We start from the raw sequence: 44,916 nt of genomic DNA on the forward strand, positions 1-44,916 counted from the left end.
GGGTGGGGGGTGTGGTGTTGTTGTGGGGGGGGGGGGGGGGGGGGGTGGGGGGGTTTTTTTTTTTTTTTTTTTTTTTGTTTGTTTTTTTTTTTTTTTTTTTTTTTTTGGGGGGGGGGGGGGGGGGGCCCCCCCCCCCAACCCTCAACCGGTGAGAGCGTTATTTGCTCTGGCCGGACTTCACTTCATCTTCGGTGTAGTAACCGGAGTCAACCAGGAGCTCCTGGATGTTGTCCGCGACCACGATGTCCGACTCCAGCAGGAAGGACGGGACGGTCTTCACACCGTTGTCGTAGGAATCGGTGTCGTTTGCGGTTGGTTCGCCGCCACCTGCGTAGGCCTTGACCGCTTCAACTGCCTGGGTGGCCAGCTTGCGGGTGTCCTTGAAGATGGTTGCGTACTGAACTCCGTCGTTGATCAGCTTCACCGAGGCGATTTCAGCATCCTGGCCGCTGAGGATCGGCAGGCCGCCGGCAATGTCCTTGCCGTAGCCGGCGTTGCTCAGCGCGGTGATGATGCCGCGGGAGATGCCGTCAAATGGCGAGAGCACCCCGTCAAGCTGGGTTTTGCCACCCTCGTAGTGAGCGGTCAGCAGGTCCTCCATGCGGCTCTGGGCTTCTTCCTGGCTCCAGCGCAGCGTCGCGGCCTGCTCGATGGTGGTCTGGCCCGACTTGACCACGAGGGTCTTGTCATCCAGGTACGGCTGCAGGGTGTCCATGGCGCCCTTCCAGAAGAAGTGCGCGTTGTTGTCATCCAGCGAACCGGCGAAGAGCTCGATGTTCAGCGGGCCCTTCTTGTCGGTTTTGTTGCCTTCGGCATCCAACAGTCCCAGGCCGGTCAGCAGCGAGGTTGCCTGCTGCACACCGACGTTGTAATTGTCGAAGGTGACGTAGAAGTCGACGTTTTCCGTGCCATTGATCAGACGGTCATAGGCGATGATCGGAATGTTCTGGTCTGCGGCAGCCTGCAGCTGGCTGGAGAGTGCGGTGCCGTCAATCGAGGCAACCACCAGGATGTCTGCACCCTTGGTGATCATCTGGTCGATCTGCTGCTGCTGGGTTGGAATGTCGTCGTTGGCGAACTGCAGGTCAACGGTGTAACCAGCCTCTTCCAGCTGCGACTTCACGGCGTCGCCATCGGCAATCCAGCGCTCCGAGGTCTCGGTGGGCATTGCCACGCCAACCTGGATGTCCTCCGGTGCGGTCGATTCGCCTTCTCCGGCGCCTGCACCACTGCCTGCCCCGCCACCGCCACAGGCAGCAAGCGCCGTGACCAATGCGACGGAACCGAGTGTTGCCGCAGCCTTGCGGGCCCAGTTATTCCATGCCATTCTTCCTCCTTGAAAAAAGTCCGCCTCACCCCAAATAGGACCCGGCTCACACTATGTTAGCGCTAACAAGGCGTTTGAGCCACCCTTCCTTACAAAATATTCGGCGGCACCGCGAAGCACTCAATGTGAGCCATGACATTACGCGTACTCTCGGCGGTTTTTCTACCCTTCAGGGCAGTTGTTACCGAAGCGTAATAATTAACTTGAGGCGTTGGCGCCCGGAAAAACCGGGCGCCACCTGTAATTTATTAGAAACCCTGAGCCAACCGGAGGTAGGTCTGGTTTACTCGAATTTGTTGGGCAAAATTGCGCCGGGTGGTCTCTTCATCGATCACCAGCAGCTCGGTGCCGGCGATCTCAGCGAAGATTTCAAACTCCTCGATCCCCGCCCCGGTGGACATCACGGTGTGATGGGCTCCGCCGGCGGCCAGCCACGACTCGGTGGAGGTGTTGAAGTCCGGGCGTGGGCGCCATACCGCGCGCGCCACCGGCAGGTGCGGCAGGTCTGCCGGAGGGGTCACCACGTCAACCACGTTGGCCGTCAGCCGGAAGCGTTCACGCATGTCAGCCATCGATACCACGACAGCTCCGGTGGTTTCATCCGCGTTGAATACCATCCGGACCGGATCCTCGCGGTCGCCAATACCCAGCGGATGAATCTCCACCCGCGGTTTCGCGGTGGTCAACGACGGGCAAATCTCCAGCATGTGAGCGCCCAGGATGAGCTCCGCGCCCGGGGTCAGGTCATAGGTGTAGTCCTCCATCAGCGAGGCGCCTCCGGGCAGCCCTGCGCCCATGACTTTGGCCGCGCGCACCAGCACCGCGGTTTTCCAGTCGCCCTCGGCGCCGAAACCGTACCCCTTGGCCATCAGCCGCTGCACGGCCAGGCCGGGCAGCTGGCGCAGCCCGCCGAGGTCCTCGAAGTTGGTGGTGAAGGCCCACGCGCCCGCCTGGCGCAGGAAGGATTCCAACGCAATCTCCTGAGCCGCGGCGTAGCGCAGCGATTCGTGGCGTTCGGCGCCGGCACGCAATTCTTCAACCACATCGTAGTCGTGCTCGTATTCGGCCACGAGCGCATCAACCTGCGCCGGATCAACCGCTGCCACCGCGTCCACCAGGTCGTTGACGGCCCAGGTGTTCACCGAAACGCCGAAACGGATCTCCGCCTCGGTTTTGTCCCCTTCGGTGACCGCCACGTTGCGCATGTTATCGCCAAAACGCACCAGGTTCAGGCCCTGCACCGCATCCCAGCCGGCCGCTCCGCGCACCCAGGTGCCCACCCGTTTGGCCACCGCCGGGTTGGACACGTGTCCTACCACGGTGGTGCGGGAGGCCCCCAGCCGGGTGGCCAGGTAGGCGTACTCGCGGTCGCCGTGGGCCGCCTGGTTCAGGTTCATGAAATCGAAGTCGATCGAGTCCCACGGCAGCTCGACATTTGCCTGGGTGTGCAGGTGCAGCAACGGCTTGTCCAGCGCCTTCAGCCCGTTAATCCACATCTTCGCGGGGCTGAAGGTATGCATCCAGGTGATCACACCCAGGACGTTGTCATCCGAGTTCGCCTCAAGCATGGCGCGGCGGATGGAGTCCGAATCCTTGAGCACCGGCTTCCACACAACCCGTGCGGGAACCTGCTCGGAGGAGTCCAGCGTCGCGGCAACTTCGGTGGACTGCTGCGCCACCTGGCGCAAGGTTTCCTCACCATAGAGGTCCTGGCTGCCGGTGAAGAACCAGATTTCCTTGGTGTCATAGGCCTTAGTCATGATGTCCTTACTGTCCGTAGACGTTCTGGTAGCGCTCGTAGAGCGAGTCGATATGGCTGGCGTCGATAGGTTTGGGTTCACCGAGCTGGCGGGAAATGTGGACGGTGCGGGCCACCTCTTCACACATCACCGCGGCCTTGACCGCGGCACGGGCGTCGGCGCCAATGGTGAACGGGCCGTGGTTTTTCATCAACACCGCCGGGCTGCGCGATTCGGACAGGGTGGCCACGATGCCGCGGCCAATCGAGTCATCGCCAATGATGGCGAAAGGGCCGACCGGGATCGGTCCTCCGAACTCGTCGGCCATCATGGTCAGCACACATGGGATTTCTTCCCCGCGGGCCGCCCACGCGGTGGCATAGGTGGAGTGGGTGTGCACCACCCCGCCCACGTGCGGCATGTGCTGGTAGGTGTAGGCATGGGCCGCGGTGTCAGAGGACGGCGCTCCGCTTCCATCGAGCAGCGCTCCGTCCAGGGTGCACACCACCATGGATTGCGCCGTCAGTTCGTCATAGGACACCCCGGAAGGTTTGATCACCAGCAGGTCGGCGCTGCCGTCGGGAACTTCGGGGTGGCGCACGCGCTGGGAGACGTTGCCGGCGGTCCACACCACCAGCTCATAGCGCGGCAATTCGGCGTGCAGGTCCGCGACGATCTGGCGCACACGCTGCACCTCGTCGACCATTGCCTGCGGATAATCCTGCAGGGTTCGGGGGGTACTCATAAAAACTCCTCTTAGATGGCTTGGGTTGCGGCACGCTGAACCGACAGGCCGTCGGCGTAGGAACGCAGGTAGCTGGTGTATCCGGCGACATCCGCAGGCTCCGGCGCCACCGTATGGGTTTCAGTGCCGGCAAAAACCTCGGTGGCCAGGAACTGCGCCAAGGTTTGCTCCGGGGTCTTCAAACAGGCCAGCCGGTAGGCGGCGAGCACGGCAATGCCCCATGCCCCGCCGTGCCCGGCCGAACTGCCCACGGCCACCGGAACATCCAGCGCCGCCGCCAGGAACCGTTGGGCCACCCCGGCGGTGCGGAAGATCCCGCCGTGGGCATACATTTTCTCGACCTTGACGTTTTCCGCGGTCAGCACCTGCATTCCCAGGCTCAGGGTGGCGAAAACACCGTAAATCTGGGTCCGCATCAGGTTGCCCAGGCTCAAGGTCGAATCCGGGGTGCGCAGAATCAGCGGACGTCCCTGATCCAGCCCGGTGACCGGTTCCCCGGACAGGTAGTTGTAGGCGAGCAGTCCCCCGCCGTCGGCCTGCCCGTCAAGGGCGGCGTTGAACAGGGTTGCGAACACGTCGTCATCGGTGGCGGTGGAGCCCAGCGCGGCGGCGAATTGGCTGAAGACCTGGGCCCAGGCGCCGAGTTCGCTGGCGCCGTTGTTGCAGTGCACCATGGCCACCGGGTCTCCGGCCGGGGTGGTGACCAGGTCAACCTCGTAATGCAGGGAGGCCAGCGGGGCATCGAGGACCACCATGGCAAATATGGAGGTGCCGGCCGAGACGTTGCCGGTGCGCGGTGCGGTTGAATTGGTGGCGACCATCCCGGTGCCCGCATCCCCCTCCGGCGGGCAGCATTCCGCGCCGGGCTGCAGGGTGCCGGTGGGGTCCAAGAATTTCGCTCCGGCCGCGCTGAGCCGCCCGGCATCTCCGCCGGCGGCCAGCACCTCGGGAAGCAGATCCAGGATGCCGGTTTCTGCGCCCTGGGCGGCGGCCAACTGGTCAAAACGCTGGGACAGCTGGAGGTCGTACCCGCCGGTGGAACTGTCGATGGGGAACATTCCCGACGCGTCGCCCACCCCCAGCACCCGGCGGCCGGTCAACAGCTCATGGACGTATCCAGCCAGGGTAGTCAGCTGCGCGATACGCGGGGTATGCGGCTCCTGATCCAGCAATGCCTGGTAGTAGTGGGCCACCGACCAGCGCAGCGGAATGTTCATCCCGAAGGCTTCGCTCAGCGCCGCGGAGGCCTGCCCGGTGGAGGTGTTGCGCCAGGTCCGGAACGGCACCAGCAGCTCGCCATCCGCGTCAAAGGCCAAATACCCGTGCATCATGGCGGAGACGCCAATCGCCGCGAATTTCTCCGGGCGCACCTGGTACCGGGTCGAAATATCCTGGAACAGGGCCGCGACGGCCTCTTGCACACCGGTTTTCACCGAATCCAACGAGTAGGTCCAGGTGCGGTCCACGTACTGGTTCTCCCAGTTGTGGCTGCCGCTGGCCAACTGCTCATTGCCCGAACCGATCAGGCTGGCCTTGATGTTGGTTGAGCCCAGCTCGATACCCAATACTGCGTGTCCGGCGGCGATCAGATCGCGCGCAGCGCCCTCGCTCGGCACAACTGCCATGGAAACTCCGTCCTCAGCCCCGATGCGGGGCAGCGTCTTTGCATCGTCAGACCCGGAAGGGGGTGGTGGGAACTGACGGGAACTTGGACTTAATGTTAGCGCTAACAAAATGAGATGCGCAATACATCACGGAGGATTCGATTTAACAGGAGCCGGTCGACTAGTGCGCGGGCGGCGGTGCGGTGCTCGCGCGGATCACCAGGGTCGGGGCCGTGACCCGCGGCAGCAACAGGTCGGCGGCCGGGCTGAGCAGCACGTTCAACGCGGCGTGCCCCACGTCCGCAAAGGGCTGGCGCACCGTGGTCAACGCCGGGATCAGGTAGTTGGACACCTGCAGGTCGTCAAAACCAACCACCGAGACATCCTGCGGCACTTTCAGGCCGGCTTCCCAGAAGGCGCGCAACACCCCGATGGCCAGATAGTCATTGGCCGCGAACACCGCGCTCACCTCCCCGGAACGCACCTGCTCCACCAGCCGCAGCCCGGTCTCGTAGCCGCTGGGCGAGAGCCAGGATTCTGCAGGAACCTCGATGGCCGGCGCCTTGGCGGCGGCCATCTGATCCTGCCAACCGATTTTTCGCTCCAACGCGTCGAACCATCCGGTGGGCCCGGAGACATGGGCGATCTTGCGATGCCCCAGGGCCAACAGGTGGCGGGTGGCTTGGCTGGCTCCCTCACGCTGATCCACGTACACATAACGCGCCGGGTCGCCTTCCGGGACTTGGGTCCGCGCCGCCACCACGACCACCGGCACCTTCAGGTCCGCGGCGTCAATGGCGTCGGTGATCTTCTCAAACGGAGCCACCACGACCACCCCGTCAACCCCCTGGTCGATCAGGTGGTTCAGGGCCGCCATGGAGGTGCGCACGTCGTAGCGGTCCAGGGCGGTCACGGTGACAAAGTAGCCGCGGCTGCGGGCGGCCGATTCAACGGCCAGCACCGTGGACTGCGGCCCGAAAAACTCGCTGCCGACGGTGAGGATGCCCACCGTGCTCGAATGGGAGGTGGCCAGGGTTCGCGCCGCCCTGTTGCGACGGTAGCTGAGCTGCTCAATGGCCTCCAAAACCCGCTCCCGGGTTCCCGGGCGGACGTTGGGGTGGTCGTTGAGCACACGGGACACGGTTTGATGCGAAACCCCAGCGACCGCGGCAACATCGGCCATCGACGGCGGGCGATGCGCCGGCGACCCGTCATTGGGCTGAGCAATATTCATACCCGTCATTATTGCAAACCATTTGGTTGGCAGTGGGCGAAAAAACACCCGCAGGCCTGCAGCCTGCGGGTGTTTTCCCAACTCAGGAAGGATCTTTATCAGAAACTTCACGATCGTGTTGCTCTTCTTCGGGTTGCCCCGGGTTCAACTCAGTGCTCTGAGCTCCCGGCGAGCCTGGGTGCAGGCATCTGGATCGCTCCGGTCTGGATCTTTTCAAAATCTTCCGTGGTCACCACGGGAATTTCGTAGCCATCCTTGTCGATCAGCTTGCCACCTTCAAAGTGGTCTCCGTCGATCAGGCCGCAGACTTCCTCTTCCTTCACCATGCGCGGCGGGGCCGCGGCGAAGACCGAGCTGTCCTTGGAGTTGCCCGACTTGAAGACGTTGAACAACAGGTTCAGCAGCACCGCCATGACGGCCGCCGAGGAGATCCCGGAGTGGAAAATGGTCTGGAACCAGACCGGGAAGCTCTCGTAGAACTCCGGCTTCACGATCGGCACGCAACCAAAGGCGATGGAAGCGGCCACGATCACCAGGTTCATGCCGTCGTACTTGACCTTGGACAGGGTCCGGATGCCGGAGGCCGCCACGGTGCCGAACAGCACGATGCCTGCGCCGCCGAGCACCGGGGTGGGGATCGCTGCGACCACCCGGCCGAGGATCGGCAGCAGGCCCAGGACGACCAGGATGCCGCCGCCAGCGGCAACCACAAAGCGGCTGGTGATACCGGTAATGGCGACCAGGCCGACGTTCTGCGCGAAGGCGGACTGGGTAAAGGTGTTGAAGATCGGGGCAACCGCGGAGGAAGCCATGTCTGCACGCAGGCCGTTGGCGATCCGCTTGGAGTCGACCTTGGTGTTGGCGATTTCTCCGACGGCCAGGATGTCAGCGGTGGTCTCGGTCAGGATTACGAGCACCACGATGGTCATCGAGATGATGCCGCCGATTTCAAAAATCGGCATTCCGAAAGCCAGCGGCTGCGGGAAGGCGAAGATGGCGCCGCTGCCGACCTTGGAGAAGTCGGCCATGCCCAGCAGCGCGGCCGCAACGGTGCCGATGACGATGGCCAGCAGGATCGACATCCGGGAGATCGCGGCGTTGCCGACCTTGGAAAGCAGCAACACCACCAGCAGCGTGCCGGCCGCCAGGCCGATGTTCGCCAAAGATCCGTAATCGTCGGCCTTGGCATCCCCGCCCATGGCCCAGTTGGCGGCCACGGGAGTCAGCGAGATGCCGATCATGGTGATCACGGTGCCGGTGACCACCGGCGGGAAAAAGCGGATGATCCGCGCAAAAAACGGAGCGATGAGGAAGCCAATGACCGCCGCCACAAGAACCGCGCCGAAGACCGCCTGGATGCCCCCGCCGCCGTTGACAATCGCCACCATGGTGGAGACCGACGCGAAGGACGTACCCTGAACCAGCGGAAGCTGCGCCCCGAAAAACGGAATGCCGATGGTCTGCAGGATGGTCGCCAGGCCGCCGATAAACAAGCAGCTGGCCACCAGAAGGCCAATATCCTCGGGTGAAATACCGGCCGCGCTGCCGATAATCAGTGGCGGTGCAATGATGCCGCCGTACATGGTCAAGACGTGCTGAAGACCATAGGCGAATGTTTTGCCCAGTGGTAACTTAGCATCTTCGGGACGGGTCCCTTTGATAGATTCATCTTGTGTAGCGCTCATGGCTGACCTCCTAAGTCAGTCGCTGCCAAGGGTGTGCCGATGTGTCCGCACCGGCACACCCCCGCCGCTTTTCAGTTAGATAAATGCTGGAATGTTTGCCCAGATTGGGTGCTTGGCCGCGCCGCCCTCACGGGTGACGGTGGCTTCAATCAGGCCGTATGGGCGGTCCGCCGCGAAGAACACCTCATTGGGGTTGTCCTGTCCGAAGACCTCGAGGTCAACCAGGAAGTGGTGCTTGTTCGGCAGCGAGAACTTGATCTCCGCGATCTGCGGGTTGGCTTCCAGGGCGGCCTTGCCCATCTCGAACATGGTGTGCTGCAGCGCCAGCGAGTGGGTGTTGGCGAACAGGGTCAGCAGCTGCTCACGCACCGAGGTGTACACCGCGTTGAAGTCGATGCCGGCTTCGATTGCGTCGGCGGTGTAGCGCCAGCGGGCGGTCACGTCGGTTGCCAGGATGCGGTCGCTGGTTTCCTTCAAGGTGGTGTAGCGGTCAACCGGGAAACCGTGGAATTCGGAGCCGGTGGACTTCAGGACCGTAAGGTCCTCCAGACCGGCAACGATGGACTTGGTGCCGTCTTCAGCGATTTCAAGCACCGCGGTGCGAACTTCGCTCTTGTTCTTGGAGAAGGCGTGGTCGTGGTCGTTGATCCGATCCCAGAAGTACTGCTGGGCAGCCCAGCGGCCGCCGGTGATCCATTCGAACTCGCCGGTGAAGTGGGTGCCGAGGCGAAGCAGGAATTCTTCCGGGCTGTTCACGCCGTCGCGGGCCAGGCCGTACACGGTGTTCTTCTGGGTGTCGGTGGGGACAACCAGTCCGTTGTCGCCTTCCAGGTGGGCCTTGGTGAAGTCGCCGTGCAGCTGGCTGGTGACGTTCAGGTCCTCGATCTGGTGGCGTGCGGTGTCGCGGGTGATCTTGACCAGGCGGACCTCGGCCTTGCCGTACTGGTTCTCGCCAAGGACGATATCGGTGGTTGCTGGGGCGGTGATTTCGGTAGTCATGGTTCTAACTTCCTCGGTACGTGGAATATGCAAACGGGCTGATAAGAAGAGGTACGTGGTAGTGCTCATCGACGTTATTGACGTAGAAGTCGATGGTGACCCCGGGGAAGAAGCTTTCCGTTCCCTGCTTCCCGAAGTAGTCCCCGATTTCGAATGAAACCCGGTAGTGGCCTACTTCTACCTGAGTCGGTCCAAGATTCTTGATGCGGCCGTCCGCATCGGTGATCCCGGATCCGATTTCTTGCCAGCCGGATGCCGTTTTGGCTTCCAGCGTGGCCTTGACACCGGAGGATGGCCTCCCGGTCCCGGTGTCGAGAATGTGGGTGGTGATGTGGCTGCGCTCGGCGCTGACATCTGCCATGTGTTCGTCTCCTGACTAGTAAGTCGGTCGGTGGAGGGAAAGTGGTCTGAAAATTAGTTTTTGACCGCGTCCTGCAGTCTCAGCAGGGCAATTTGGCGCAGCTGGTCGGCTACTTCGGCCAGCTCGGCCTCGTCGGTATTTTGCAGTCTTCGCTGGCACTCGGCGAGGATTTCTTCGCTGCTGCGGCCGGCGGCGCGGATGAGGAATACACGGTCAAAACGCTGCTCGTAGTCGCGGTTGGCTGCGGCGAGGCGTTCAAGGACCCCTGCGTCGAGGTTCAGTGATGCTTGTTCCGAACGGGACAGGGTTGCTTCCTGGCTATCTCCCCCGGCACGTTCACCGATGCGTGGGTGATGTGCCAGGGCGGCGCCAATTTCTTCGCGGTTGAAAGGCTTGGCGCTGCTGGTTGCAGACTCGGTGAGCTGCTCAAGAGAAGAGAAGGGGCGAGCGGAAACCAGCTCGGTGATCCAGCGCTCAACATCGATGCATGGACGCAGAACTTCGGCTGCTTCGACAGCGGAAACTTCATTGAAAACGCTTAAATGCATCGGGTGCTCAGCTCATTTCTAACTCAGGTGTTAACCCAGGGAGCTTTGGCTGAACACCCTTACCACCGAAAAGATTCGGCTTCGACTAGATGCTAGCTCCGTGGAACTTGTTCACCCACTGTAATCCACTTCACACCCCGCCCGTCAAGTCGAAAAGCAAAGATTTTTGGATAAGTCTGACTTTAGAGGTTTTTCCGCAGTGTGGATAAGTATTTTTGCCCGAACCTATTGCCTTCAAGCCCCCGCGTCCCGCATACTAGTTTCGTAAAGCAAAATAAAACTTCCACCATTCGGAAGTTGAATCACCCGAGGGAGGGTCGCAATGACCGCTATCAATCCAGCCAACATCAACTGCTCACCGGAGGGACAGCGCCTGGTCGCGGCCACCGAAGCGCTGCGCACCGGACTTTTCCAGCCAATCGAAAACCTGGATCCAGATATCGCTCCGCGAATTCGAATCACCACGCAGACCCCGAGCTTCTGGAGCAAACTCTTCGGCCGGTAGTCCCGCCCTTGCACCTCAAAGGTGCACCACACACTACGTAGAGACCATTCTCCTGAGGCGTCGGGCATGGTCTCTACGTTATTTAATGCCCGGTTTCCGGAGCCGTAAACCACATGCACCCGCCAGACAGGATTCCGAACCGTGAATCATGCCGGATGCGATGTTTTCCCTGCAGCTTGGGCGCGGCATCGCGGTTCTTAGCTCGCAGAATCCGCAAGATCCCTTCGGCTCCGCCAAAACGCTACCGGCAAGGCCTGACCTGTATTAGATTCTTTGACCCTCAAGCAGCTGCCCCCTGCCGGGCGTACCTGCAAAAGCCCCCATCCGAAGGTGAGGGCTTTTGAGGTATCAAGGTGACGGTCCAAGCCCGCGCCGTTTACACAATGACTATCCGCGATTGGACGGATCATCGACTGGTTGCACGTTCTTGGCTCGGTGTATCGCGCTTAAGGCATGCCCTGATGCAACTGCTGGAGATCCGGTTCAAAGGTCTCAGTATCAAGGACCATTTCATTCTTCCGGCAGGCGGCCATGAATTCTGCCAACTCCAGTGCACTGGTTGACGTTGCCGGTTGCGGAATTGTGGCAGCCTAGGAATGCGCCAGCAACTGAAGCGCAATCACCACCACGCCCACCAGGACCAGCACCAACATCAGCACCAGGGTGCGTCCCAGCCCCAGCTTGCTGCGCCGCAGCGACAGCCAAGCGAAAAATCCCAGCGCCGCGACAAGCATCCACTGGCCCCAGAGCAACGCGGTAGACGTAGTGAAGAGTCCCAGTGCACTCAGGCCCAACAAGACCAACGGACCGGCGATTGCCCCGGCCGCTCCCCAGGCCACACCCAGCAAATGGCGCATCTCGGCGCGAGTGGGCAGCGATGCGTGGGCGGTTGAATGAGAAATAACATCGGCAACCAGCCCGGCCAAGAGGATCGCGGCCACTGTCACCACCAGACTCAGCGCCGAGGCACCAGGTTGCGGATCATGGCTATGCAGGTTCATTCCCAACAGCACCGCCAACGCGGTAAAGGTGACATACACCCGCTCTTTAAGCCGGTCCGCCAGCTCCTGGGCAGATATATGCGTCTTGTGCCGGGTTTTACGGAAGCTGTTCATGATGTCCTTCGTTACGATTCCTGTTCTACCAGCGGTTCCCTTTATCTGATCAGCGGGCTGCCAAAGTCAAGGAATTCGGATTTTGCGGTGCTCGGCGCCGCAACCATTCCCACGATTGCATCCACCAGAAAATATCCAAGTTCTTCCCACGTCGCATCGCGCGACCCTGCTCCGACCTGGCGCTCGAATTCGGCGCAGATCCCCAGCATCATATGGCCCAGGATTCCAGAACGGGCGCGGAGCACCGAGGAAGGAATGTTTTTCAGCTCGGGCCGGGTGCGGGCGGCCAAATCGGAGAGCAGCTCGTCATTGTGCAGCATCTGCAACCCCAGTTGGGATAACTCGGGATAACTGCGCACCTGATAAAGGAACTGCGCCCGGCACGGAGGGGATGGTTGGGCTGCCAGATAGTAGATCCAGGGAAGCACCCGATGGGTTACCACCTCACGCAGCCCGCCCTGAAGATCCTCGGTTGCCGGCAGCTGGGCGCGAAATTCTGAGGCTTCCGTCATGATCCGGTGAATCAAAGCGGTGAGCAAGTCGTCACGTGTCCCGAAGTGGTATTTGATGGCCGAATGGTTGGCCGTGCCGGCGTGTTCGGTGATCTTGCGGTTCGACACTCCGTCGATCCCATGAACAGCAAACAGCTCTTGAGCCGCATCCATCAGCACCTCACGTGCCTTATCACTCTGCCTGCTCACGTCCACACACCCCGATTCGTTCCACCAACTGCTCCGCTCGCCAAGTCTATCGTCAGCATCCTCACAGCAATTTTACGCCACGTGGCGTAAATTGGTTGATAGACTTCAACAAAGACGGTTTGTCGCCGCTTTCCATCCAGTCAGCGCCAAGGAGCACTACAGCGTGAGCAATCACAGCACCGACCCCGGACCCCAGGTTCAATCCAGACGTAAAACCAGAGGCCAACAGGAGGCCACCAGTCCTGCAGAGGCCGCAGCCAAGCGTGCCCGAGCAGAGAAAATCGGCCGTACCGTAGCAGTTTTCATCATGCCGCTGATGATTGTGGGCATGATGATCTGGGGTTATCTCGGGGCAATGCACCACCAAGAAGCCAAAAACATGCCGGTAGCAATTGCCGCCGCGCAGGCTTCGGATGCCCAAGATCTTGTTGAGGCGCTGAACTCAACCCAGGCGGACGCCGTGGACCTCACGGTGGTGGATTCCTCCCGCGAAGCCCGCGACATGGTTTACGACCGCGAGGCCACCGCGGCGGTTTTCCTCAACGGAGAAAACGCCACCCTCTACACCGCCAGCGCGGCCGGCATGTCCGCCAAAACCGCCATCACCTCGGTGCTCACCCCGGTCATTATGTCTGAAAGGTTGAATCTCACCACCGAGGATGTCGCGCAGCTGCCAGAACACGATTCGATGGGCATGGGTGCCATGCTGTTGGCCACCGCCATGATCACCGCGGGCTACATGCCGTGGTCGCTGGCCTTCTCCAACTCCCCCGAGCTGCTCAAGCGTCGTCGTGCATTTCCGCTGCTCGGCGGCTGGTCGGTGCTGCTTTCCGGGTTGGGCATCCTGATCGGCGGGCCGATCCTCGGTGTTGTCCAGGGCGCCCAGATCCTCCCGGCCTGGGGTGCCCTGGCCTTGGGTGTTTTCGCGGTCGGCGCCGGGCAGCTGCTGCTGACCCGCATCATCGGCCCGATGGCCGTGATCCCCGGAATGTTTTTATTTATGGTGCTCGGACAGCCGGCCTCCAATATGGGTATGTCCGTCTACACCCTGCCAAAAATCTTCCCGTTCCTCCACCAGTTCCTCCCGATGCCGGCCCTGGGCGAAACGATGCGTTCAATCCTCTACTTTGACGGCGATGGGGCCGGGATTCACATTCTGATCCTCGCCGGCGGCGCTGTTGTTGCCCTGCTGGCGATTACCTTGATCGATAAATTGCGCACCGCCAAGGGCAAAAGCCCAACTCCCACCCAGATTAACGTCGCCTCCCTGCACGGCGGGCCGCGGCCTCGCAACCGGGCCTGGCGCTACATCACCCTGGCCGCCGTGCCATTCGGCATGATCGCCATCATGCTCACCGCGATGCTCGGTGCCATGCAGGACCCCACCCCGCGCAACATGCCCGTCGCGGTGGTTGGCTCCACCCTAGAACAGGCTCAGGGAACGGTTGATTCGCTGAACGAGTCGATGGAGGGAATGTTCGAGTTCAGTGCCATGGACGACGCAGCCGATGCGCAATATCTGGTCGAATCCCAGCAGCTGACCGGAGCCTTTGTGCTTCCAAGCCAGGACAACCCGCAGGCCGTGCTCTACACCGCGCAGGCCTCCGGCACCGCGGCCGCGCAAACGGTCGTCGGCGTCTTCACCCAGATCGCGCAGGGCCAACAGCTGGAGCTGGACCACCAGGAATTAGCGGCCCTCCCGGCGAATGACAACATGGGTACGGTCTCCATGTACCTGGGGATGGGGTGGATCATGGCTGGGTTTATGCTCATCATGGTTGCCGGCACCGCCGCACCGCATCTGATGCCGCTGAAAAACCTGCTCCCCTTGGCCGCCGGTTATGCGGCATTTATGTCTACGGTGCTGTATCTGATCGCCGGGCCGTTCACCGGTGCGGTCCACGGGCACTTCTGGGTCTTGTGGGGCACCGGGGTTCTCACCATTTTCTCGGTGGCGATGCTCACCACGGTCTTCAACCGATTGCTTGGCATGGTCTGCCTGATCCCCACCATGATCCTCGTGATGTTTTTGGGTGTGCCGTCCTCCAACGGAGCGCTGTCCATCTACATGGAACCGGAGATCTTCACCGTATTGCACGGGATCTTGCCAATGCCCGCGGCTGTGGAGTCAATCCGCGCAATCCTCTACTTTGGCGGGACGGGGGTTGGCTCCCACGTGATCACACTGTCCATTTGGGCGCTGGCCAGCCTTGCCGTGACGTTGGTAATCGACCAGCTCAAGCCGGTGCGCACCGAATCCTATCCGATCTCGGAAGCGGAATTGGCCGCGTTGCAGGGGCGCAAACTGCAGGACAAGGCGCAGCAGGCAGCTCTGGCTGCCAATGAAATTGATGCCGAAGCTCAGGAGTTAGCCGAACAGGCGGCCCTGGAGAATCAGGAATCAGCCAAACTCAACGCCAGCGTTTAGACCCAGAACCGGCGGGCAGCCTACTTGGCTGCCCGCCGGTTTAGGTTAATACCAGCTGCGCCATCAGCGGCACCACAAGCACCGCCAGCACGCAGGTCGCCACGATAGCTACTGCCGTTGGTTCACCGTCTCCGGTATCGTTTTGCGCCATGATGTAGGCGGTGGCGGAAGTTGGCATGGCGGCCATGAGGACCGCCGCATTAACCCAGAGCGGGTCCAGATCCGGTGCCAGCACCCGCAACAGCAACACGGTCAGCAGCGGGAAAGCCACCAGCTTTCCCACCACCATGATTCCCAGACTCAGCTTCGCGGCCCTTGCCGGGGCAGAGCCGGCCGCCCCGGTCCGGCGCTCAGCGCGGCGTGCGTTGGAGCGTTGGATGGTGCGACGCAACGACATGCCAATGACGAATAATGCACCCGGGGCCGCGGCTGCGGACAGCAGATCCACGGTGTCATTCAGCGGTTGCGGTACCGGAACGGCGAAAATCACCACCGCGCCACCGAGCACCATGGCCCAGGTGACCGGGCTGTACACCAGGGCGTTGCGCACGGTCCGAGCCAGGCGCGCGGCGCTGGGTTTTTGTCCGCTGGTACCGCTGGCGGGGAGCGCAAGCTGGGCCAGGATGGGGAAGCCCACCATAAAAATCACATTGTGAACCAGCTGCCCCATTCCCGCGGCAAAACCGGCCTGCGGACCCAAAACACCAAGAACCACAGGAATACCCAGATAAGAGACGTTGCCGAAACTGGTGGATAACATTCCCGCCAGCGCCCTGGCCCGGTCTACCCGCACCAGGTAGCGGAACACCGCCCAGCAGCACAGGGCGAAAACCAGCGCGGCGAGCGTGGACACCCAGATAAAATCCACCGGCACCCCGGCGCTGACATCTGCCTGCGCAACCACCTTGTACAGCAGGGCCGGCAGCGCCACATAAAACACAAAAACATTCAGCGCCGGCTCTACCCCATCGGGGAACCGCGGCGCAAAGCTGACGCAGAATCCGATGAGCATCACCAGGAAGAGTGGCAGCACGCCAAACAGCACGTCGAGGAACACACAACTCCTTTGGGAATTATCGTCAAAAGGAAAAGACGACACTTCCACGGTAGTTGCACTGCGCGACTATGACTCAATCGGTCAGCTGGCGCAGGGCCTTGATCACGCAATATAACGGGCCCGGTTGGCGGCGCACCGCACCGCTTCCTAGGATGGGAACACGCCTCGTCATGACCCATCTCAATTTTCAGGAGCATTGATGACCACCGAATCGCACCCAACCCAGGCTTCGCGCACCATCGTGATCACCGGCGCAGGTTCTGGCATCGGCCGGGCCACTGCGCAGCTGTTGCTGTCCCAGGGCTGGAATGTGGTGTTGGCCGGGCGTACCGAGGCGACCTTGCTCGACACCGCTCAGGGACAGCCGCAGGCACTGGTGGTTCCCACCGATGTCACGGATCCAGCCGCGGTCGATTCCCTGTTTGCACGGGCCGCCGAACGTTTCGGCTCCGTGCAGGTGTTGTTTAACAACGCCGGGGTTTTCGGGCCAGCGGTGGCAATTGATGGGCTTTCCCCGCAGGACTGGGACGAGGTGTGCCGGATCAATCTCACCGGCGCCATCAATGCGGCCCGCGCGGCATTTATCCACTTCAAGGACAACGGCGGCGGGCGCATCATCAACAACGGGTCCATCTCCGCACAGGTGCCACGGGTGAATTCGGTAGCCTACTCGGTGACCAAACATGCAATCGCCGGGTTAACCAAATCGCTTGAACTGGATGGACGCCCCTACCAAATCCGAGCCACCCAGCTGGATATTGGAAATACCGCTAGTGATCTCTTGGATGAGTTTGAGGCAGGGACCGGTGCCTTGCAGCCCAGCGGCCACCGGCTCATCGAACCGACCTTCCCCTTGGCAGAGGCAGCCGCGGCGGTCTCCTACCTGGCCGCGGTGCCGCTGAGCGCCTCGGTTAACCAGTTCACCATCACCGCCGGCGGCATGCCGTACATCGGCCGGGGGTGATGGTGAACGGGGTGTTTTAGCCCTGGGCCACTGCGACGGCCCGCGCCTGGGCCACCACCTGGGCGTAGGCCTTGGCACTGGGCTTCGGGGTGCGTTCCAGGGTCTGCCGGTCGACTTCTAACAACCCGAGTTTGGGTCCGTAGCCGAAAATCCACTCGAAGTTATCCATGAGGGTCCAGTGGCAGTAGCCGAGCACCGGGGTGCCGGCGGCAATCTGTTGTTCCAAGGCCGCGAGGGACTGCGGGATGAACTCCGCCCGGATCTTGTCATCATCAATCTGGATTCCGTGTTCGGTCACCAACACGGGTACCCCTGATACCTCGTGGGCGTACCGGACCGCGCCGGCGAGCGCTGTCGGGTCCACCGCGGACCCCATGCCGTTGAGTAGCCCTTCTTGCTGGATTTCCCCGTCGGGGCCATGCAGGAATGACTCGTAGTTCTGCACCCCGATAAAGTCGTCATCCCGGGCCACCTCAAGCCAGTGGTCATACACCGCGGCACGGCGGGCATCCCTGCGGGCTTCTCCCCCGGGAACCGCCCGGTCGTCCCCAATGGCGATGGAAATTCCCACCGGCAGGTCTGAGCGTTGGGCCTTGATGGCCGATTTGGCCATGCGGTGCGCCACGGTGAATGCCTCTTGGAATTCTCCTTGGACATTCGAGGGGATCACGTTGGAGGCATAGTAGGTGTCGGTTCCGGCCGCCTGCGCGGCGGCCTGCAGCATCTGCCTCTTGATGGTCTCGGCTTCCGGCGGGAGTTTCCCGCCGGCCTGCAAAAGCTGTTCCAGATTTGGTTCATTGATGGTCACTGCCGCGGTGAGCCGATCGCCCACGCGTTGCATGACCCGGTCCACCTGCTCGGCGAAAAGCTGCGCCGAGTCTTTGGCCAGCCACGATCCGGCGGCTGAGAACCAGTGCGGGGCGGCGAAATGATTAAACGTCGCCAGCGGTGCCAATCCGCGCTCAAGGGCCGCGTCAACCACGGCTTCATAGTGGTCCAGCTCCTTGCTGATCACCGTTCCGCGTTCGGGTTCGATGCGGGCCCATTCGATGGAGAAGCGGAAGGCGTTCAGGCCCAGCTGCGCCACCTGGTCCAGGTCGGATTCATAACGGTCATAGGCTTCGCAGGCGCGTCCGGATGGCTCGCTGAACAGGGTTGGCTGAACATTTTCAAGGAACCAAATGTCGCTGTGTTTGTTGTTTCCTTCGTTCTGGTGGCCGGCGGTGGCAACACCCCACAGGAAATTATCTGGATAGTGGCTCATGAAAAGCCCTTTCGGTTTGAGAAAGCGTGGATTGGCTTGGGTGGCGTGGTGCTGCCTAGCGGGTGCCGCGCACAAAGAGGATGGCGAACCCACCGAGGATGCTGGCCAACGCTCCGGTGAGGAACAGGGCAGAGAAGTTCGGGCCCGTTGCACCGGCCCCGAGGGCCAGCAGGAATGGCGCGACAACGGAGACGATGGTGACTGGAAGGTTATCGGCGATCTTCAAGATGCCCAGATCCTTGGCCGGGTTCGTTTTATCCGGAAGGATCTGTGTGGCCAGTACCAGTTCCACGGCGAAGTAGACGCCTTGGCCCAGGCCGACCACGGTGCAGGCAACCAGGTACATAGGCAGATTCGGTGCCATGGAAGCCAGCACCAGGCCGATCCCCAGGATCACCGCGGCAGCCAGGATAAATGGTTTGCGCATTCCCAACCGGTCGCTGATTCTGCCGATCACCGGGGCGACCAGCATGGTGATGCCGGCGTTCAAAACCACGGTCAGCAGGATGGCGGTTCCCAGTGAGGCTGGTTCCAGGTGCAAACGCTGGAGCATGTAAATGGCCTGGTATCCGTTGAGCGCGGCGACGCCGGAGAAAACAAGCATGCGGGAGGTAAACACCCAGGCAAAGGCGCTATGCCGGATCGGGTTGACCCAAAAAATTCCAAGCAATTCACTGCGAGTTGCACGCGGGCGAATCTCCGCGCGCTGCGGGTCCTTGACCATGAACACCAGGCAGAGCAGGGAGAGAACTGCCAGTACGGTGGGGATGCCGACCAAGGGAAGCAGCTGATCCCCGAAAGGCACCGCAACCGCCATGCCGAACAGGGCGCCAACCGGTGTTCCCATGCTCAACAGCGCCGTGGCCGGACCGCGGCCGTCTTCTGGCAGCTGGTCGGTGAGCAACGCAATGAGGGTTACGCTGGCGCTGACAAATCCGAGGGTGATCATCAGGTGAGCTGCGACAAACACTGGCACATTCTGCGCCATCACCAGCAGCACCCCGCCGATCACAAATGCGAGCGCCGCCAGCAGCAAGTACGGCCGGCGTCGGCCCCAGCGTGAGCGCGAACGGTCGCTGAGCGCACCAACCAGCGGCAGGGCAACCAGGGTGAGGATTCCGGCCACCGCACTGGAAATGGAGATGGTGGTGGTTGCCGTTGCGGCATTGAGCTCGGTGGCTTTCAACGTGAGGGTGAGCAGGGCGGCTGACATTTGCGCAGCACCTGCACCCACCATGGCAAGCACTAGGAAAAAGACCAGTCCCCGGCGCGGTTGACGCGGGGTTTCAGCTGGTGAAGTAGCGAATTCGGGGACTGGTCCGCCGGCCGCAGCGGGGACGGATTCCCGCTGAGTTGGGTGTGTCATGGTGAGGCTTCCTTAACCTGTGGGCCCGCAGCAATGGGCCGAATGAACACCGAAGAATTCCCGGGCAGTCGGTGGTGCAGATCACTGTAACACGAAAACATGAAGGGTTGCATGTTTTCGTGTGATCGCTGATACAGTTCAGGTATGACAGGCACCAGAGGCGCATACCGCAAAACCGCACAACGACGCGAGCAGATCCTCGATGCGGCGTTCACACTTTTTGCGAAAAACGGTTACACCGCAAGCTCCGTGAACGAGATTGCACGGATGGTGGGCATCAGCCAGACCGGCGTGCTCCACCATTTCGCCGGCGGCAAACTTGCGCTGCTCACGGCCGTCCTCCAACAACGGGACGCCCTGGCCGAAGAGAACCTGCGCGGGAAAACCGGCCGCGACTTCTTGGCTACCCTGGTCGAAATCTCCCGCATCCAAGCAACCCAACGCGGCGTGGTCCAGCTCTACAGAAACCTCTCCACCGAGGCAGTCGACCCGGAACACCCCGCCCATGAATATTTTCGCGACCGCTTGAGCCGGATCGCGGACGCCGTCACCCAAGCTTTCACCGAGGTTCTGGAGCAAGACGGCCTCACCCCTGGGACCGAACCCCGCGAGGCCTCCCTGAGCACCCTGGCCATGACCGAAGGCCTGGAAGCCCTGTGGCTGCAGGGCATGGATGTTGATATGGCCGAGGGCATTCGCCTGTTCATCAACGGCTACCTGACTCGCGCCCTCTAACCAGCGCTTGGCCGCTCCCACGAATTCTTATCACCCAAGGAACTTTTATGAACTTCCACGTCCGTCCAGTGACCGTTGAGCACCACCGCGAACCTCTAGGCATCGGCGAGCCGGCCCCACGCCTGTCCTGGATCACCGACACCAGCATTCCCGGATGGTCCCAGCGCGCCTACGAGCTAGAGATCAGCAATCCGACCACGGGCGAACGGCAGCTAACCGGCCAGATCACCTCCTCGCAGCAAATCCTCCTTCCGTGGCCCGCAAGCCCGCTTGGCTCACGCGAAACCCGCTCGGTGCGTGTGCGCGTGTGGGGCCAAGATCCCGACCCATCACCGTTCAGTGAAGCAACCCTGCTGGAAACCGGGCTGCTCGATACCTCGCTGTTCACCGCCCTGGCGGTCAGCCCAACCCTTCCGCCCACCGGCGCTGAGGGCGAACCTGCCGCGCTGCTGCGCGGCGAAGTTGACCTCACCGCACAGATCGCGGACCACGGGGCGATCACCGGCGCACGCCTGCGGGCCACCGCGCGCGGCGTGATGACCTTGCACCTGAACGGCGCTCCCGTGGGCAAGGATGCACTGAACCCCGGCTGGAGCACCTATGCCAAACGACTGCGCTACCGGACTTGGGATGTCACCGATGCGCTGCACCCCGGGGTCAATGCCCTGGGGGTCCACCTGGCCGATGGCTGGTACCGCGGATTCCTCGGTTTCGGCGGGCTGCGCGGGCTCTACGGGGATGCCACCGCCGCCCTGGTGCAGTTGGAAGTGCAACACGCGGACGGCACCTATTCCGTCTTCGGGACCGACGGTTCCTGGCGCAGCACCCTGGGTCCGGTCACCCGCGCCGACATCTATATGGGGCAGAGCACCGATGCCCGCCGCATTCCGCACGGTTGGGATGAACCGGGTTTTGACGACAGCGCCTGGACCGAAGTCACCCCGCAAGATCTTGATCCGGCCATCCTGGTTGCCCCGGACGCTCCGGCCGTCAGGGAAACCCAACTGGTTCCCCCGGTGCAGCAACTCACCAGCCCGTCCGGGGCCCAGATTGTAGACTTCGGGCAGAACCTGGTTGGCCGCCTGCGGATTCAGCTTCCCGCAGCAGCGGCCGGACAGAAAATCACCTTCCGCCACGCCGAAGTTCTGGAAGACGGCGAGTTGGGGGTCAGGCCCCTGCGTTCAGCCCGGGCCATGGATGAGATCATCCTGGACGGAACCGCAATGCAGTGGGAACCCGAATTCACCTTCCACGGGTTCCGTTATGTCCAGGTAGAGGGCTGGCCCGGGGAACTGGACCTTAATGCCTTGAAGGCCGTAGTGCTCCACACCAACATGGTGCGCACCGGTGATTTCAGTTGCTCGGATGATCTGTTGACCAAGCTGCATGAGAATGTGGTGTGGGGTATGCGGGGAAACTTCCTCGACGTCCCCACCGATTGCCCGCAACGCGACGAACGCCTGGGCTGGACCGGGGATCTGATGGCTTTCGCCCCCAGCGCCTCCTATCTTTACGACTGTTCCGGCATGTTGACCGGATGGCTCGCAGATCTCGCGGCAGATCAACTGCCTGACGGAAATGTGCCGGTTTATATTCCATGGGTGGACGTGGATCCTTCAATGCCGCCGCTTGATGCAGAGGCCGGCTGGGGCGACGCCGCAACGGTGGTTCCGTGGACCCTCTATGAGAGGTTCGCCGACCCTGGGATCCTGGAGCGTCAATGGGATTCAATGGAAGGCTGGGTTAATGCCATGGTGCGTCGCGCCGGGGAGAAACTAGACTTCGCCAGCGGCGGTTTCTCCTTTGGCGACTGGCTTGATTCGGCAGCTCCCGATGATCAGCCGTGGGCGGCTCGCCTGCCCTGGCAGGCGGTCGCCACCGCATACCTGGCCCAATCGGCGCGAATCATGCGTGATACCGCACAGGTGCTGGGTCGCGCCGCTCAGGAGCAGCGCTATGCGGCTTTGTTCGAGCAATGCGCCCAGCGATATCGCGAAGAATACGTCACCCCCAGCGGGCGGGCGGCATTCCCCTCGCAGACCGCCTATGCGCTGGCAATCCGTTTCGGGTTGTTGGCCCCGCAGCAGCTGGAGCACGCCGGCGCCATGTTCGCCGCGCAGGTGGCGGAAGACGGTTTCCATATCGGGTCGGGTTTTTTGGGCACCCCGCATATTTGTGATGCGCTGGTGCAAACCGGGCATGCCGCAACCATGTGGCGCCTGCTGCTGCAAAAGGAATGCCCCTCATGGCTTTACGCGGTCACCATGGGCGCGACCACCATCTGGGAGCGCTGGAATTCCCTGCTCCCCGACGGGTCGCTGAATCCCGGCGGAATGACCTCGTTTAATCACTATGCGTTCGGAGCCGTGGCCGACTTCCTGCACCGCAGCGTTGGCGGCCTGGCTCCCGCGGCACCCGGCTACCGCCGGCAACGCATCGCCCCGGTGCCCACCAACCAGCTTTCCTGGGCGCGCACCGAGCTTCACACCCCCTACGGCCTGGCATCCTCATCCTGGACGCTGACCGACGGGCTCTTCGAGCTGGACGTTGTGGTTCCGCCCTCCACCAGCGCCGAGGTCTTCCTGCCTGATGGCTCCGAGGCCGTGACCGTCACTGCCGGAACCCACCGTTTCTCCTGTGTTTTCCAGGAGCAGGAGGCTGCCAGCGGCGCACAGACCTTTGAAGCGGTCTAAAACCTAGAAGTGCTCTGCGAGCAGCGACTCGAGCTTGGCAAAGGCCGACTGCCAAGCTTGGGTGCTGCTTGGAATCACCTCGTGCGGCAGCGGGCCCTGAGTCAGGGTGATGATGGTTTTTCCGGCGAATTCGTTAAAATCGACGCGGGTGCTGATCACCAAATCCAGGGTCATCTCGTGCGGTCCGTCGTCGCTGATCAAGCACTTGTACTCGTCAAAAGCGGTAACAACCGCCTTGAGCGGAACCTTGGCCGTTGGATTGCCGATCTGGAACATGTTCAGCTCATGACGTCCGCCGACCTTGGGCTCGAAAATGATCGAGTTTTCTTCAACGGCCCATCCCTGCGGACCCCACCATTGGCTGATGATTTCCGGTTCGACAAAAGCCGCCCAGACGGCACTGCGCGGGGCAGTGAATTGGCGGGACAAAACCAGCTCAGTCATCGAATCCATGCATAGTAGATTATCGTGTTTGCCCCACGGGGGTCGAAGTGGGCTTACTGCTGCGGGCGTCGCCGCGGCTCCATCCGGCTGGCAGCATAGATGGTCAGCTCATCGGCTTGGGTGCCGGCTGCCTCGTGAGCCTTGAGCACCCGGTAGGCGCGGTCCCATTTGTGCCGTTCGCGGGGGCTGGAGGTGAAATCACGTTCAGCTGGGCCGAAAATGCTCAGCCCCAGGTATTTCAAGCGCCACAGCACCCGGTAGTTCAGGCTCAGCCCGGTGGTGTCCTGAATGATGGGTAGCGGGGACTCATCCATGATGGCCATTCCTCTTCGGTGTCAGCGGAAATACCCTCGGCATCCCCTGGTACACCTAAGTCTACGATATTAGTTGGTGCACCAACTAAAATTGAGATCGGTCTCTCGATGCCGCGGTCCCCGCGGCAATCATCCGGTCTAAAATCTCACGCAGCTCCACCGCATCCTGCACACTCAGGTTCAAACGTTTCATCATTTCCTGCGGAACCTTCACCGCCTGGGCACGCAAGGCGGCACCCTGTTCGGTCGTGGTGATCACAATCGACCGCTCGTCTTGGGGGTTGCGTGTTTTGGTGATCAGCCCGGCGGCCTCAAGCCGCTTGAGCAATGGGGTCAGCGTCCCCGGGTCAAGATGCAACTGATCGCTGAGTTCGCGCGCGCTCAACGGCGCGAATTCCCACAGGGCAAGCATCACCAGGTATTGCGGATGGGTCAGGCCCAAGGGATCGAGCACTGGTTTATACGCAGAGATCACCGTCCGCGAGGCAACCGCCAGTCCAAAACAGACTTGCTTCTCCAACTGCAGCAGTTCTTCGTTTTGCATATTCACGTTCTCCACTGCCCTCACACTTTTCATCACGACGCGCTCCGTCTACTGATCGTACGCTGTTGCCCGCCCTCAGATCTTTCAGCCACTGATCCGCAAGGCCCGGAATCAGTGAAGCTGGCCAAAGCAGGCTCCACGAAATAGCCTTGTGCCTATGAGCAACCTCGAGCAGGAACCAGCAGAAATCGACTGCTGCGCGGGTCAATCCCCTTCCGAAATCCAGATCCTTGAACCACGCGAGGTCCCTTTGGGCGGGTTGCGCGCCATGACCGTTTTCCGCACCCTCCCGCAGAAACAACGCAGCCTCATCGGGGCCTGGTGCTTCCTGGACCACTACGGCCCCGACGATGTTGAGCTCACCGGCGGCATGAACGTTGCCCGCCACCCGCACACCGGGCTGCAGACCGTCTCGTGGCTTTTCAGCGGCAACATCAACCATCTGGACTCGGCCGGGTTCAAGGCCACCGTTCGCCCGGGTGAAGTGAATCTGATGACCGCCGGGCGCGGCATCAGCCATTCGGAGATCCTCACCGAAGGCACCAGCATCCTGCATGGCGCCCAGCTGTGGACCGCGCTGCCCGACTCCGTGCGCAACATGCAGCCGACCTTTGAAAACTACCGCCCAGAGCCCCTGCGGGCCGACGGATGGTCCCTGGCGGTCTTCCTGGGATCCCACAGCGTTGGAACCCTCAGTTCAACCTCGCCGGTGAAGACCCACACCGAACTTTCCGGTGCCGAGCTACGCCTGGAACCGGGAGTTGAAATTGAGATCACGGTTCCGTCCCATCATGAACACGGCGTCCTGCTGGATTCAGGGACCGTGGAAGTCAACGGCCAGCCGCTCAAGCCCCGAGACCTGGGTTTTGTACGATCCGGATGCACAACACTGAAAATCAAGGCTGGAAACGAACCGGTTCTGGCTCTGATCATCGGTGGTGAACCGCTGAATGAAGATATTTTGATGTGGTGGAACTTCGTAGGCCGTTCCCACGACGAGGTGATGGAGTTCCGCGCGCAATGGCAGGCTGAAATCGGCGCCGAGCCCGGCGATTACAGCGAAGAACGATTCGGCCCGTTCCCACCGGACACCCCGGCCGCATTGCCCGCACCGGCCCTGCCGACAGTCACCCTACGTCCACGCGTCAACCCGTCCTAAGACCCCTGCAAAGGAAACACCATGAGCGAGATCAAACCAGTATTCCTCCCTGAGCGTCAGCGCTTCGCACTTGAGGACAACGGGAAGCACATCGGCGCAGCCCACTACCGGGATTTCGAGGCAGCGGACGGGGTGGAACGTATCTTTTTCCACACTACCGTTGACGAAGCGTACGCCGGCCAGGGCCTAGCTGGCATCTTGGTGAAATTCGCACTGGAGAACACCGTCTCCAGCGGAGCCAAGATTGTCCCCGTCTGCCCGTACGTCAAGGGGTATGTTGCCAAACATGAGCAGTACCAACCGCATTTGGTGCAACCAAGCCCGCGCCACCTGGAAATCCTGCCGCGAGGCTAACCGGGCCGCTTTCAGGGATTCATCTCAAGACCGATTTTGGCCAATTCCTCCCGCAGGATGCGAATGGCTTTGGGGCCCACGCCATGCAGCGACGACAGCTGCATGGCACCGGCCTGGCCTGCCTGCTCCAGGGTGTGAATTCCTGCCTGCTCGAACGCTGCAGCGGCGGGATTGCTGGTCTTCGGAAGGGCGGTATCCATACCCTCAGCGTAGTGGCGCCGCGGGTTGGGCGATAGGTTTGGTGCGTGGCGAAACCACAATGAGGATCAGCGCCAGCAGCAGGCAGAAGCTGAATACCGAAATGAATCCCATGCCGGTGGCCGCCAAAGCGAAAATGACCCCGCCCAAGGCTGTGGCGCCTGCGGTGCCCAAAGAGTCAGCCAAGGTCATGGCCGATGAGTTAAATCCCTGTTCATGTTCCGCGGAGAGTTTGAGCATATTGACGTTTTGTCGGGGATAGATCAATCCCATGCCAAAACCGCCCAAGGCCCAACCGCAGATCAGCACGGCAACCGGCGGGTGGTAGAGTGCGGTGAACAATGCCGTGGCAATCGCAATGGTGCTGGCCAATGAGCCAAGGAAAATGCTTCGCGAATTCGACAGCTTCTCCCCCAGCTTCCCCTGCAGCCAGGAACCCACCGTCCAACTCAGTGCCGACGCGGTCAGCACCAATCCGGCACGGTCCGGGCTGAGCTGGTAGTCCTCACGCAGCAAATACGGCAGGTACACCTCAACCCCGAAAAACGCCCCCGCGGTCAATGTGCGGGTGCTCATGGTGGCCGGCAGGCCCCTGCGGGCGCTGAATGTCCCCTTGGGAAGCAGCGGGCGGATTGCGATGAGTGCGACCAGCAAGGCACCCAGCAGAGCAGGCACCGACCATGAACTCCCGGTGTTTCCCAACAGGTTCATGGCAATAACCGCGGTTCCGGTCAACCCTGCCAACAGCAGCCGTCGGGAAGAAACCGGGCCAAGAGAACCATTAAACTCCTTGGGCAACCGGTTCAGCGCCGGAACTACGGCGGCAAAAGCGACCACTACCAGCCCCATGACACCCAGGAACACCCAACGCCATCCGATGAATGTCGCGATCAGCCCGGCGACCCATGGGCCAATGAGCGCAGGCATGACCCACGCCGTCGCAAAGAGCGCGAAGATTTTGGCGTGGAGATTACCCGGGTAGGCCCGGGCGATGAGCACATAGAGTGCCACGGTGATCGCGCCGCCGCCGACTCCCTGCAAAATGCGTCCGGCAATCAGAATCTGCATGCTGAGCGCGGTGCCGCACACCAGAAGACCAATAGTGAAAACAGCTACCGAGGCAAACAGTGGGATCTTTGGTCCCCAACGGTCCGTGATTTCACCGGCCGCCACCATCCCCAGCATTCCGCTGGCCATCGGGGCCGCAAACGACAGCGCGAAATACTTCTCCCCGTTCAGGACTTCGCTGACCAATGGCATGACCGTGGTAACCGCCATGGATTCGAAAGCTACCAGGAACACCAGAACGAACATACCCAAGGTGGTGGATAGGTGCTTCGGAGCGTAAATCGTCTCTGCTTTAGATCCGCTGTCGGCAGGCGAAGGATGGGTAGACATGATTCTCATTGTGCCAGAAAAGCATTTGTCAAGAAAAAATTGAATAAGTACTCCTCAGCAGAGTACAAACTCGATTGTGAATATCAACATTTCATAGAAATATATTTTGCAAATATGATCCCTAAAGTGGACGGTGGCAAAATTTTTGCTACTAAGCGGTAATTAGTTTCACCTCGGTGAAGGCCATTGACACTTGCAAGTAGGGAGGGATTTTGGTGACTACGACACCTAAAAATATTTTCATCGGCTTCGTTGATAACGACAGCTACACTCGCGTCGGCATGCAATACGCTCTACACAAGAGCAGCCCTGAGGGATACGTCTATAACGTTGTCTACGCACCCACCGTACCGCAACTCCTTACGATCATGGAGTCGCAAAAGGATTTAGTTCCCCAGATCCATGTCGTCTTGCTCGACATCCTCCTAGATGACAATTCTCAACTTCGCAACAACATCCGCACCTTTGTTGAGCTAGACATTCCAGTACTCGTGATAAGCAATGTAGTCACACCGGAAAAAAGAAGGCAAGCTTACCAAGCCAACGCGTCCGGAGTGGTGTCGAAGAAACGAAGCCCGAAGGCTCTAGCAACGGATATCCTCGATGTAGTTCAAGGAAAGTATATTTTCACGCCAGATTTCGCTGTGGCCTTCACGAACGCCCCAGACCCAATCAAACACGTCAAGCTTGCTCCACAAGAACTAGAAACGATGAGGCTCTACGCCATCGGCTACGAAGCTACAGAAATTGCTGCAATGCTCAAACCTGTTCGTGCCAAGTCCGATAGCGCTATAAGCCCGCTCACCGTCAAGACGTACCTATCTCGAATTCGAAAGAAATATGCAGACGTCGGGCGCGATGCTACGGGTCGTAAAGGCGTCCGACAAAGAGCGTATGAAGATGGGCTCATCACCCATGAGAATTTCATACGTGCACTCGATGATGAAGCTTTCAACGTAGTCTGCATAACTGATGAATAATTCGCAGTCGTCACATGCCGGTGGTAGTGGCCGTTCCCTCAAAGGCATCGAGCAGATCTTACTCCTCCTTGCCGGTGGATACGCCATTTCAACACTTAGCCTCGCAGCACCAGAAGCCATAGATTTGCTAACCAAACACCCCAGTTCGCTATTCGCTACATGCCTCCTGGCATTGTCGGTTCTTGTAGCTGGCACGGTGTTAGCAACACCGGTTTCCCTGCCACTATCCAAGTCCCTAGGACGAGCAGCTAGCCTACTCTTTCTGTTTACCCTCCTCGCTTGGAACATGAATTGGCTCGGTATCGAGGATCTCGGCGAACCCCGTACTTGGACGTGGGGGTTCACCGGGACCGGGATAGGGCTCGCTGCTGCATCTATGCGCGGCCGTTGGCCCTGGGTACATGGTGGTGTCACTGCGTTAATCGTTCTATTTGTGCCATTAATGCCAGGAGGAGCTAACCGACCTTGGGTACTTTCTTGGCAAGACGCACTGCTCGCGATTACGCTGACTGTAGTCGTTAGCGAACCGTTTCTAGCGCTAAAACGTAGTGCAGCTCGCACTGATCAGGCTCACGAAATCCTTAATTTGCGGTATGAATCGGCCGCGACACAACGTGCGATCGATTCCGAGCGCTACAAGATGGAACGGCTTCTGCACGATAAAGTCCTAGATATTCTTCGAGTGGCAGCAGAAAGAACCACATCACCGGAGAGTCTGCAGGCACGAGCGAAGGCTGCAGGCAAGGCTATTGAGTCGGCTTTTACCTTCAATCCTAACGATGAACCTACTGAGACCGCTGAACTTTTTAGTTCGTTAGTACTTGAATCAAGTGAATTCGAAGTGATTCCCATAAAATCCGCCGACTTCCGTCCAGACCTAAGGATCTCCCGACGCCAGTACGAAGCACTCCTGGGAGCCACAATGGAAGCGGTTCGAAATAGTCGCAAACATGCCAAAGGATCACACGTGTCTCTCTTGGTCGCGACTCCCGACCAATCTGTAGAAGTGTCTATCGAAGATACAGGGCCAGGTTTCAACACAACTTCGTCCTTTCCTGATCAATTCGGATTGCAACATTCGATCATCGAACCTTGCGAGGCCGCCAATGTCGAAGCAAGTATCCAGAGCAGACAAGGAAAAGGCACGCGAATCACTCTCATAACCAAGCCATCGGACCGACGCTATGAGCAATAATGAAATTCTGAGACCTGTGTATCGAGTTCTCGTACTCGTATTTTCTACGGCCCATATCATCATGGGCATTTCGTCATTCCCGGAGCTTGTGAGTATTTGGCCTTGCCTCATAGCCATCCTGATCTGCGTAGCAGTTAGCGCATATGTTGTCTTCACACAGCCTCTCGATCTGGATCTTCCGTTGAGGAAAGGTGTATTGATCGTCACGCTGACTACTACTATGAGTTTCTTTGTCAACCTTGGTCTCCCCGATGGTTTCCCAGGGTACGGTTGGTGGAATTCAGGTGCAACTGAAATGATTCTTGTTGCCCTTGTTCTACGTGGATTGCAGCCGATAGCTTGGCTTGGTCTCGGGTCCTTGTGTTTAGTTCAAGGTTCTTTCGGCGCACTGCATCACGTTTCTTGGATCGAAATTTTCACGAATCTGATTACCCCTGCACTTTGGGTATCCTTCGCTGTAGTAACCCGATGGCAGATCGAGAGGAATCGTCGAAAAATTCAGAAGTTTGAGGATGAAAGCGATATTGTCTACCGTCGACAACTCGCCGAACACGCGCACCATTTAACCACGGAGGAATGGGAGACGGTATTACAAGGCGAGGCCAGCGCTCTTTTGCGCGAGATCGACGCTTCAAATGGACGGCTAACTGATGAACAACTTATTCGTTTCCAAGTTTACGAACAAGAATTTCGAGATAAAATCATGTCAGAGGTCTTCACCTCAAAGACTCTACTCCAACTTGTGCACGCTGCTAGGCTCAATGGACTAAAGGTAAAACTTAATGACATGCGCAAAGTCTCGTTGTCCGCTGAAACTGCAAGCCACCTCGAAAGAACACTCGAAGATTTATTTGACCACTACTACAAGTATCAATTGGTAAATATAACAGCTCACGCACCCAGCGAACCATTCGCGGTGACGGTATTGGTGCGTGACTCCTTGACTGGGGAACCAAATCTCATAGAGGTCAGTTAACCCCTGAAGATCCACCCTCACCCGCAAGTCTACTCTCGCAATGAAGCGTCTAAGTTGTGCAGAGTACGGGTCATTGATGGGATGAGCGATCGCACAACATCATTGAGCTCACTCTTGGCTCTTCCAAGAGCCACAGTTACGTCAACGGAGTCCTTCGAGTTAAAAATCGCCAAGTATCCTCTTGATTTTTCTAATTCACTCAGAGCGTTCGCAACAGCCGTCCCTGCATGGCCCAAATCAGTTGAATATCGGTCCAGTTCCTGAAGCAGTTCTGCAAGATTCACAACATATCACCTCTTAGACCCTAAATCGATATCCTCATCCACTCTGGTGTCCAGTGACCGTATCTGCCCACCAGTGCTTTCCAACAATCTCGCAATGGCTTCCAATACCTCCCGGATTTGCGCTGTCCCCACAACAAAACCATCCCCAAGAATATGTCCGTTCACAGTCACATACGCTTGAGAACATACGTTGTCTATTTTATTCATGGCTACCTTCATGGAAGCCAGTGCATCCTGTAATGCACTGTATGACGCTGCCCTACTTTCTTGCAAGGCTGAACATTCCACTAACATATTCCTTGCCCCAGTCTATCTATTCAGCTAGATGTTTCAAGAAATCTTCAGCTACGTCGTTCAGCTTTTTCAGGCTCACTGCACAAGCAGCCGTCATTCTTTGAGCTTCACCTATGAGTTGTACGGCTTCTACACCTGTTTTCGATTGTCCATGAATCAATTCACTCAGTTCGTTTCCGTGTGAACCTAAAACTTCGGCTGTGATCATGGTTCGCTCTTGTAATCCGTTGGCACTTTCCTTAATTCGATAGGCAACGTTTGCGATTTCCTGTAAATTTGGCATCGACATTCCTCCCTATCGGTTTGATAATTTATCAATTGCCTTGATAGCAGCATCTAGGACAGATCTTGACCTCTTCAAGGAAGATTCTGCCTCCGTTATGGCTTGTATCATTTTATTATCGTGCCCACTTGCACCTCCACTAAGGCTTTCCCTGATCATTTGGATATTGGTTCGATGTTCCTTTTGGAACGCTTCAATATACATAATCTGGTCTGAAGCCCGCTGCTTCAGTTCTCTAAGGCTTGACAGTACCTGCGCATAGCTCACTGTTCCTCCTTTAGTAGCATGACTCTGAAATCTAAATGCAACAGATTCCGGGTCCCTAACATCCATTTCCTGCAGAGCGGCAGCACCAACCGCTCGCACTTTGTCTTCCGCTTGCGAAGTGGTAATTTCTCCACTTTTCGGATCTCGAACCCCAGTTTTTTGGAGTACAGTCGCCCCAAGAGCACGTCTGAGACGTCCGCTATTGCGTACCTGATTATTAGGAGGCCTAGCCACTCGGCCTGGGTCCCGTTCTGGGTCATAGATCATCGCTTTTCCCTCGTCACTCAGCACGGTAAGGAATCAGCGAGGCAGGATTGCTCATGAAGTTCCTGTCCCATCCTAGGATCCTATACTCGCTGGCTTCCCAATTCAGTAGAGGGCTGCTCATGAAATCACGCATGCTTTGTGGTTCCATTTGCAATGCGACACGAACATCAAAGTGTGGATCACCGGAATACCCTAAATGCGATTTGAAGCTACTATGCTTTCTCCACCAACCTATGACGTGAACACCGAAAACGTTGCCCTCTTCGTAAATTCGCTCCAACACCTGAGGAATTTCCTTAAACCGCTCAAGACCAGCGCAGAGAATAAACCAGTTGCCACGCTCGTTCGGCTCAGCAAGCAAAATCGAATCGTAGATGCTTTCAAGCTCACTCGCTATGTTCTCGCCCGAGATCCTTAAAACCTGCGCTCCAGTTACTTGCAACCGATTCACTAACGGCTCTAGCTCGCGTTCCACATCATCAATTCCACCCAACAGATCGACAACAGCAAACTTGTTGCTAGAGTCTTGAATAGCCATCGAAAGAGCTATCGAAAACAATAATTGATATCCACCACCAGAACCGATGATGGCTACATTCCGCCCAGCCCCGCTTTCCATCGAAGCACGCAAAGGACGTCCGCCCACCTCGATGCTTTCACCTAAATAGATCGAAGGAGACACCGAGCGAGCACTGCGATTCGTGAATCTCTCCACGACTTCGGACACAGAATCGCTTTTGTCACCAGCAAATACTGACGGAGCCGAAGTCACGCTACCTGCTGACGACCACCAGTCGTATCGGAGTCCGGCTAGCAACTTCTCATCAGCAAATGCAACACTGATCTTTTGATTGGAGCTTAGGTCCCCGTAGTTCTGGTTCAGTATTGCTTCTCGAGGTCGCAAGTACGCGGCGGCGTCATTACGATGGCCAAGAGTGGCATGTGACTCAGCTAGCGAGTTTTTCAAAGCGATACGAATTGGAACCTGGCCAAATAGGCCATCAGCCGCAGATCCGATGAGCGCCATATTCCCACCGATAGTCTGCGATGCAAGAATAAAATGAATTCCTGAGGCCCTAAACAATCTTACCGCTTTCACCAGAAGACTTGCTGATTCTGATGAAACGATATCGTTTTCGCTGAACATCATTTGAAACTCATCAATCACAACTACTATACGAGCCATCGGCTGACCCGTAAGAGCCCTAAATTCCTTGATGTCGTTCGCGCCGAAGTTTTTAAACTGTTTCATTCGCAATTTATAGACGCCAAACAGATGCTTAAGTACGCTCAACCCATAGTGGCGGTCCGCTTCCAGACCGAGGACGCTAGCATGCGGCAGGTAAACACCCGAAGAAGAATCAATGAACCGCTGTAGCGTCACCCCCTCCTTAAAATCCAGTAGGAAAAAATTGAGTTCCTCCGGAGAATATCGCTGCGCCATCGAATGGATAATAACTGATAAGATATTTGATTTGCCTTGGCCTACAGCACCCGTAACTAGGATGTTATGGCGCTGGTGCACATCATCACCTAGAGTGACTTCTGCGGCGTCCGGGCCGAACCGGCCGAGGGCAAAAGACAAACCTTCCGCACTGCTACCTTCCCATTTACTTTCAAGATGCTGAACACTATCAAACGGTACAGTCGCTACAGCCGTGCTTCTTATCTTGCCAGCAACTGCGGTACTCGAAGAAATCATGTCATGAGCTGATATAGCGTGCCATTCTTGTGCAAAACCTGACTCAGGGTCAATTAACGCGCCATTCTGAATATGCAAACGGCTGCACAAAGAAAGGAAATTCTCTGCTCCAATTTCTAAGGAATGAATCAGAAAAGACACTCCTGCTCTCGGCCCAGAACGCAAGAGAATCATCAAATCATTTTGGAGATCTTCTGCGAGCATCATAATATCAGTTGAAATAACGACCAATTTATAACTCTCGACAGGGAACTCTAGCCTCTCGCGGAAAGTTATCAGACTTTCGGTTCGTCCTTGAATCACGTTGTTTACGTTCTGAATGTGCTCACGCAGATATTTTATAAAGACAGACAAGTCGTTGATATCATGTAATGACTCGACTATGGCACTTCCACCATCGTTGGCCGCCACGAACGGCGATGAAAGCCCGCTCAGGGTTTCATCGAAGAAAGTCACAGACAATTGACCTGGTGTAGTTTGCTCAAGAGCATCCATTACCAGCGACTGAGTAAGCAATATCGAATCTCGGTTCTTCACAGAGTCCCTGATCCAGATGTTTCCGTTACCAATGAACGGAAACTCCCCAACTAGGGTATAGAGCGTTTTTGCAACCTTTAACAACGAAAACCCTTACTCGAATTTATGGATTCAATTTTCGATACCACGCTATCCGACCCAGTAAAGTCAGACCAACGTCAATGGTGCAATTTTCTTCTTTGCATCCAGTCGCTCATTTTGTAACCGTTCATTGTGTTCCGAAAGGCCATCAATTTCGTTACGCGCGGAGTCGAATTCGCTTTTAGCACTATTCCAATTAGAGCTGGATATAAAGCGGAACGTCGAGTAACCGGCCGAGATAACGAATATAACTAGAAAGTACGGCGTGACGAAACTAAGTAGCAGTGAAACCAGGGAGACTCCGACACCTTTCCAAGGTTTGTCAGGTCGGGCACCTTCAGGTTTCTTTATCTTCCGTAATTCCTGAATTCTTTTTTTGTTCTCAGCGATTCTTGAAACTTTATCAACCAGCAACTGCAAAGACTCTAAGATTTTTGTTTTCCACTCAGGTTGTATTCCACTTTCCGAAATTAGGGTCATGTATTTCTTGTAGGATGCGAGCTCGTCCGAGATCGTCCCCTTGCCGTCGGCGAAACGGATCACGGCTGTTACCGCCTGTTCGACCAACTGGGCAGCAGGACCTAGTGGAAGCTGGAACTCGTTCGATAAAGCGAATATGGCATTATCAAATGCTTCTTCGTCCCTTTTCGAAAGCAGATATGTATATCCCATTCGACCACAAATAGCAATCTTCTCTTGATTACCAGCAGCGGTCAGAGCTCGCTTGAAGCTATTGATAGCAGAATCAAAGTTACCAAGAAGGTGGAACGTAACACCTCGAACTTCGTGCACATCTACCGAGTCACCCGTTCCATCTTCAAGAACGAAGGCTTCATCGGCGTCACGTTTGGCGCTTTCGTGCTCGTCAAATCCTAGGTTAATCCATGCTGAAATTACATATGGCATAGATTCGTTGGGATTCTCTTGCTTTGCTTTACTAGCTGCCACCCTAGCGGCTCCAAGGTCATGCACAAAGTAGTAGTCCCATGCCCTCTGCGACCAATCTGGGCCAATGAGTACCGCGCTTTCACCATTGCGACGACTTCTGGACAGCTCCAAGTCATACTGCTCACGGGAATCTTCATTGGCAAAAACTCTCAAGGCTTCCTCAATGACGACCATACGAAGTCTTGCCTCGTCACCGTTACTGCCGGCCCTGGTGGCACGTTGTCCCCATCCGACCTTCATTTCTTGAATCTTTTCTTGAATGCCAGAAAGAGACTCAGCACGTTCGAGGTTCAGTGTTTCGTAGTAGTCCGTGAGTTGTTGATCGTTCACAGCCATGATGCCTCCACAAGTTAGAAATCAGATTCGAAGATAACTTGATATTTACCTTATTCGTTTTGTAGAAACCACCTTCTATTCGCGATATGGGTCTCCGCGTACTCCCTTAGGGAGTACTTCTCGTTTTGGCTTAAAATGTTTAGCACTGAGAAATATATTCATAACGATATAAATCCAAAATTTATATTCACATGATAAAGGTTCGGATCCATAGGATCAGTCAAAACAGCACGAAACGTTTGGTGTTTTACTCAAGAGCCCTTCGAAACTAAGCAATAATTAGACTTCAATCCTTAAGGTGAAAACTTCAAGGATTATCCAATTTCTTCCAAATCGCTATCAGCCGAATGTAATGCATCTATGATTTCAGCGGCCAGTTTTTTAGATAGTCCGAAATTTGCGGAGTTCTGAAGTCCATTCATTGCAATCGAAAACCCTGAATCTCCTAGAGCGTTAATAGCCACCAACCGTTGATCCACTTCATCGTTCGCGATAACCTGAACTGCCGCAAGCCCACTCATGAATTTTTTGCGTTCAATCAGAATTCCAAGGTCGGGTCGCTCGTCCAATACATCGTAGTTCAATGGCGCGATGTCTCCCTTGCCACATGCACTCTTGATCACAACTCGCAACTCACCCAGGCTAAGAGTGGTTCTATAAACATTTTCATCATTTTCATCTCGCTACCGCTTTCTACAAACCTACGCCGGACTCCTGAAGATAAATGAATGTCAAGATCAAGACCTTCGATGCACCAGGAGCGTCGAAAACCATGGATTAATTAGGTTTTCGATACTTAAAAAATACTCTAACTGCGACATGGATCCACCTGGCAAGTCGAAGTTTTCAAGGATTAGACGGATTTGTACTCCTTCGCAGATTACAAACCACTATCCTTCCAATACGCACTTTCGATCACCATATTCCGCGCAATCATTAATATACGTAGCGATTTTTTATTGTGCTTACGGAAACAATTTTATTTCACTCCTTGAAAGTGTCCTTCAGCTTCCATCAAACAGTCTTTGCAACAGGTCAAACTGCGTCGGTCCATGGCATCCAGCCCGACCTGCGCGGTAGCAACCGGCACTAACCATGTTCCGAATACTGGATCTGTTAGGCAATGGACTGATAAGCAGCGGCAGCGGGTGTGCACACCCAGACTGACATGAAATGATTCCCATCTGCCGTTCTGGTTTTGTTAGTGCCTTTTATGTTCTCCTCGAACGTTACCTGGTTTGGACTCGGCGGTGACATACATACAACCATTGACCGGGGAGCGGACACACCCTGCTCTCTAAAGCTGTAGAACCCCATGGACGAACCAACCGTGCGCCATGCTATCTGGGGTTTGCCAACGGCGCTTCTGTTTCAGTGGTGACTCTGTAATTCCTATCAGCAGCGTTTTGAAACCACGGTATTGTTTTGTTCGAAGAAGCAGTTCTGGACGCATAATCTCTGGCAGCTTCCAATGCGTTACGGCTATGGAGCAGAACCTGGACCTTGCCTCGTACCTGATGACCGACCGTTAAACCTCTGCCACGGACGAACCGCACCGCCAGTCACCCAACACCATGCAAACGCTGTCATGCACGGTTCTCGGTTGGACATCCTCGAATTCCATGGGCAACTACAGACTATGTTCAACCGGTGAGTGTACGACCCTAGCCATTTTGGGTCGGTCAACCGATCGACAGTGACATTAACATCCGTCACAAATTCGAAAGCCGCCAGAAATAGGGCCGGCACCTACAGAGGCCCAAGAAATCACTGGCCACGGCAGGTGCCGGTCGCTCACCGCAGGGAACTACCCCTCGGAGGACATATTGCTGAAGCGCGAATAATGGCCTTGGAACGCCACGGTGATGGTTTTGGTGGGACCGGCACGGTGCTTAGCGATGATCACGTCAGCTTCGCCCGGACGATTTTCTTTGTCGTACACATCATCGCGGTGCAACAGGATCACCATATCCGCGTCCTGCTCGATCGAGCCAGATTCACGAAGGTCGGAGACCATTGGCTTCTTGTCCTGGCGCTGTTCGGAGCCACGGTTCAGCTGCGACAAGGCGATCAGCGGAACATCGAGCTCCTTGGCCAACAGCTTGAGGTTACGCGAGAACTCGGAAACTTCCTGCTGGCGGGATTCCACACGCTTGCCCGAGCTCATCAGCTGCAGGTAGTCCAAGATGATCATCCGCAACTCGTTACGCTGCTTCAGGCGGCGGCACTTGGCGCGAATTTCCATCATCGACATGTTCGGCGAATCATCGATGAACAGCGGGGCTTCATTCAGCCGGCCCATGGTTGTGGCAATTTTGGTCCACTGCGCATCTTCAACCGAGCCCTTGCGCAGGTCCTGCAACTGGATGGAGGCTTCGGCGGACAACAGGCGCATGGCAATTTCGTTGCGGCCCATTTCCAAGGAGAAAAAGACGGTAGCCATATTGTTTTTGATGGCCGCCGAACGGGCGAAGTCCAGCGCGAAGGTCGACTTACCTACCGCGGGTCGGGCCGCGATGATGATCATCTGGCCGCCCTTCAGGCCCTGGGTCAGCTCATCGAATTCGTAGAAGCCGGTGGGAACACCGGTGATGCCATCGCCCGCGTTGGCGGCGTTCTCGATTTCATCAACGGTGCCTTCGATAATTTCGGACAGGCGGACGTAGTCTTCGCTGCTGCGGGTTTCAGCAACCTTGTAGACCTCGGCCTGCGCCTCATTTACGATGGCGTCAACCTCGCCGTCGGGAGAATAACCCATCTGGACAATGCGCGTCCCAGCGTCAACAAGCCGTCGCAGCACAGCGCGTTCGCGCACGATCTCGGCATAGTACCCAGCGTTTGCAGCGGTCGGCACCTGCTGGATGAGGTTGTGCAGGTAGGCTGCGCCGCCAACGCGCGAGATCTCGCTGCGTTTGGTCAACAGGTCGGCCACCGTCACGGCATCTGCGGGTTCACCACGACCATAAAGGTCGATCACTGCTTCATAGATTGCCTCGTGGGCCGGGCGATAGAAGTCGGTGCCGCGAAGTACCTCGACGACATCGGCGATCGCGTCCTTGGAGAGCATCATGCCGCCAAGAACAGACATTTCCGCTTCGATGTCCTGCGGCGGCTTGCGCCCCGCATCTGATTCGCGCTCTTCGTAGATCGGCTCTGCACTCATTACAGACACTTCCATCCCCTATGTACCCGCTGGGAAACCATTCATGCCACCACGGCAACTGCCTATCATGTCAGCACCAACCGACAGTTAGACCCAATGCTCTTGTGGATAGTCGTTCCCAGTGCCAACACTAGGTGGGTTATTAACAGAGGTAAACCCTGATATCCACAGATTATGTGGATAATCCACCCTCACCTGTGGATTCGCCTGTTCACTACATGGGGACAACCCTGTGGATTACCCCACTTAATAATCAACAAGTAGTCTTTGACTAGTGCGTTTACCTTTGCACAGTTGTGGATAGCAAGTTAATTTTTTCCACTCCCCGCGGGCCTAAAACTGGTTATCAACAGTCAAATTCCCGTATTCATGGTACTTTTTGGGAGTTATCAACCCTCATCAACAGGCTATCCACAAGACTGTGGACAAAATTGTGGATAGACCTTGTGTCATCATTACGCTACAAACCGGCCGCGGTGAAGACCCGAGCCCTCACAGGACTGATTCCCGAACGGCAATTAAAACGCTGCGGCACGAAGGGGGTCCCTTCGTGCCGCAGCGTTGAGTTGGTTCAGTTATACGAGTTCGGGCACTGGCAATGAGTGAAATCGTGAATCGTGGAAAATCTGCGGAGAGTGTTTTGCGACGTCATGACCATGGACTTCGAGGAAAACGACCCAGTGGTCTCCGGCTTCGACTTCGTTGTAGATTGAGGTTTCCAGCCACAGGGTGGATTCTTCGATAAAGAGCGCGCCCTCTTCGGTGTCGCGAGTTGCCACACCGGCAAAACGGTCGCCGTGCTTGGAGGCGATCTGGACGCAGACACCGTCATTGCGTTCACTGAGCACCGAAACACCAATGCGCCCCGCCTGGCGAAGCTTCGGCCAGGTGTTGGAAGTCTTCTGCACCGCAAACATCACCAGTGCTGGTTCGAGCGAAACTCCAACGGTGAATGAGGAAGCAATGATGCCGGTTTTTTCGCCGTCAATCACCGCGCAGAGAGCGGCAATACCTGATGGGTGCTGAGCGAAAACCTTGCGCAAGGTCAGTGGGTCAAGATCCTGGTTTAATGACATGGCTCGATTCCTTCGGGTCGTGCCCACCGAACGCTGGCCCGGGAATCGTGCGGAATTTCTCCTACACAAAACCGATGCCGGCGCACTCGATGTGCGGTATTTGTGCCACGCAGTCTTGCGCGGGACCGAATCCTCACCTGGAGCACCCCACTACCGTTGAGAGGGTTGCCGGCCAGCAAGCCAGGGCTTATAGCTGACGCTCTTGATTCTGGTTAGAACAATATTGGTGATTACGCCGAACGGTCAAATATTTCGCTTCTTAAATCTCAATACTCAAGGATTCATTCGACTTGCCAGGGAGCCATGGTGTCACAATCGTTCAATTATTCGTTAGCCCTTTGAATTAGCTGATGTTCGTGTTGGGGTTTCAGCCCTGTTTCCATTTGCCGATAGCCGGCCGCCCGATCCGGCCGACCACCACGCACCGACTGGAAACTGACTGGACCGGCATTTACAACCGCTTGGTCCAGGACAAGGGTGGCTCGGCGCGCAAACCAAGCGCCCTTGTCCTGGACCAGCCGACCAGCCAAAGACTCGGCCCGCCCGGTCGCGGTGTGTTATCAGGCGGGCCGCAGCCCTCTCAGACGCGTCTTGCGCGTCAGAGCGTATGAAAGCTTTCGGCGAGCGCGTAGACCGGGGTTTCCAGCCCCTCATAGCGGGCCTTGAGCTGGATTCCCAAGTACTTGGAGTAGTGGCGGGACTGGTGCAGGTTGCCGCCGTGGAACCACAGATTCTTGACCCGGGTCGGTTTCCACATGTTGCGCAGCTCCCCTTCCCACGGCCCGGGGTCCTTGGTGGTTCCCGAGCCCAGTCCCCAGCATTTGCCTACCTCGTCGGCGACTTCCTGGGAGATGAGTTTGGCCGCCCAACCGTTCATGGACCCGTAGCCGGTCGCGTAAACCACCGCGTCGGCAGCCAGTTCGGTGCCGTCGGCCAACACCACGGAATGCTCGGTGAGGTGCGAGACCTCGCCCTTGGCCAGCGCGATGGACCCGTCGGCTACCAGTTCCGAGGCTCCAATGTTGATGTAGTATCCCGAACCGCGGCGCAGGTATTTCAGGAACAAGCCCGAATCATCGTCGCCGAAGTCCAGGTCGAATCCCGCGTCGGTGAGCGACTGGTAGAACTGTTCGTCGTCCTTCCGGATCTGGGCGAAGGCTGGTTTGTGGAACTCGGGCAGTACTTTGTAGGGGATCGAGGCAAAGATCAGGTCGGCGGTGTTGTGGTCGATCCCGTTGGCCAGCGCCTCCTCCGAGTACAGCGGGCCCAGCACGGTTTTCATCAGTGATTCAGAACGGACAATGTGGGTGCTGGAACGCTGGACCATCACCGGTTTGGCGCCGTTGTGCACCAGATCGGCGCAGATGTCGTGGGCTGAATTGTTTGCCCCGATCACCACCACATTCTTGCCGCGATAGGCTTCGCCTCCTGGGTGGGTCGAGGAGTGGTTCTGCTCCCCGGCGAAGATCTCCTGACCCGGGTAGCTGGGGAGATTGGGGATTCCGGACATCCCGGTCGCCATCACCAGGTGGGTGGGGCGCAGGGTCATCGGTTCGCCCTCGCGGGTCACCTCAACGATCCAGCCTTCTGATTCCGGGTCTTTGCGTGCGCTGACCGCCTCGGTCAGGGACCAATAATCCAGTTCCATGAGTTTGGTGTAGCACTCAAGCCAGTCGCCCATCTTGTCTTTCGGGGTGAATACCGGCCAGTGGTCCGGGAACTCGATGTACGGCATATGGTCGTACCAGACCGGGTCATGCAGGGCCAGGGAATGGTACCGCGAACGCCATTGGTCTCCGGGCTTGGGATGTTTGTCTATGATCAGCGCCGGCACCCCCAGACGCTTCAGGCGCGCGCCGAGGCCAATGCCGCCCTGCCCGCCGCCGATGATCAGCACATAGGGCTGTTCGGTGATGCCCAAGGACTCTTGGGTCTGCTTGCGCCGGTCCAACCAGTTTTCCGAGACCATGGCAGAACCGTGATCGGCTCCCAGCGCACGGCGTGGTCCCGATGGCTCCGGGAAGTCACGCAGATTCTGAGCGGTCGAGAGCATGGTCCAGCCCAACCCGTCACGCAGCCGGAACAGGCCCTTGCCCTGTACCGCGTCATTTTCGAAGGTGTACCAGGCTTCGATAACACCATCTGCGTCCGCGGCGCTGGTGACCTGCAGATTGCGTGGCCACGCACCCGAATCGATACCGAGCAGCAGCGACTGGATGCCGTCACGACCTTCGGCGGTGTGCAAATTCCAGGTCAATGCGGTCAGGTCGCGCCAGTAGCACTCTTCGCCGAACAGCTGCGCCGCGGCGGCGGCATCCCTTGCAGCCAGGGCCTGTTGCAGCGTGGCCAGCCATGATTGAGCCTGGACTTCCGGGGAGTTCTCAGCCATCGTCATCACTTCATTTCTTTCTGGAACTTGGGGAGGTGCAGCTGATGCGGCACCGCGTTGAATCCAGAGTATGACGTGGGTCACAATATAAAAGAGTTGCAAAAGGTTGCAACAATTTTGAGATCCCAACCCCGCTTCAGAACCGAAGCTCGGTATTCAGCGCCGGCAGCGGGTCTCGGACGGCCAGATATGCGGCATGTCCCGCCGAAGCGCCTCGCCGAGAACTACATTTGGCAATCGACACCGCTCGTCTTGCTCAAGCCCCGGGGCACCTTGAGGGCTCTCCTTGAGCCGCTCCTGCCAGGTAGTCTGCCGAATCCACAAACAACTCCGAACAGAACCAAAACGACACCCACCAGCTGTTGAGCACCAAAAGTCTCCGCAGCCAGCAGGGTGCCGGTAAGTACTCCCGTGACCGGATTAAGCAGACCAATGAGCCCTACGGTTGCCGCTGACAGGTGTTTCAGTCCCTGAAACCACACAAAAAACGCAATCGCGGTGGCCACCACGCAGACATAAACCGAAGCCCAGAATCCAGAGTGATCCAACGCGGAAGGAGGACCTTCGAACACGGTTGCCACAGGTATCAGCATCAGCCCGCCGGCCGTCAACTGCCACGCGGTGAGATCCAAGGGCCGCTGATGCACCGCCCATTTTTTCGTCAGCAACGCGCCGATGCTGGACAAAAGCATGGCGAGCAACGAGCAAGCGATACCCAGAAAATTGACGGCCGAACCGTGGTCAAACACCATCAATCCCACTCCCAGGAATCCAACAAGTGCACCAGCAAGGGGCAGAACCGCAGGTTTTTCTTTCACGATTGGCCACGCAAGAATCATCAGCGTCGCGGCAGACATGGCCATCACCGTGGAAGCTACGCTGGCGGGCAGCAGTTGAGCCGCAGCATAGACCAACACAAAGAACGCGCCCACGTTTACGGCCCCGAGTATCACCGACTTCCACCACCAACCACCGGTTGGCAAACGGCGAGACACCGCCAGGAGCATAAGCCCCGCCGGCAAGGCCCTGTAGACAGATCCCCACAACACATTGTCCTGCGGAAGGAATTCTCGGGTCACAAAATAGTTGGATCCCCAGGCAATTGGAGCGATTGCGGTCAGCAGTATCCACACAACAACGGGGACCCGCCGCAGGGCAGGGAACGATTTAGCTTCCATGGAAGCTAAATATAGCTTCCTAGGAAGCTATAATTCAAGTATGGAATTCACGGACCGCATCAGCCGCGTGCAGCAACAGTGGAATGTACAACGTCCAGACCTGGATGTCGCACCTCAAGGGATCATCGGCCGTCTGCATCGGCTGGCAAATTATCTGACGAGCGAATTGGTCAGCGTTTACGAGAAACACGGTCTGTCCGAAGGAGAATTTGATGTGCTTGCAACCCTTCGACGCAGCGGAGAACCATTCGCCATGGCACCGAGCGAGCTCGCAGCGCACACCGTCGTAACCACAGGAGCCATGACCAAACGCTTGGATCGCCTGGTTGCCTCTGGACTTGTGTCACGCGAACCAGTCGAGGTAGATCAACGCCGGCGTCGTGTCTCACTGACGGAGACGGGGCTGCAAACCATAGACGCAGCCTTTACCGAACACATGGCCAATGAGAAACGCCTCATCGCCCACCTGTCGCAGAGTGATCAGGAGCTGCTTCAAAAGCTTTTGCATAACTGGTTAACTCAATACGAAAATCCCGGGCGAGAGTAGCGAAACACCGTGAGAAGTAGCGGCCTTCTGCCCATCGCACCACACCGGATGCAGCCCAAGGCCAGATACTGTTCACCAGAGCCCCGCCGAAACTGAGCAAGTCATCTTGCAGACGATCAAAAACTGATCCCAGATTTCCACGCGGCGTGAGAGGGAAAAGCGCATGGTTTCACGTTGGTCCAGTCCGACTTTTTCAACTCACGAATAATAGTGATGAGCCCCGTCCAAGGTCCAGGAAACGAGATCCCAAGAATCAGCTTTTGGGGTCCTTGCTTGCACAACGCAGCGAATAGGCGCTAGCCCTTTGCCTGCTCGAAGCCGGTAGGACGATCTGAAACCAGAAGCTCAGCTTGCTCGTTCAGGATGAACCACACTGCAAGTTCACGAAGGGCGATCCAAACATCAAAGGTTTCTCCCCCTTGGAAACGGTGGGTTGTTGGTTGCCGCGGACAAGTGTGGCTCGCTGTTCGGAAAGATGAACTGCTCACAACTTGTGTGTTCCGCATACAAAACAGCCAGTAACATCGATTTGGCTGGCAATGACGGACTAGGTGCCTATCCTTACAACATCAAGGATTCCTCTCACACTGTCACCTACAAAACCCTCTAGAGACCTTATTCAATCAAGCTTGGACCGACTCTTTTTAGGGTCGGGCCAAGCACTGCATCAGAACGGACCTCCGCTTGAGTCGCATTTACCGCTTAGTCACTGCAATATCAACATCTGCCCTAACGTGCATTTTGGCGAGTTGCTCTCCTAGCAATACTGCGGTCCAAGAAGCCGCGTCGTTAGGGGACGCCGAATACGCAATTTGTTTTAGTGCTCCGAGCAGCGACTGAGCTGTCATGATGTTATGAGACACGCGTTAGTAGGAGAATGAGTGCATGTCCAAACGTCAGAAGTTCACCCCGCAGTTCCGTGCAGAAGCAAT

At 57.8% G+C, this 44,916-nt stretch carries 39 protein-coding genes and 1 riboswitch; of the genes, 11 read left to right on the forward strand and 28 right to left on the reverse strand.

Going from position 1 to position 44,916, the window contains the following annotated elements; genetic code table 11:
- Positions 1-157 precede the first annotated feature (157 nt).
- The 9 genes from chvE to uraD all read right to left on the reverse strand — a co-directional run bounded on the left by chvE (position 158) and on the right by uraD (position 10,242).
- Positions 158-1,327: a multiple monosaccharide ABC transporter substrate-binding protein gene (chvE, locus tag ACIOWL_RS20325; protein WP_400389520.1), complete on the reverse strand. Its 1,170-nt coding sequence runs from the start codon at positions 1,325-1,327 to the stop codon at positions 158-160.
- A 248-nt stretch (positions 1,328-1,575) separates the two neighbouring features.
- Positions 1,576-3,087: an L-arabinose isomerase gene (gene araA / locus ACIOWL_RS20330; protein ID WP_400389523.1), complete on the reverse strand. Its 1,512-nt coding sequence runs from the start codon at positions 3,085-3,087 to the stop codon at positions 1,576-1,578.
- 7 nt (positions 3,088-3,094) lie between these two features.
- The gene (locus ACIOWL_RS20335) at positions 3,095-3,811 is read right to left on the reverse strand and encodes an L-ribulose-5-phosphate 4-epimerase (protein WP_400389526.1); all 717 of its coding nucleotides are present in this window, start codon (positions 3,809-3,811) and stop codon (positions 3,095-3,097) included.
- An 11-nt stretch (positions 3,812-3,822) separates the two neighbouring features.
- Positions 3,823-5,436 (reverse strand): xylulokinase, encoded by a 1,614-nt coding sequence (locus ACIOWL_RS20340; protein WP_400389529.1) that lies wholly within the window; start codon positions 5,434-5,436, stop codon positions 3,823-3,825.
- A 160-nt stretch (positions 5,437-5,596) separates the two neighbouring features.
- A complete protein-coding gene (locus ACIOWL_RS20345) occupies positions 5,597-6,649 on the reverse strand; it encodes a LacI family DNA-binding transcriptional regulator (RefSeq protein ID WP_400389532.1) in 1,053 nt (350 codons plus the stop codon).
- Positions 6,650-6,798: 149 nt separating this feature from the next.
- Positions 6,799-8,334, reverse strand: coding sequence for a nucleobase:cation symporter-2 family protein (locus tag ACIOWL_RS20350; protein WP_400389535.1), 1,536 nt, complete (start codon positions 8,332-8,334; stop codon positions 6,799-6,801).
- 75 nt (positions 8,335-8,409) lie between these two features.
- On the reverse strand, positions 8,410-9,333 hold the full coding sequence (gene pucL / locus ACIOWL_RS20355) for a factor-independent urate hydroxylase (protein WP_400389538.1): 924 nt from the start codon (positions 9,331-9,333) through the stop codon (positions 8,410-8,412).
- A gap of 4 nt (positions 9,334-9,337) precedes the next feature.
- On the reverse strand, positions 9,338-9,694 hold the full coding sequence (gene uraH, locus ACIOWL_RS20360) for a hydroxyisourate hydrolase (protein WP_400389541.1): 357 nt from the start codon (positions 9,692-9,694) through the stop codon (positions 9,338-9,340).
- Positions 9,695-9,747: 53 nt separating this feature from the next.
- Positions 9,748-10,242, reverse strand: coding sequence for a 2-oxo-4-hydroxy-4-carboxy-5-ureidoimidazoline decarboxylase (gene uraD / locus ACIOWL_RS20365; protein ID WP_400389543.1), 495 nt, complete (start codon positions 10,240-10,242; stop codon positions 9,748-9,750).
- A gap of 322 nt (positions 10,243-10,564) precedes the next feature.
- Here uraD and ACIOWL_RS20370 point away from each other — a divergent pair, with 322 nt between their 5' ends.
- A complete protein-coding gene (locus ACIOWL_RS20370) occupies positions 10,565-10,747 on the forward strand; it encodes a hypothetical protein (protein WP_400389546.1) in 183 nt (60 codons plus the stop codon).
- 590 nt (positions 10,748-11,337) lie between these two features.
- Here ACIOWL_RS20370 and ACIOWL_RS20375 read toward each other — a convergent pair.
- Both ACIOWL_RS20375 and ACIOWL_RS20380 read right to left on the reverse strand, forming a co-directional pair.
- The gene (locus ACIOWL_RS20375) at positions 11,338-11,862 is read right to left on the reverse strand and encodes a hypothetical protein (RefSeq protein ID WP_400389549.1); all 525 of its coding nucleotides are present in this window, start codon (positions 11,860-11,862) and stop codon (positions 11,338-11,340) included.
- Positions 11,863-11,903: 41 nt separating this feature from the next.
- A complete protein-coding gene (locus tag ACIOWL_RS20380) occupies positions 11,904-12,563 on the reverse strand; it encodes a TetR/AcrR family transcriptional regulator (RefSeq protein ID WP_400389552.1) in 660 nt (219 codons plus the stop codon).
- Between the two features lie 163 nt (positions 12,564-12,726).
- Between ACIOWL_RS20380 and ACIOWL_RS20385 the strand changes: the two genes are divergently transcribed.
- A complete protein-coding gene (locus ACIOWL_RS20385) occupies positions 12,727-14,991 on the forward strand; it encodes an ABC transporter permease (protein WP_400389554.1) in 2,265 nt (754 codons plus the stop codon).
- A 40-nt stretch (positions 14,992-15,031) separates the two neighbouring features.
- On the opposite strand, the gene ACIOWL_RS20390 is transcribed toward ACIOWL_RS20385, so the two are convergent.
- Positions 15,032-16,048, reverse strand: a complete 1,017-nt coding sequence (locus ACIOWL_RS20390; protein ID WP_400389557.1) for an AEC family transporter — start codon at positions 16,046-16,048, stop codon at positions 15,032-15,034.
- Positions 16,049-16,247: 199 nt separating this feature from the next.
- On the opposite strand from ACIOWL_RS20390, the gene ACIOWL_RS20395 reads away from it, so the two are divergent.
- Positions 16,248-17,012: an SDR family oxidoreductase gene (locus ACIOWL_RS20395; RefSeq protein WP_400389560.1), complete on the forward strand. Its 765-nt coding sequence runs from the start codon at positions 16,248-16,250 to the stop codon at positions 17,010-17,012.
- Between the two features lie 16 nt (positions 17,013-17,028).
- Here the strand turns inward: ACIOWL_RS20395 and ACIOWL_RS20400 are convergent, their stop codons facing one another.
- Positions 17,029-18,276: a family 1 glycosylhydrolase gene (locus tag ACIOWL_RS20400; RefSeq protein ID WP_400389563.1), complete on the reverse strand. Its 1,248-nt coding sequence runs from the start codon at positions 18,274-18,276 to the stop codon at positions 17,029-17,031.
- Positions 18,277-18,331: 55 nt separating this feature from the next.
- Entirely contained in the window at positions 18,332-19,642 is a 1,311-nt protein-coding gene (locus ACIOWL_RS20405) for an MFS transporter (RefSeq protein WP_400389567.1), read from the reverse strand.
- Positions 19,643-19,786: 144 nt separating this feature from the next.
- Between ACIOWL_RS20405 and ACIOWL_RS20410 the strand changes: the two genes are divergently transcribed.
- Both ACIOWL_RS20410 and ACIOWL_RS20415 read left to right on the forward strand, forming a co-directional pair.
- Positions 19,787-20,377, forward strand: coding sequence for a TetR/AcrR family transcriptional regulator (locus tag ACIOWL_RS20410; RefSeq protein ID WP_400389570.1), 591 nt, complete (start codon positions 19,787-19,789; stop codon positions 20,375-20,377).
- Between the two features lie 47 nt (positions 20,378-20,424).
- Entirely contained in the window at positions 20,425-23,070 is a 2,646-nt protein-coding gene (locus ACIOWL_RS20415; RefSeq protein WP_400389573.1) for a family 78 glycoside hydrolase catalytic domain, read from the forward strand.
- 3 nt (positions 23,071-23,073) lie between these two features.
- On the opposite strand, the gene ACIOWL_RS20420 is transcribed toward ACIOWL_RS20415, so the two are convergent.
- From ACIOWL_RS20420 to ACIOWL_RS20430, 3 genes are all read right to left on the reverse strand, one after another.
- Positions 23,074-23,523: an SRPBCC domain-containing protein gene (locus ACIOWL_RS20420; RefSeq protein ID WP_400389576.1), complete on the reverse strand. Its 450-nt coding sequence runs from the start codon at positions 23,521-23,523 to the stop codon at positions 23,074-23,076.
- 44 nt (positions 23,524-23,567) lie between these two features.
- Positions 23,568-23,828: a hypothetical protein gene (locus ACIOWL_RS20425; protein ID WP_400389578.1), complete on the reverse strand. Its 261-nt coding sequence runs from the start codon at positions 23,826-23,828 to the stop codon at positions 23,568-23,570.
- 85 nt (positions 23,829-23,913) lie between these two features.
- Positions 23,914-24,372, reverse strand: coding sequence for a MarR family winged helix-turn-helix transcriptional regulator (locus ACIOWL_RS20430; protein ID WP_400389581.1), 459 nt, complete (start codon positions 24,370-24,372; stop codon positions 23,914-23,916).
- A 157-nt stretch (positions 24,373-24,529) separates the two neighbouring features.
- On the opposite strand from ACIOWL_RS20430, the gene ACIOWL_RS20435 reads away from it, so the two are divergent.
- Together ACIOWL_RS20435 and ACIOWL_RS20440 are read left to right on the forward strand one after the other, a co-directional pair.
- A complete protein-coding gene (locus ACIOWL_RS20435) occupies positions 24,530-25,531 on the forward strand; it encodes a pirin family protein (protein ID WP_400389584.1) in 1,002 nt (333 codons plus the stop codon).
- Between the two features lie 21 nt (positions 25,532-25,552).
- Entirely contained in the window at positions 25,553-25,885 is a 333-nt protein-coding gene (locus ACIOWL_RS20440; RefSeq protein WP_400389586.1) for a GNAT family N-acetyltransferase, read from the forward strand.
- A gap of 11 nt (positions 25,886-25,896) precedes the next feature.
- On the opposite strand, the gene ACIOWL_RS20445 is transcribed toward ACIOWL_RS20440, so the two are convergent.
- Complete coding sequence (locus ACIOWL_RS20445; RefSeq protein WP_400389589.1) at positions 25,897-26,085, reverse strand: DNA-binding protein; 189 nt, start codon at positions 26,083-26,085, stop codon at positions 25,897-25,899.
- Positions 26,086-26,089: 4 nt separating this feature from the next.
- Positions 26,090-27,481 (reverse strand): MFS transporter, encoded by a 1,392-nt coding sequence (locus tag ACIOWL_RS20450; protein WP_400389592.1) that lies wholly within the window; start codon positions 27,479-27,481, stop codon positions 26,090-26,092.
- A 215-nt stretch (positions 27,482-27,696) separates the two neighbouring features.
- Between ACIOWL_RS20450 and ACIOWL_RS20455 the strand changes: the two genes are divergently transcribed.
- Genes ACIOWL_RS20455 through ACIOWL_RS20465 form a run of 3 tightly spaced genes read left to right on the forward strand, consistent with a single transcriptional unit; the run spans position 27,697 to position 30,632 of the window.
- Positions 27,697-28,461 carry a hypothetical protein gene (locus ACIOWL_RS20455; RefSeq protein ID WP_400389595.1) on the forward strand — a complete coding sequence of 255 codons (765 nt, stop codon included), beginning with the start codon at positions 27,697-27,699 and terminating at the stop codon, positions 28,459-28,461.
- Positions 28,454-29,656 carry a sensor histidine kinase gene (locus ACIOWL_RS20460; protein WP_400389598.1) on the forward strand — a complete coding sequence of 401 codons (1,203 nt, stop codon included), beginning with the start codon at positions 28,454-28,456 and terminating at the stop codon, positions 29,654-29,656. Before ACIOWL_RS20455 ends, ACIOWL_RS20460 begins: the two co-directional genes overlap by 8 nt.
- Positions 29,646-30,632: a hypothetical protein gene (locus ACIOWL_RS20465; RefSeq protein WP_400389601.1), complete on the forward strand. Its 987-nt coding sequence runs from the start codon at positions 29,646-29,648 to the stop codon at positions 30,630-30,632. The genes ACIOWL_RS20460 and ACIOWL_RS20465 overlap by 11 nt, the downstream gene beginning before the upstream one ends.
- A 29-nt stretch (positions 30,633-30,661) precedes the next feature.
- Here the strand turns inward: ACIOWL_RS20465 and ACIOWL_RS20470 are convergent, their stop codons facing one another.
- The 9 genes from ACIOWL_RS20470 to ACIOWL_RS20510 all read right to left on the reverse strand — a co-directional run bounded on the left by ACIOWL_RS20470 (position 30,662) and on the right by ACIOWL_RS20510 (position 43,437).
- Entirely contained in the window at positions 30,662-30,916 is a 255-nt protein-coding gene (locus ACIOWL_RS20470; RefSeq protein ID WP_400389604.1) for a hypothetical protein, read from the reverse strand.
- A gap of 313 nt (positions 30,917-31,229) precedes the next feature.
- Positions 31,230-31,493, reverse strand: coding sequence for a hypothetical protein (locus ACIOWL_RS20475; protein ID WP_400389607.1), 264 nt, complete (start codon positions 31,491-31,493; stop codon positions 31,230-31,232).
- A gap of 547 nt (positions 31,494-32,040) precedes the next feature.
- A complete protein-coding gene (locus ACIOWL_RS20480; protein ID WP_400389610.1) occupies positions 32,041-34,350 on the reverse strand; it encodes an FtsK/SpoIIIE domain-containing protein in 2,310 nt (769 codons plus the stop codon).
- A 63-nt stretch (positions 34,351-34,413) separates the two neighbouring features.
- Positions 34,414-35,631 carry a hypothetical protein gene (locus ACIOWL_RS20485; RefSeq protein ID WP_400389613.1) on the reverse strand — a complete coding sequence of 406 codons (1,218 nt, stop codon included), beginning with the start codon at positions 35,629-35,631 and terminating at the stop codon, positions 34,414-34,416.
- Between the two features lie 314 nt (positions 35,632-35,945).
- Complete coding sequence (locus tag ACIOWL_RS20490; RefSeq protein WP_400389616.1) at positions 35,946-36,215, reverse strand: hypothetical protein; 270 nt, start codon at positions 36,213-36,215, stop codon at positions 35,946-35,948.
- Positions 36,216-37,438: 1,223 nt separating this feature from the next.
- Positions 37,439-38,794: a replicative DNA helicase gene (gene dnaB, locus ACIOWL_RS20495; protein ID WP_400389619.1), complete on the reverse strand. Its 1,356-nt coding sequence runs from the start codon at positions 38,792-38,794 to the stop codon at positions 37,439-37,441.
- Between the two features lie 575 nt (positions 38,795-39,369).
- Entirely contained in the window at positions 39,370-39,870 is a 501-nt protein-coding gene (locus ACIOWL_RS20500; protein WP_400389622.1) for a flavin reductase family protein, read from the reverse strand.
- 91 nt (positions 39,871-39,961) lie between these two features.
- Positions 39,962-40,078, reverse strand: a riboswitch (SAM riboswitch).
- A gap of 390 nt (positions 40,079-40,468) precedes the next feature.
- Entirely contained in the window at positions 40,469-42,259 is a 1,791-nt protein-coding gene (locus ACIOWL_RS20505; protein ID WP_400389624.1) for an NAD(P)-binding domain-containing protein, read from the reverse strand.
- A 224-nt stretch (positions 42,260-42,483) separates the two neighbouring features.
- Positions 42,484-43,437 (reverse strand): DMT family transporter, encoded by a 954-nt coding sequence (locus ACIOWL_RS20510; protein WP_400389627.1) that lies wholly within the window; start codon positions 43,435-43,437, stop codon positions 42,484-42,486.
- A 40-nt stretch (positions 43,438-43,477) separates the two neighbouring features.
- Between ACIOWL_RS20510 and ACIOWL_RS20515 the strand changes: the two genes are divergently transcribed.
- A complete protein-coding gene (locus ACIOWL_RS20515) occupies positions 43,478-43,984 on the forward strand; it encodes a MarR family winged helix-turn-helix transcriptional regulator (RefSeq protein WP_400389630.1) in 507 nt (168 codons plus the stop codon).
- Positions 43,985-44,916: the final 932 nt, after the last annotated feature.

It is taken from the genome of Glutamicibacter sp. NPDC087344 (assembly GCF_044744225.1).
In the GTDB taxonomy this organism is placed as follows: Bacteria; Actinomycetota; Actinomycetes; order Actinomycetales; family Micrococcaceae; genus Glutamicibacter.

What these genes read in the sequence shown, in the direction of transcription:
- chvE (WP_400389520.1), bottom strand. Translation starts at nt 1,327, where the DNA reads ATGGCATGGAATAACTGGGCCCGCAAGGCTGCGGCAACACTCGGTTCC.
- araA (WP_400389523.1), bottom strand. Translation starts at nt 3,087, where the DNA reads ATGACTAAGGCCTATGACACCAAGGAAATCTGGTTCTTCACCGGCAGC.
- ACIOWL_RS20335 (WP_400389526.1), bottom strand. Translation starts at nt 3,811, where the DNA reads ATGAGTACCCCCCGAACCCTGCAGGATTATCCGCAGGCAATGGTCGAC.
- ACIOWL_RS20340 (WP_400389529.1), bottom strand. Translation starts at nt 5,436, where the DNA reads ATGGCAGTTGTGCCGAGCGAGGGCGCTGCGCGCGATCTGATCGCCGCC.
- ACIOWL_RS20345 (WP_400389532.1), bottom strand. Translation starts at nt 6,649, where the DNA reads ATGAATATTGCTCAGCCCAATGACGGGTCGCCGGCGCATCGCCCGCCG.
- ACIOWL_RS20350 (WP_400389535.1), bottom strand. Translation starts at nt 8,334, where the DNA reads ATGAGCGCTACACAAGATGAATCTATCAAAGGGACCCGTCCCGAAGAT.
- pucL (WP_400389538.1), bottom strand. Translation starts at nt 9,333, where the DNA reads ATGACTACCGAAATCACCGCCCCAGCAACCACCGATATCGTCCTTGGC.
- uraH (WP_400389541.1), bottom strand. Translation starts at nt 9,694, where the DNA reads ATGGCAGATGTCAGCGCCGAGCGCAGCCACATCACCACCCACATTCTC.
- uraD (WP_400389543.1), bottom strand. Translation starts at nt 10,242, where the DNA reads ATGCATTTAAGCGTTTTCAATGAAGTTTCCGCTGTCGAAGCAGCCGAA.
- ACIOWL_RS20370 (WP_400389546.1), top strand. Translation starts at nt 10,565, where the DNA reads ATGACCGCTATCAATCCAGCCAACATCAACTGCTCACCGGAGGGACAG.
- ACIOWL_RS20375 (WP_400389549.1), bottom strand. Translation starts at nt 11,862, where the DNA reads ATGAACAGCTTCCGTAAAACCCGGCACAAGACGCATATATCTGCCCAG.
- ACIOWL_RS20395 (WP_400389560.1), top strand. Translation starts at nt 16,248, where the DNA reads ATGACCACCGAATCGCACCCAACCCAGGCTTCGCGCACCATCGTGATC.
- ACIOWL_RS20400 (WP_400389563.1), bottom strand. Translation starts at nt 18,276, where the DNA reads ATGAGCCACTATCCAGATAATTTCCTGTGGGGTGTTGCCACCGCCGGC.
- ACIOWL_RS20405 (WP_400389567.1), bottom strand. Translation starts at nt 19,642, where the DNA reads ATGACACACCCAACTCAGCGGGAATCCGTCCCCGCTGCGGCCGGCGGA.
- ACIOWL_RS20410 (WP_400389570.1), top strand. Translation starts at nt 19,787, where the DNA reads ATGACAGGCACCAGAGGCGCATACCGCAAAACCGCACAACGACGCGAG.
- ACIOWL_RS20415 (WP_400389573.1), top strand. Translation starts at nt 20,425, where the DNA reads ATGAACTTCCACGTCCGTCCAGTGACCGTTGAGCACCACCGCGAACCT.
- ACIOWL_RS20420 (WP_400389576.1), bottom strand. Translation starts at nt 23,523, where the DNA reads ATGGATTCGATGACTGAGCTGGTTTTGTCCCGCCAATTCACTGCCCCG.
- ACIOWL_RS20425 (WP_400389578.1), bottom strand. Translation starts at nt 23,828, where the DNA reads ATGGATGAGTCCCCGCTACCCATCATTCAGGACACCACCGGGCTGAGC.
- ACIOWL_RS20430 (WP_400389581.1), bottom strand. Translation starts at nt 24,372, where the DNA reads ATGCAAAACGAAGAACTGCTGCAGTTGGAGAAGCAAGTCTGTTTTGGA.
- ACIOWL_RS20435 (WP_400389584.1), top strand. Translation starts at nt 24,530, where the DNA reads ATGAGCAACCTCGAGCAGGAACCAGCAGAAATCGACTGCTGCGCGGGT.
- ACIOWL_RS20440 (WP_400389586.1), top strand. Translation starts at nt 25,553, where the DNA reads ATGAGCGAGATCAAACCAGTATTCCTCCCTGAGCGTCAGCGCTTCGCA.
- ACIOWL_RS20445 (WP_400389589.1), bottom strand. Translation starts at nt 26,085, where the DNA reads ATGGATACCGCCCTTCCGAAGACCAGCAATCCCGCCGCTGCAGCGTTC.
- ACIOWL_RS20450 (WP_400389592.1), bottom strand. Translation starts at nt 27,481, where the DNA reads ATGTCTACCCATCCTTCGCCTGCCGACAGCGGATCTAAAGCAGAGACG.
- ACIOWL_RS20460 (WP_400389598.1), top strand. Translation starts at nt 28,454, where the DNA reads ATGAATAATTCGCAGTCGTCACATGCCGGTGGTAGTGGCCGTTCCCTC.
- ACIOWL_RS20465 (WP_400389601.1), top strand. Translation starts at nt 29,646, where the DNA reads ATGAGCAATAATGAAATTCTGAGACCTGTGTATCGAGTTCTCGTACTC.
- ACIOWL_RS20475 (WP_400389607.1), bottom strand. Translation starts at nt 31,493, where the DNA reads ATGCCAAATTTACAGGAAATCGCAAACGTTGCCTATCGAATTAAGGAA.
- ACIOWL_RS20485 (WP_400389613.1), bottom strand. Translation starts at nt 35,631, where the DNA reads ATGGCTGTGAACGATCAACAACTCACGGACTACTACGAAACACTGAAC.
- dnaB (WP_400389619.1), bottom strand. Translation starts at nt 38,794, where the DNA reads ATGAGTGCAGAGCCGATCTACGAAGAGCGCGAATCAGATGCGGGGCGC.
- ACIOWL_RS20500 (WP_400389622.1), bottom strand. Translation starts at nt 39,870, where the DNA reads ATGTCATTAAACCAGGATCTTGACCCACTGACCTTGCGCAAGGTTTTC.
- ACIOWL_RS20505 (WP_400389624.1), bottom strand. Translation starts at nt 42,259, where the DNA reads ATGGCTGAGAACTCCCCGGAAGTCCAGGCTCAATCATGGCTGGCCACG.
- ACIOWL_RS20510 (WP_400389627.1), bottom strand. Translation starts at nt 43,437, where the DNA reads ATGGAAGCTAAATCGTTCCCTGCCCTGCGGCGGGTCCCCGTTGTTGTG.
- ACIOWL_RS20515 (WP_400389630.1), top strand. Translation starts at nt 43,478, where the DNA reads ATGGAATTCACGGACCGCATCAGCCGCGTGCAGCAACAGTGGAATGTA.